Origin of the sequence: Methylopila capsulata, assembly GCF_016907975.1 — a bacterium.
Classification (GTDB): Bacteria; Pseudomonadota; Alphaproteobacteria; order Rhizobiales; family Methylopilaceae; genus Methylopila; species Methylopila capsulata.
Genome location: NZ_JAFBCY010000003.1, coordinates 166,302 through 222,922 on the forward strand (window position 1 = coordinate 166,302; position 56,621 = coordinate 222,922).

50 protein-coding genes, 1 tRNA gene, 1 pseudogene and 1 riboswitch (2 of these 53 cut by a window edge) are annotated in these 56,621 nt (G+C 68.5%); of the genes and pseudogenes, 24 read left to right on the forward strand and 28 right to left on the reverse strand.

The genetic code is table 11. The annotated features are described in order from the left end of the window. The 3 genes in view from JOD31_RS12055 to JOD31_RS12065 are tightly spaced (at most 54 nt apart) and all read right to left on the reverse strand, a layout consistent with a single transcriptional unit that may run on beyond the window. A protein-coding gene (locus JOD31_RS12055; RefSeq protein WP_246482482.1) for an FAD-dependent oxidoreductase crosses the window boundary here: on the reverse strand, positions 1–156 show its 5' portion. It extends 1,227 nt beyond the left edge of the window; the window shows 156 of its 1,383 coding nt (coding positions 1–156); the start codon lies at positions 154–156; its stop codon lies off the left edge, out of view. Continuing rightward, on the reverse strand, positions 153–458 hold the full coding sequence (locus tag JOD31_RS12060) for a ferredoxin family protein (RefSeq protein ID WP_204950603.1): 306 nt from the start codon (positions 456–458) through the stop codon (positions 153–155). The genes JOD31_RS12055 and JOD31_RS12060 overlap by 4 nt, the downstream gene beginning before the upstream one ends. 54 nt (positions 459–512) lie before the next feature. Beyond that, on the reverse strand, positions 513–2,639 hold the full coding sequence (locus JOD31_RS12065) for a molybdopterin-containing oxidoreductase family protein (protein WP_204950604.1): 2,127 nt from the start codon (positions 2,637–2,639) through the stop codon (positions 513–515). A 174-nt stretch (positions 2,640–2,813) separates the two neighbouring features. Between JOD31_RS12065 and JOD31_RS12070 the strand changes: the two genes are divergently transcribed. From JOD31_RS12070 to JOD31_RS12100, 7 genes and pseudogenes are all read left to right on the forward strand, one after another. Continuing rightward, positions 2,814–3,725: a helix-turn-helix domain-containing protein gene (locus JOD31_RS12070; RefSeq protein ID WP_204950605.1), complete on the forward strand. Its 912-nt coding sequence runs from the start codon at positions 2,814–2,816 to the stop codon at positions 3,723–3,725. Positions 3,726–3,966: 241 nt separating this feature from the next. After that, positions 3,967–4,461 (forward strand): RNA polymerase sigma factor, encoded by a 495-nt coding sequence (locus tag JOD31_RS12075; protein WP_246482483.1) that lies wholly within the window; start codon positions 3,967–3,969, stop codon positions 4,459–4,461. 236 nt (positions 4,462–4,697) lie between these two features. After that, positions 4,698–5,453: a FecR family protein gene (locus JOD31_RS12080; RefSeq protein ID WP_204950607.1), complete on the forward strand. Its 756-nt coding sequence runs from the start codon at positions 4,698–4,700 to the stop codon at positions 5,451–5,453. Positions 5,454–5,556: 103 nt separating this feature from the next. Next, complete coding sequence (locus JOD31_RS12085) at positions 5,557–8,022, forward strand: TonB-dependent siderophore receptor (protein WP_204950608.1); 2,466 nt, start codon at positions 5,557–5,559, stop codon at positions 8,020–8,022. A 32-nt stretch (positions 8,023–8,054) separates the two neighbouring features. After that, positions 8,055–8,873: an ABC transporter substrate-binding protein gene (locus JOD31_RS12090; RefSeq protein ID WP_204950609.1), complete on the forward strand. Its 819-nt coding sequence runs from the start codon at positions 8,055–8,057 to the stop codon at positions 8,871–8,873. Further along, a complete protein-coding gene (locus JOD31_RS12095; RefSeq protein WP_204950610.1) occupies positions 8,870–10,786 on the forward strand; it encodes an iron ABC transporter permease in 1,917 nt (638 codons plus the stop codon). The genes JOD31_RS12090 and JOD31_RS12095 overlap by 4 nt, the downstream gene beginning before the upstream one ends. Before the next feature lie 159 nt (positions 10,787–10,945). Continuing rightward, a pseudogene (locus JOD31_RS12100) lies at positions 10,946–11,561 on the forward strand (LysR substrate-binding domain-containing protein). 22 nt (positions 11,562–11,583) lie between these two features. Here the strand turns inward: JOD31_RS12100 and JOD31_RS12105 are convergent. The 8 genes from JOD31_RS12105 to JOD31_RS12140 form a co-directional block, all read right to left on the reverse strand. After that, entirely contained in the window at positions 11,584–12,096 is a 513-nt protein-coding gene (locus tag JOD31_RS12105) for a flavin reductase family protein (protein WP_204950612.1), read from the reverse strand. Next, the gene (locus JOD31_RS12110; protein WP_204950613.1) at positions 12,093–13,424 is read right to left on the reverse strand and encodes an LLM class flavin-dependent oxidoreductase; all 1,332 of its coding nucleotides are present in this window, start codon (positions 13,422–13,424) and stop codon (positions 12,093–12,095) included. Before JOD31_RS12110 ends, JOD31_RS12105 begins: the two co-directional genes overlap by 4 nt. Positions 13,425–13,745: 321 nt before the next feature. Further along, entirely contained in the window at positions 13,746–14,981 is a 1,236-nt protein-coding gene (locus tag JOD31_RS12115) for an ABC transporter substrate-binding protein (RefSeq protein WP_204950614.1), read from the reverse strand. A 14-nt stretch (positions 14,982–14,995) separates the two neighbouring features. Then, positions 14,996–15,559 (reverse strand): carboxymuconolactone decarboxylase family protein, encoded by a 564-nt coding sequence (locus tag JOD31_RS12120; protein ID WP_204950615.1) that lies wholly within the window; start codon positions 15,557–15,559, stop codon positions 14,996–14,998. Further along, the gene (locus tag JOD31_RS12125; RefSeq protein ID WP_204950616.1) at positions 15,559–16,479 is read right to left on the reverse strand and encodes a branched-chain amino acid ABC transporter permease; all 921 of its coding nucleotides are present in this window, start codon (positions 16,477–16,479) and stop codon (positions 15,559–15,561) included. The genes JOD31_RS12120 and JOD31_RS12125 overlap by 1 nt, the downstream gene beginning before the upstream one ends. Then, positions 16,476–17,339 (reverse strand): branched-chain amino acid ABC transporter permease, encoded by an 864-nt coding sequence (locus tag JOD31_RS12130; RefSeq protein WP_204950617.1) that lies wholly within the window; start codon positions 17,337–17,339, stop codon positions 16,476–16,478. The genes JOD31_RS12125 and JOD31_RS12130 overlap by 4 nt, the downstream gene beginning before the upstream one ends. A gap of 1 nt (position 17,340) precedes the next feature. Further along, a complete protein-coding gene (locus JOD31_RS12135) occupies positions 17,341–18,069 on the reverse strand; it encodes a branched-chain amino acid ABC transporter ATP-binding protein (protein ID WP_204950618.1) in 729 nt (242 codons plus the stop codon). Further along, entirely contained in the window at positions 18,066–18,836 is a 771-nt protein-coding gene (locus JOD31_RS12140) for an ABC transporter ATP-binding protein (protein ID WP_271206177.1), read from the reverse strand. The genes JOD31_RS12135 and JOD31_RS12140 overlap by 4 nt, the downstream gene beginning before the upstream one ends. Positions 18,837–19,028: 192 nt before the next feature. Between JOD31_RS12140 and JOD31_RS12145 the strand changes: the two genes are divergently transcribed. Continuing rightward, positions 19,029–19,952 (forward strand): LysR substrate-binding domain-containing protein, encoded by a 924-nt coding sequence (locus JOD31_RS12145; RefSeq protein ID WP_204950619.1) that lies wholly within the window; start codon positions 19,029–19,031, stop codon positions 19,950–19,952. Position 19,953: 1 nt separating this feature from the next. Here JOD31_RS12145 and JOD31_RS12150 read toward each other — a convergent pair whose 3' ends face one another. The 7 genes from JOD31_RS12150 to JOD31_RS12180 all read right to left on the reverse strand — a co-directional run bounded on the left by JOD31_RS12150 (position 19,954) and on the right by JOD31_RS12180 (position 26,642). Continuing rightward, positions 19,954–20,826, reverse strand: coding sequence for a DMT family transporter (locus JOD31_RS12150; protein ID WP_204950620.1), 873 nt, complete (start codon positions 20,824–20,826; stop codon positions 19,954–19,956). 40 nt (positions 20,827–20,866) lie between these two features. Next, positions 20,867–21,583 (reverse strand): enoyl-CoA hydratase/isomerase family protein, encoded by a 717-nt coding sequence (locus JOD31_RS12155; RefSeq protein ID WP_204950621.1) that lies wholly within the window; start codon positions 21,581–21,583, stop codon positions 20,867–20,869. Continuing rightward, a complete protein-coding gene (locus JOD31_RS12160; RefSeq protein WP_246482485.1) occupies positions 21,580–22,782 on the reverse strand; it encodes a CaiB/BaiF CoA transferase family protein in 1,203 nt (400 codons plus the stop codon). Before JOD31_RS12160 ends, JOD31_RS12155 begins: the two co-directional genes overlap by 4 nt. Beyond that, positions 22,779–23,276 carry a flavin reductase family protein gene (locus tag JOD31_RS12165; RefSeq protein ID WP_204950622.1) on the reverse strand — a complete coding sequence of 166 codons (498 nt, stop codon included), beginning with the start codon at positions 23,274–23,276 and terminating at the stop codon, positions 22,779–22,781. The genes JOD31_RS12160 and JOD31_RS12165 overlap by 4 nt, the downstream gene beginning before the upstream one ends. Before the next feature lie 166 nt (positions 23,277–23,442). After that, positions 23,443–23,973, reverse strand: a complete 531-nt coding sequence (locus JOD31_RS12170) for a flavin reductase family protein (RefSeq protein WP_204950623.1) — start codon at positions 23,971–23,973, stop codon at positions 23,443–23,445. Between the two features lies 1 nt (position 23,974). Further along, positions 23,975–25,120 (reverse strand): LLM class flavin-dependent oxidoreductase, encoded by a 1,146-nt coding sequence (locus JOD31_RS12175; protein ID WP_246482486.1) that lies wholly within the window; start codon positions 25,118–25,120, stop codon positions 23,975–23,977. Between the two features lie 190 nt (positions 25,121–25,310). Beyond that, complete coding sequence (locus JOD31_RS12180; RefSeq protein WP_271206178.1) at positions 25,311–26,642, reverse strand: MFS transporter; 1,332 nt, start codon at positions 26,640–26,642, stop codon at positions 25,311–25,313. Between the two features lie 327 nt (positions 26,643–26,969). On the opposite strand from JOD31_RS12180, the gene JOD31_RS12185 reads away from it, so the two are divergent. Next, complete coding sequence (locus JOD31_RS12185; RefSeq protein WP_204950626.1) at positions 26,970–27,866, forward strand: LysR family transcriptional regulator; 897 nt, start codon at positions 26,970–26,972, stop codon at positions 27,864–27,866. A gap of 581 nt (positions 27,867–28,447) precedes the next feature. Here the strand turns inward: JOD31_RS12185 and JOD31_RS12190 are convergent. Both JOD31_RS12190 and JOD31_RS12195 read right to left on the reverse strand, forming a co-directional pair. Further along, positions 28,448–29,044, reverse strand: a complete 597-nt coding sequence (locus JOD31_RS12190; RefSeq protein WP_204950627.1) for a molybdopterin-dependent oxidoreductase — start codon at positions 29,042–29,044, stop codon at positions 28,448–28,450. 30 nt (positions 29,045–29,074) lie between these two features. Beyond that, positions 29,075–29,151: transfer RNA gene (locus tag JOD31_RS12195), tRNA-Ile, on the reverse strand. A gap of 211 nt (positions 29,152–29,362) precedes the next feature. Between JOD31_RS12195 and JOD31_RS12200 the strand changes: the two genes are divergently transcribed. The 8 genes from JOD31_RS12200 to JOD31_RS12235 all read left to right on the forward strand — a co-directional run bounded on the left by JOD31_RS12200 (position 29,363) and on the right by JOD31_RS12235 (position 40,174). Further along, entirely contained in the window at positions 29,363–31,810 is a 2,448-nt protein-coding gene (locus tag JOD31_RS12200; RefSeq protein WP_204950628.1) for a GcvT family protein, read from the forward strand. A 193-nt stretch (positions 31,811–32,003) separates the two neighbouring features. After that, entirely contained in the window at positions 32,004–32,948 is a 945-nt protein-coding gene (locus JOD31_RS12205; RefSeq protein WP_204950629.1) for an ABC transporter substrate-binding protein, read from the forward strand. An 87-nt stretch (positions 32,949–33,035) separates the two neighbouring features. Beyond that, positions 33,036–34,070, forward strand: coding sequence for a quaternary amine ABC transporter ATP-binding protein (locus JOD31_RS12210; RefSeq protein WP_204950630.1), 1,035 nt, complete (start codon positions 33,036–33,038; stop codon positions 34,068–34,070). Continuing rightward, on the forward strand, positions 34,067–36,088 hold the full coding sequence (locus JOD31_RS12215; RefSeq protein WP_204950631.1) for an ABC transporter permease: 2,022 nt from the start codon (positions 34,067–34,069) through the stop codon (positions 36,086–36,088). Before JOD31_RS12210 ends, JOD31_RS12215 begins: the two co-directional genes overlap by 4 nt. After that, positions 36,085–36,963, forward strand: coding sequence for a choline kinase family protein (locus tag JOD31_RS12220; RefSeq protein ID WP_204950632.1), 879 nt, complete (start codon positions 36,085–36,087; stop codon positions 36,961–36,963). The genes JOD31_RS12215 and JOD31_RS12220 overlap by 4 nt, the downstream gene beginning before the upstream one ends. Before the next feature lie 118 nt (positions 36,964–37,081). Then, positions 37,082–37,846 (forward strand): DeoR/GlpR family DNA-binding transcription regulator, encoded by a 765-nt coding sequence (locus JOD31_RS12225; RefSeq protein WP_204950633.1) that lies wholly within the window; start codon positions 37,082–37,084, stop codon positions 37,844–37,846. Between the two features lie 199 nt (positions 37,847–38,045). Next, positions 38,046–39,632: a methyl-accepting chemotaxis protein gene (locus JOD31_RS12230; protein ID WP_309299050.1), complete on the forward strand. Its 1,587-nt coding sequence runs from the start codon at positions 38,046–38,048 to the stop codon at positions 39,630–39,632. Positions 39,633–39,778: 146 nt separating this feature from the next. Beyond that, positions 39,779–40,174 (forward strand): hypothetical protein, encoded by a 396-nt coding sequence (locus JOD31_RS12235; RefSeq protein WP_204950635.1) that lies wholly within the window; start codon positions 39,779–39,781, stop codon positions 40,172–40,174. Positions 40,175–40,208: 34 nt separating this feature from the next. Here the strand turns inward: JOD31_RS12235 and JOD31_RS12240 are convergent, their stop codons facing one another. Beyond that, on the reverse strand, positions 40,209–41,366 hold the full coding sequence (locus JOD31_RS12240; RefSeq protein WP_204950636.1) for an aminotransferase: 1,158 nt from the start codon (positions 41,364–41,366) through the stop codon (positions 40,209–40,211). A 426-nt stretch (positions 41,367–41,792) separates the two neighbouring features. Here JOD31_RS12240 and JOD31_RS12245 point away from each other — a divergent pair, with 426 nt between their 5' ends. Continuing rightward, on the forward strand, positions 41,793–42,869 hold the full coding sequence (locus JOD31_RS12245; protein ID WP_204950637.1) for an ATP-binding cassette domain-containing protein: 1,077 nt from the start codon (positions 41,793–41,795) through the stop codon (positions 42,867–42,869). Between the two features lie 7 nt (positions 42,870–42,876). Here the strand turns inward: JOD31_RS12245 and JOD31_RS12250 are convergent, their stop codons facing one another. The 3 genes from JOD31_RS12250 to JOD31_RS12260 form a co-directional block, all read right to left on the reverse strand. After that, positions 42,877–44,607: a diguanylate cyclase gene (locus tag JOD31_RS12250; protein WP_204950638.1), complete on the reverse strand. Its 1,731-nt coding sequence runs from the start codon at positions 44,605–44,607 to the stop codon at positions 42,877–42,879. 190 nt (positions 44,608–44,797) lie between these two features. Next, a complete protein-coding gene (locus JOD31_RS12255; RefSeq protein ID WP_204950639.1) occupies positions 44,798–45,523 on the reverse strand; it encodes a CHASE3 domain-containing protein in 726 nt (241 codons plus the stop codon). Beyond that, on the reverse strand, positions 45,520–46,293 hold the full coding sequence (locus JOD31_RS12260) for an SDR family NAD(P)-dependent oxidoreductase (protein ID WP_204950640.1): 774 nt from the start codon (positions 46,291–46,293) through the stop codon (positions 45,520–45,522). Before JOD31_RS12260 ends, JOD31_RS12255 begins: the two co-directional genes overlap by 4 nt. A 261-nt stretch (positions 46,294–46,554) precedes the next feature. Here JOD31_RS12260 and JOD31_RS12265 point away from each other — a divergent pair, with 261 nt between their 5' ends. Further along, positions 46,555–47,421 carry a DUF2189 domain-containing protein gene (locus JOD31_RS12265; RefSeq protein WP_204950641.1) on the forward strand — a complete coding sequence of 289 codons (867 nt, stop codon included), beginning with the start codon at positions 46,555–46,557 and terminating at the stop codon, positions 47,419–47,421. Between the two features lie 82 nt (positions 47,422–47,503). On the opposite strand, the gene JOD31_RS12270 is transcribed toward JOD31_RS12265, so the two are convergent. Beyond that, positions 47,504–48,850 (reverse strand): PQQ-dependent sugar dehydrogenase, encoded by a 1,347-nt coding sequence (locus JOD31_RS12270; protein ID WP_204950642.1) that lies wholly within the window; start codon positions 48,848–48,850, stop codon positions 47,504–47,506. A 162-nt stretch (positions 48,851–49,012) separates the two neighbouring features. Here JOD31_RS12270 and JOD31_RS12275 point away from each other — a divergent pair, with 162 nt between their 5' ends. Next, positions 49,013–50,179, forward strand: coding sequence for a GGDEF domain-containing protein (locus tag JOD31_RS12275; protein WP_204950643.1), 1,167 nt, complete (start codon positions 49,013–49,015; stop codon positions 50,177–50,179). A 10-nt stretch (positions 50,180–50,189) separates the two neighbouring features. Here JOD31_RS12275 and ureG read toward each other — a convergent pair whose 3' ends face one another. From ureG to JOD31_RS12290, 3 genes are read right to left on the reverse strand one after another with little or no spacing between them, the layout of a single operon-like run. Next, positions 50,190–50,819 carry an urease accessory protein UreG gene (ureG, locus tag JOD31_RS12280; protein ID WP_020186042.1) on the reverse strand — a complete coding sequence of 210 codons (630 nt, stop codon included), beginning with the start codon at positions 50,817–50,819 and terminating at the stop codon, positions 50,190–50,192. Then, positions 50,816–51,511 (reverse strand): urease accessory protein UreF, encoded by a 696-nt coding sequence (locus tag JOD31_RS12285; RefSeq protein ID WP_204950644.1) that lies wholly within the window; start codon positions 51,509–51,511, stop codon positions 50,816–50,818. Before JOD31_RS12285 ends, ureG begins: the two co-directional genes overlap by 4 nt. Continuing rightward, positions 51,512–51,958 carry an urease accessory protein UreE gene (locus tag JOD31_RS12290; protein WP_204950645.1) on the reverse strand — a complete coding sequence of 149 codons (447 nt, stop codon included), beginning with the start codon at positions 51,956–51,958 and terminating at the stop codon, positions 51,512–51,514. Between the two features lie 298 nt (positions 51,959–52,256). Beyond that, a riboswitch (guanidine-I (ykkC/yxkD leader) is annotated at positions 52,257–52,364 on the forward strand. Positions 52,365–52,463: 99 nt separating this feature from the next. On the opposite strand from JOD31_RS12290, the gene JOD31_RS12295 reads away from it, so the two are divergent. The 4 genes from JOD31_RS12295 to JOD31_RS12310 form a co-directional block, all read left to right on the forward strand. Further along, on the forward strand, positions 52,464–53,522 hold the full coding sequence (locus tag JOD31_RS12295) for a putative urea ABC transporter substrate-binding protein (RefSeq protein ID WP_204950646.1): 1,059 nt from the start codon (positions 52,464–52,466) through the stop codon (positions 53,520–53,522). Positions 53,523–53,613: 91 nt separating this feature from the next. After that, on the forward strand, positions 53,614–54,435 hold the full coding sequence (locus tag JOD31_RS12300; protein WP_204950647.1) for an ABC transporter permease: 822 nt from the start codon (positions 53,614–53,616) through the stop codon (positions 54,433–54,435). Beyond that, entirely contained in the window at positions 54,432–55,196 is a 765-nt protein-coding gene (locus JOD31_RS12305) for an ABC transporter ATP-binding protein (RefSeq protein WP_204950648.1), read from the forward strand. The genes JOD31_RS12300 and JOD31_RS12305 overlap by 4 nt, the downstream gene beginning before the upstream one ends. Before the next feature lie 340 nt (positions 55,197–55,536). Next, a protein-coding gene (locus tag JOD31_RS12310) for an agmatinase family protein (protein WP_204950649.1) crosses the window boundary here: on the forward strand, positions 55,537–56,621 show its 5' portion. Its footprint extends 121 nt past the window's final position; only the first 1,085 of its 1,206 coding nucleotides appear in the window; it begins with the start codon at positions 55,537–55,539; the stop codon falls past the right edge of the window.

Below are 56,621 nucleotides of genomic sequence, written 5' to 3' on the forward strand. Positions count from 1 at the left end.
GGTTGGAAGTCGGTCGAACATGTCGACCGCTATGGGAAGCGCCGACCGCAACAGGCCTTCGGCCGCGTAGAACCCGCTGGGCCCGCCGCCCACGACGGCGACGCGGAACGTCGCCTCGGAAGGCTGGGGCCGCATGGGCGTGAGGGAGCCGCTCATGCGCTGAGCGCCTTGCGACGCTCCTCGGCGGTCGGCAGCGGCGGCAGCTTGCTGATGATCGTCGGCGTCTCGGCCGACCGAGCCCGGTTGATCTCGATCCAGGAGACCTTGTCGGGCGCCAGAAGATACGACGCCTGGATCGCGCCGACGGGGCACACCGGAACGCAGCCGCCGCAATCGATGCAGTTGTCGGGATCGATGTACGTCATGGTTTCATCGACGTGGAAGCATTCGACCGGGCAGACCGTCACGCACTCCGTGTAACGGCAACCGCAGCAGAGATCGGTCACGACGTAAGCCATGGTTGAGAGTCCTCATGCGTAGAGAAAGACGAAGCGTCGGCGGCGCGGCGGGCGTCAGGCCGAGGCCACTTCGACCAGCATGTCCGAGAAGGTCGGTCCGCGACCGAGGTCGGCGAAGGCCGGCGGCGTCAGCGCGTGGACGGTCGCGCCTCTGCGGTTGGAGCGCTGCCAGTAGCCGGCGGGCGCGACCACCACGCCGCGCAGGACGTCCGGCGACAGCGTGGCGAAGGCTTCGAACGCGCCCCGCTGGTTGAACACGCGGATCGCTCCCCCCGAGACGATCCCGCGATCGGCGGCGTCGTCGGGATGGAGAATGACGGCCTGCTCCTCGCCCGCCTGCGCAAGTTGCGCGGGCAGATTTCCGTAGTTGGAATTCAGAAAAGCATGGCTCTTCGGGGAGATCAGGCTGAGCGGGTACGACGCCGCGAGGTCCGGGCTCGTCCTCTTGCTTTCGTTCGGAGCGATGTAGTGAGGCAGCGGGTCGACCGTTTCGCCGGACTGCGAGCCGCCATAGCCCTGGCGAAACAGCGGGACCACGAAATTGCCGCCCGCGGCCATGGTGGAGCTGAACTCGCATTTGCCCGACGGCGTCGGGAAGTTGCCGTCGCGGTGGGGCGCCCAGTCGTCCGCCGCAGGCATGTTCAGCCGGATGTAGCCCTTCGCCTTCAGATCCTCGAGCGTGACGCCCTCGAGCACAGGGCTGCTCCAGTCCATCGAAGCCTCGATCATCTCGTCGTCGGAACGGAAGAAGAAGGGGTCGTCGATTCCGAGCGCCTTCGCGAGCCGCCGGAACAGCTCCGTGTTCGACACGGCTTCGCCGAGCGGCTCGATGGCCTGGTTGTTGTAGGACAGGTAGAGATGCCCCCAGGAGAACATGATGTCCTTCTGTTCGAGCTGCGTCGTTGCGGGCAGGACGATGTCGGCGTACTTCGCGGTGTCGGTGATGAAATGCTCGCTGACGACCGTGAACAGGTCCTCTCGCGCCAGTCCCGCCTCCAGCTTCTGCTGCTGGGAGACCATCGCCATCGGATTGGCGTTGTAGACGAACAGCGATCGGATCGGCGGATCCATGGGCTCTTCGCCGGTCAACGCCGGGCCGAGGCGCCAGGTGTTGAGCACGCGCATGGTTTCGGGCTGGAGGTCCGGGCGCATCAGGCCGGGCCAGTTGACGGGAAAGGCCCAGATCGGAAGCTGCAGCAGACCGCCGCCGACATGCGTCCAGGCGCCGATCAGCGCGGGCAGGCAGGCGATGGCGCGCACCGTCTGGCCGCCGCCGGCATGGCGCTCGACCGCGACGCCGATCCGCACCACCGCGGGCGGCGTCGTTGCGTACTCGCGCGCGAGCGTCAGGATGTCTTCGACGGGGATGCCCGTCTCGGCCGAGGCGAACTCGGGCGTATAGTCCGCCGCGCGCTCCGCCAGCGCGTCGAAGCCGATCGTGTGCTTCTCGACGTAATCGCGATCGACCAGCCCCTCCTTGACGATGATGTTGATCAGCGCCAGCGCGAGCGCGCCGTCGGTGCCTGGACGGATCGGAATGTGCCAATCCGCGAGCCGGGCGGTCCGCGTGCGCACCGGGTCGATCACGACGAGCTTGGCGCCGTTCTTCCGGGCGCGTTCGATGAAGGGCCAATGGTGGGAGTTCGTGCTGAGCGTGTTGCACGCCCAGAGGATGATGTACTTCGAATGGACGAAGCTTTCGGGATCGACGCCCGGCGTGTGGCCGATCGTCATCATGTAGGCGGTGCACGAGGCGGAGTCGCAGAAGGTGCGCTCACTCACCGTCGCGCCCAGCTTGTTGAACAGCGGATCGCCAACGTTGAGGCCATTGATGACGCCCTGGGTGCCGAGATAGCTGTAGGGGAGGATCGCCTGGCCGCCGTCCGAGGCGATGATGCCCTTCCAGCGCTCGGCGATCTCGCCCATCGCCTCATCCCACGTGATCCGCGCGAACTGGCCTGAGCCCTTCGGACCGACGCGCTTCAGCGGATAGAGGACTCGCCGGTCGCTGTAGACCCGGTCCTGATAGTTGTTGACCTTCACGCAGAGCCGCCCTTGCGTGAAGGGATGATCCGGATTGCCGCGCACCGCGATCGCTTTGCCGTCCTCGACGGTCGTAAGGATCGAGCATGTGTCCGGACAATCGTGCGGGCAGGCTCCGATAACCGCGTCGCGCGCCATACGCCAAATCCCTCTCGCCGCTTCCATGACTAAAATTCAGCATGGCGAGTTTTTGGGCAGGCGGCTTTATCCGTCCCTGCGGCTTGGTGTTCCTTTTCTGCGAAATTGAACAATAACAATCATGGCGCGGAACTTGCGTGCGTTCTCGAACGGTCATGCGGAGATGAACGCCAGATGCTGGGACATTCCGTCGACAAATACGTGAACGGATTCCTCGCCCAGACGTCGAACGCGCGGTGCTGGTCCGGATTGCTCGCCGAACGGTGGAGTCACGCCGCGGGCGAACTTCCGTCGCTCGTGCCGCGCGACACCGAGGTCGCCGTCTTGCTTCAGGGCCGAACCGTGGTGGAGCGCGCCGGCGGCGGCATGCGCCAGCACACCCATGGCAGACGCGGGACCATTTGGCTGTGCCCCGCGGGCGTGGAGGAGGAGTTCGTGGACGTGGTCGAGCCCATCGCCGACTGTCTGCACATCTTCCTGCCAGCGCGGCCCTTCGATGAAATCCTCCTGCGCGAGCACGACATCGACCCGGCGAGCGTGGAGTTGCGCTACGAGACCATCGCGAACGATCCTTTCATCGAGCAGGTCGCCGGGCAGATCGCGCGCGAGCTCTCGGCGGAGACCGCCGCCGGCCGGCTGCTGATGGAGACTCTGGGCGTCGCCTTGGCGGCGCACCTCGTCCACACCTACGCGTCCACGGCTAGGGGCGCGCCGCAGAAGTCCCCGGCGGCGCGGCCGCTCGACGCGAAGCGGCTGGCGCGGGTGACCGAGTTTATCGAACAGCGCCTCGACGGAGACTTCACCGTCGCCGACCTCGCCGCCGTGTCGTGCATGAGCGTCGCGCACTTCGCCCGCAGCTTCCGCGCGGCCACAGGCGAGCCGCCGCACGCCTTCGTCAGCGCGCGTCGGCTAAGCCGCGCGAAGCAGCTTCTGCTCAGCGACGCCTCCATCGCGGACATCGCGTCCACATCGGGCTTTTCGTCTCAGGCGAATTTCACCCGCGCGTTCCGCAACGCGACCGGCATGACCCCCGCCCAGTTCCGGAAGGAGGCCCGCTTCGCCGGCGGAGACCGACGCTGGCCTTGAGAAGCGATGGTAGGCCCGGCCGGACTTTGGCCTGAGGGCGGCTCTGAGCGGCGAAGCCGATCATCGCAGCCTTGTGCCGCCCGCGATTGAGCGGGGCTCGACCGCAGGACGACATCCGCTGTTTTGAACTCCTATAAACTATTGATCTTGCGGCGTTTTCTTCCATTGGATATGTAAGCCCTCAGCCGAGGGCGGGATCATGAACGTTTCGTTTCGAGGCGGGACGGAAGGTTCCGCCGACATGGATGCGCTCTTTCGCGACTACAGCGAAGACCTCAGGCGCTATGCCTATCGGCGGCTGCGCGACCGAGAGGCTGCAGCCGATCTGACGCAAGAGGCGTTTCTCCGTTACGTCGCCAGTCGGCAGCACGAGCGCTCAGACGCACGCGCCTCTCAGTTCTTCCTTTGGCGGATCGCCGGCAATCTGATCGTGGATCTCGTGCGCCGGGAACGTCGCCAGGGGCGGACGCTGCCGCTCGAGCACGCGGCTATGCTCGCCGACGCCGCGCCGCTCGCCGATCGAAGCCTCATCGCCCGCCAGGACTTCGCCGCGTTGAAGACCGCCCTCGACGGCCTGCCGCGCAAGACGCGCGCGGCGCTTCTGCTGAACCGCGTCGAGGGTCTCACCCACGCGGAAATCGCGACGCGGCTATCCATTTCGCCAAGCATGGTCAGCAAGCACATCATGAAGGCGCTCAGGGTCTGCCTGCTGAGTCTTGAATCCTCGGACGCCTAGGCCTGTCGGGTCTTGTTTTCCGGACGTCTTATGGAGAGGAAGACCGCCGGGAGAGCGTACGAGCGATGACGGACAATGCCGAGGACAGGCTGGACCCACTGACGGAGGCGGCGCTCGAGCGCATCGTCCATCTGCATTCCGGGGCGGCTGTCGCGACTGACTGGGCGGCCTATGAGGACTGGAAGGCCTCGTCAGCGGAGCGCCGCGCCGCGGCCGAGCGGGCCGAACGGTTATGGGTGCGGCTCGGCCCGGCTTTGAAGCCGCGGCGTGGCGGCGGAACAGCGGCAATCCTGGCGGCGCTGGCGATCGGCCTCGGCGGCGCATTCGCGGCGGGAGCCTTTGGTCCCCCCCGCGCCTTTTTCGCGGACGAGCGCACGTCCGCGGGTGAACGGCGGACCATTTCACTTGCAGACGGATCCACCGTGGAGGCGGACGCTTCGACCAGCTTCGACGTCGAGCTCAGGCCCGCCGAGCGCCGGCTGACGCTCTATTCCGGCCGCATCCACGTGGCTGTGGCGCCGGACGCCGCCCGTCCCTTCGTCGTGGAAGCGGGAGATCTCGAGGCGCAGGCGCTCGGCACCGCATTTGAGGTCGAACAGGCGCATGACATGTCCAGCGTACTGGTCACGGAAAGGCGCGTCCGTGCGAGCGACGTCCGAACCGGCGATCAGGTCGAGCTCGGGGTCGGCGAGGAAACGACCCTCAGGATCGGCGGTCGTCTCGCGCCGCGCGCCGTCGACGTGCGCGCCGCCACGGCTTGGCGGAGGGGACTCCTTGTTTTTGACGACCAGCCGCTGGAGGACGTCGCGGAAGAAATCAGCCGTTATGTCGGGGGGCGGGTTATCGTCCTGGGCGAGGCGGGCCGGCTAAGGCTGACCGGCGCCTTTCCTTCGAACGACGCCGCCGCGATGCTGGACGCAATCGCCGCGGCGCTTCCCGTTCGCGTGACCCGGCTCCCCTTCGTCACCATCGTGCGCGCCGCGGCGCCGTAGACGTCGCGATTCTTTTTCATCAGCTCGGTGTCGAAGTCGCACCCGCCGACGTCTTCCCCTGTGAGGCCGCCACGCGCGGCCCGCACGGCAAGCGGGGATTGAGATGGCGGGACGGGTGGGGACATGGCGTCGGCGAGCGGCGGCCTTTGCCTTGGTGGGCGTGGGTGCTTATGCGCCAGCCGGCCCAGCGCGATCGGACGAATTGGTTCGCTTCGCTATTCCGGCCGGGCCGCTTGGGGCGGCTCTTACGCAGTGGGCCGAGGTGTCGGGCCGCAAGCTTCTTTCGCCCGGGTCGGCCCTGCGCGGCGTCGAGACCACCGGCGTTCAGGGAGAATTACCGCCGGTGGACGCCCTGCGGCGTCTGCTGGAGGGCACGGGTCTTTCGTACGAACAGATCGACCCACACGCAGTGACCCTGGTGCAATTGCGCCGCGAGAGCGCCCTTACGGCGCAGGACGCCACCGAACTCGAGGAGATCTCGGTCGAAGGCGCAAGCCCAGGGGGCGGGGCACGTGGCGGGGCTCAGAGCTACGCTTCGAGCGTCAGCCCTGGCGCGACCAAGTCCAGCGCGCTCCTGGTCGAGACCCCACGCGTCGTGAATGTCGTTACCCAAAAGCAAATCGAGGACCAGGGCGCGCAGACCGTCACGCAGGCGCTGCGCTACACGCCGGGCGTCGTCACCCAGTATGGCGACACGGACTCGCGCTATGACTGGCTGACGGTCCGCGGCTTCACACCGAGGCGGTATCTGGACGGGCTGCGCCTACCCTTCGGCGCCCAAGGTTATTCCCAGGCCCGCATCGAGCCGCACCTGCTTGAAAGCGTGGAGGTTCTAAAAGGTCCGGCGTCCGGCCTTTACGGTCAGAGCAACCCGGGCGGCCTGCTGGCGATGACCAGCAAGACCCCGACCGAGACGGCGCGGGGAGAGATCGAACTGCTTGGCGGCAGCCATGACCGCAAGCAGGCGGCTTTCGACGTCTCCGGCCCGCTCGACGCGGAAGGACGGTTCCTTTACCGGCTGATCGGCCTCGCCCGCGATGCGAACACTCAGGTCGACCACGTCGAAGACGACAAGCTTTTCATCGCGCCGAGCTTCACCTGGAAGCCCACGGAGAGCACCACACTGACGCTTCTTGGGCACTATCAGAAGGTCGACGACAAAGGGGGCGGCGCTCCGCCGGCCCTGCCGGCCATAGGGACGCTTTACCCCTACCCCGGCTACGGCAAGCTCCCAACGAGCACATTCACCGGCGAACCCTCCTACGATCGCTTCATCAACGAACAGTGGTTTATCGGCTACAAGCTCTCCCATGAGCTCTCCGAAGGCTGGACGCTCCGTCAGAACCTCCGCTACGGCGAAGTCGACACCCACACCAGGCGTGTCCAGAACTATTGCCTTTCGGCAGCGTCCTGCGTGCCAACGAATCTCATTCGCTATGCTTGGGCGTTTCCCGAGCGGTCGCAGATGTTCACCGTCGACAATCAGGCGGAGGGTCGTTTTTCAACAGGTGAACTGGAACACACGCTGCTCTTCGGCGCCGACTTCACCCGCGAGAAGGCCGGCTATCGCGAGTCCAAGCTGGCGTATGTAAATCTGGAGGACTATGACGCGTTCAATCCCGGCCCCGGACATTCATTGGCGGAACCTCCGCTCGCGTTGCGCATTGGCACGGTCCAGCGCCAGCTCGGCCTATATGTGCAAGACACCATCAAGTGGAACGCGTGGACGCTGCAGGGCGGCGCTCGCTACGACTGGGCTAAGAACAGGACGTCCAGGAGCGGACCCGCGAGCAGCGACCCGCGACCCGTTACGAGCGATGACAAGGCCTTCACCGGCAACATCGGGCTGAGCTACCGGTTCGAGAATGGCTTTGCGCCGTTCATCGGCTATTCGACATCATTCCTGCCGGTGGCCGGCGTCAAACCGTCCAGCAATCCGCTTACACCGGAACCGTTCGAGCCATCTGAGGGCGAGCAGATTGAAGCTGGCGTAAAGTACCAGCCGGACGGATTTGCCGGCCTCGTCAGCCTGTCGGCCTTCCACCTCACGCAGACGAATGCGGTCACGACCAATCCCAACGGCTCCCGTAGCCAAACTGGCGAGATCGAGATCAAAGGCGTCGAGTTCGAGGGCAAGGCCGATCTCGGCCATGGCTTCGAGGGGATCGTCTCCTACGCCTACACCGATGCCGAGATCACCCGCACGACCGCTGCAGGCCAGCTTGGCAACCGCCCGGCCTTTGTGCCGAAGCATCAGGCGGGAGCTTGGCTGAATTACTCCTTCGGTCCCGGAGCGGCGGACGGCGTCAGCCTCGGCGGCGGAGCGCGTTATTTTGGAGCGTCCTTCGGCAACGAGGCGAACCAGTTCAAGACACCCGGCGTGACGCTGTTCGACGCCTCGCTGCGTTACGATCTCGGCCGGAGGATTACGCGGCTCGAAGGCGTTTCGCTGCAAGTGAACGCGAGCAATCTTCTGGACAAGAAGTACGTATCAACCTGCCTCGCCGCTTATGGCTGTAATTATGGCGACCGCCGCACCGTTTATGCGACGATGAAATACCGGTGGTGAATTGGACGCGGCGGTCGGTCCTGGGCGCCGCTTTGGCTCTGGCCGGAGCGGCGCGGGCTCACGCCGCGGGCCCGCGCGTCATTGTGCTCGACTGGGCGCTGACCGAGCTCGCCCTTCTGCTGGGGGTGACCCCTGCCGCCGTCGCTGAGGCGCCCTACTACCGCACGCGGGTTGCGACGCCGGAGTTGCCGGCGGCGGTGGTCGACGTCGGTCTCCGGTCGCAGCCGAACCTCGCACTCATCGCGAGCCTCAGACCGGACCTCATCGTCCGCCTGCGCCATTATGGGCCGCCGCAGGCCCGGCTGGAGGCTATCGCGCCCACGCTGGAGCTCTCGATCTATGACGCCGACCGGCGGCCCTACGATCGATCGCTCCAGGCGCTCGCCCGCCTCGGAGACGCCTGCGGCGCGGCGGCCGAGGCGCCGGCCGTTCTGGCGCGTCTCGACGCCACGCTCGCCCGCGCGTCCGCCCGCCTCGCCGCACATAGGGGACGTCCTGTCCTGATCGCCAATTTTGCGGACGACCGAAGGGCTGACGTGTTCGGCGAGGGCTCGCTGTTTCAGACAGCGCTTGAGCGGATCGGGCTGACGAACGCCTATGCCGGCCCGACCAATATGTGGGGCTTCTCGACGCTGGGGCTGGACCGATTGGCCCGCCTTGAGGGCGCCAGACTGGTGGCGTTGTCGCCGGGCCCTCCGGCCTCGCTGTCGCAAAGCGCTCTATGGCGGGCCTTACCGGCGTTTCATGACGTCGTGGTCCTCCCGCCCGTATGGGTCTATGGCGGCCTCGCCAGCATGGCTCGCTTCGCGACCCTGCTTGCGGATGCGCTCGAAAGCGAGAGCAGGCAGTGACGCGTTCGCTCATCGCCGCGGCGCTTTTCGCGGCGGCCGCAGCGCTGTTTGTAATGAGCGTGGCGCGCGTTCTGCCCCCCGCGGGGTGGCTCGCCGCGCTGTTGGCGCCGGACCCCGGCGACGTGTCCGCGCTGATCGCCCACTACACGCTGTTCCCCCGCGCGGCGACCGCGCTCGCCGCAGGAGCGGCGCTCGCGCTGTCCGGCCTCGTTCTGCAAATCGCGCTCGACAACCCGCTTGCGGAGCCTTCGACCACCGGCGTCTCGGCGGGAGCCGTGCTCGCGCTCGCCCTGTTTGGCTCGGCGGGGCTGGGCGGCCCAGCTCAGTCGCTGGTCGCGCTTGCCGGCGGCCTCGCGGCGGCGGGGTTCACGCTCGGGCTCGCGTTCCGCGGCGGCATGAGGCCGGCGACCATCGTGATCGCAGGCCTCGTACTGAGCTTTGCGGCGAGCGCGGCGACGACGCTGATCGCGCTTTTCAATCACGAATGGATGCGAGCCCTGTTCCTATGGAGCTCTGGCTCGCTCCGGCAGAACGACTGGTCAGCTGCGGCGAACATCGTTGCGTTCTTGGCCGTCGCGTGGCTCGCGGCCGCAGGACTGGTCCGCGCCTTCACCCTCGCCGCGCTGCGTGACGCGGGAGCCGCTTCGCTGGGCGGAAACCCAAGAGCTATTCGCACGGCGGGTCTGGCGCTCGCGGCCGGCCTTGCGGCGCTGACCACGGCCGAGGTCGGGGCGATCGCCTTCGTCGGCCTCGCCGCGCCCCATCTGGCCCGCGCGGCGGGCGCCCGCACCGTCGCCGCGCAACTGCGCTGGACCCCGATCTACGGCGCCGGGCTGCTGTGGCTGACCGACGAGGCCGTGAAGCTGATCCCGCTCGATCTGCCGACCGGGGCGGCGACCGGGCTGCTCGGCGCGCCGCTGCTGTTGGCGCTCGCCGGTCGCCTGCGCCGTCCTTCGCTTGCGCTCGCGCCGCTCTCGGCGCCGCCTCGCCGCCTACGGCCGGAGTGGGCCGCTTTGATCGTCGCCTGCGTCGTTGCTCTGGCCCTAGCGCTCTTTGTCGAGCGCACGGCGGACGGCTGGGCTCTGGCGACCGTGGCCCAGGCGTCCGACTGGCGCTTCCCACGCGCCCTTGCGGCATTCGGCGCTGGAGCGGCGATCGCTGTTGCGGGCGCCCTGCTGCAGCGCATGACCGGAAACGTGATGGCGAGCCCAGATATGATCGGCGTCAGCGCCGGCGCTGCTTTGGGCTTCCTCGCTTTGCTCTACGCCGCGCCTACGGCCGGCGCCGGAGCGCAACTCGCGGCTGGGGGGCTCGGCGCTGGGCTCGCCGCGCTCTGGACGCTCAAGGGGACTGGGCGCGGGGCCGCGCCGGAGCAGCCCCTTTTGCTCGGCATCGGCGTCGCGTCGGCCTTCACAGGCGTCGTTTCGTTTCTGCTCGCGAGCGGCGATCCTCGCATGGCGCTCGCCGTCGCCTGGCTCAGCGGCTCGACCTACATGGTCGATGCCGGACGCGCGCTGGTCATCCTCTTCGTCGCAGCCGGCGGTCTCGTAATCGCGCTGGCTCTCGTTCGCCCTCTGCAGTTGCTGCCGCTGGGACCAGCGGCGCGCTCATCGGGCTTGCGCGTTGGTCAGGCCCAGATGCTGACGCTGGCGCTCGCCAGCGCACTTACTGCAGCGGCGACGCTTGTGATCGGCCCCCTGAGTTTCGTCGGCCTTATCGGGCCCCACGCTGCGCGCAGCGCTGGGTGCCGATCACCCGCAAGCCTGCTCGCAGGATCTGCACTCATCGGAGGCGGTCTTCTCGCCACCGCAGACTGGATCGGACGGGTCGCATTGTTTCCGTATGAGATTCCAGCGGGTATCATCGCGATGCTGATTGGCGGCGCCGCTGCGCTTGTCGCTCTCTCTCGGTGAGATACTCCCCGTTTACGACTTTCGGATCGCTAGGCTACGTCGAGGTCCCCAGCCTCGTGAGACAGTCCCGCGTCGGTCGTCGCATCGTGCTGAGCGAGGCAGGCGCAGCCTTCCTCAACGAGGCTCGCGCCGTCTTGGCGCGGGCGGCCGCCGCCGAGGGTGGTCCTCGCCGACATCGCCGGCCTCAAGAAGGGATGGCTGGCGCTTGCGGCGAGCCAGACCGTCGCAAACTACTGGCTTCTGCCGCTCGTGCATCGATTCACGACCGATTATCCTGGCGTCGTGATCGCGGTCGAGATCGCCAACACCGAGCGCGTCGCGGCGCTCATACATGACGGCGAGGCCGATATCGGGATCGTTGAAGGCAAGATCGACGACCCTGCGCTCGCCGCCGTCGTGGTGGCGGAAGACGAGATGAGGCTCGTGGTCGGCAAAGATCATCCGTGGGCGGACGGTCCGCGCGGACGAGTTCAACTCGACGCGATCGGTGTTGCGGAAGCTCGGCTCAGGCACACGGTCCGTGCTGGAAGCGGTCATGAAAACCGTCGACAGCAACCTGTCGGATCTCGACGTCGCGATCGAGTTTTCATCCAACGAAGCGTTGCGCACCGCGGTCGAAGCAGGCGCAGCGGCGGCTGTCATGTCGCGGCTCGGGGCGGCGTCTTCGCTCCTCTCCGACGCGCTCGTCGAGGTCGCGATGGAGCTCGCGGCGCCGCTTCACGGCGCTCAGGCACAAGAGCCGTTACGCGACGAAGTCCTCGACCGCCATTCTTGAGACGATCGCGACCAGCTGAGGCCTAGATCGTCGTCAGACCGTGAAACGCCGAGTCGCCGTAGATGAGCGGCGCGCCGTCGCCGGTCTCGGCGTGAAGCACCCTGCCGACGAAGATCGTGTGGGTGCCTTCGTCGTGGCGGCTTTCCAGCACGCAGTCGAGGCGCGCCGCGCACCCCTCGATCAGCGGACAACCGGTCGCGCCAAGGCGGTGCGGGACCGCGTCGAAGGATTTGCCGTCGCGGCCCGCGAAATATGTCGCAAGCTCGCTTTGCGTCTCGCTCAGGAAATTGAGCGCGAAAGCCCCTCCGCGCGAGACGACGCCATGCGAGGCGCTCGACCGGTTCAGCGCCACGAGCACCAGCGGCGGCTCGGCGCTGACGCTGCAGACCGCGGTCGCGGTCATGCCGTTGACGGTCGCGCCATGGCGGCTGGTCACCACGGTGACCCCGGCCGCCAGGCGGCGCATCGCGGCCTTGAAGGCGGCCGGTTCGACGTCCGGCTCGGGCGCTGCGCGCATGACGGCCGCCGCGCTCACGGACGCGCTCCCGACGTTCCGAGACGCTCGCGCAGCGAACCGGCCCCATAGTCTATGCGGGCCCGGCCGCGCGCCTGGAGGATCGGCACGACCTTGTCGACGAAGTCATCGAACGTGTCGGGCAGGAAGGCGGGCGAGATGACGAAGCCGTCGGCCGCGCCGGAATCCACGATCGCGATCAACTCGTCCGCGACGTCCTGCGCGGTGCCGACGAGGCGCGGACACATCACGCCGCGGCCGTAGATCTTGCCGGCGTCCGCGATCGTAATCGAGCTGTCGCCTGCGATCGAGCGCAGCGCCGCAAGATTGCCCTGGCTGCCGGTGTCGGCGATCTCGTCGATCGTGGCGTCGAGCGGCAGCGCGCCGAAGTCGGCGTTGGCGTGGGCGGCAAGCGTCGACAGGCCGACGCGCGGGTCGATCAGGCTGTCGTGCAGATCTCGCTTGGCCTCTGCCTCATCGCGCGTCTCGCCGATGAACGGCATTACGGCCATCATGACTTTCGCGGCGTTGGCCGCGCGGCCGGCGCCTTCGAGCGCGGCGCGCACGTCCTTGGTGAAGGCCGTCATGCGCGTCATGCTCGGCTGCAGCGCGAAGATCACCTCCGACCAGCGCGCCGCGAAGGCCTTGCCGCGGCCCGACGAGCCGGCCTGGATGATGAGGGGACGTCCTTGCGGGCTGCGCGGGATGTTGAGCGGCCCGCGCGCCTTGAACCACCGGCCCTTGTGATTGGCGTAATGGACCTTGGACGGGTCGGCGTAGACGCCGCCCGCGCGATCGAGCACCAACGCGTCCGGCTCCCAGCTGTCCCAGAGCTTGAACGCGACCTCCATGAATTCGTCGGCGCGGTCGTAGCGCTCGTCATGGCTGAGATGCGGCACGTCGCCGAAATTGAGCGCTTCGCCATCGTTCATCGAGGTGACGACGTTCCAGGCGGCGCGGCCGCCCGAGATGTGGTCGAGCGTTGCGAATTCTCGCGCGATGTTAAACGGCGCGTCATAGGTCGTGGAGCGCGTCGCGCCGAGGCCGAGATGGTTCGTCACGGCGGCCATCGCGCCGAGGATCGGCAGCGGGTCCATGCGGGTCGCGTCCTGGTCCCCAAGACGCAGTCCCATCTCGTGGCTGTCGCCATAGCGATCCGCGATCGCCAGCCGGTCGGCGAAGAACACGAAGTCGAAAAAGCCCCGCTCCAGCGTCTTCGCGATGCCGGCATAGTGCGCGAGGCTCAGGAACGGCGTCTCGTGCGCTGGGTTACGCCAGATCGCGTGACTGTGGACAACCGGGCCCGCGACGAGAAATCCGCAAAAATGGATCGGATTTGACTTTGTCATGCACGCCTCTTGCAAGCCATGGCTTTTTATTTGATCGATTTTACTTTAGCGCCCGGATCAAGCGACATTCGAAACTCTAGTAATTGCCGTATGCAAAAACAAATTTATATTGTTTTGCATAAAGCAAATATTTGTTTATGAGGAGGATCGGCGCATAGGCCCGCGCGGCGAGGCCCGCCACGTGATTTCGGCCGTGGAGACTCCCTCGACCGTCATGCCCGGGCTTGACCCGGGCATCCGTCGTTCCGGCCGCGTCCGCGGCCGATGAATCCTTGGGTCAGGCCCGAGGATGACGGCAGAGCTTGAACGGACCGCGGCTCGTCAGCTCACCACGCCGAACGGCGTGTTCTTCCCGCCCTTGATGAGCTGCACGTAGAAGGAGCGGTTCAGCGAGTCGCCTTTCTCGTCGAAGTCGCAGGTGCAGCCGGCGCCGTTGAAATTGATGGACTTGCCCTCGCGGACCATCTTCAGCGCCTCGACGATGTCGTCGACGGGTTCGCCGGGAGGGTTGCAGACCTCGCGGACCGACTTGGTCCACACCGCCGCCTCCTGCGTCTTGGCGTGCTCCATGGCCAGCACCGTGACGCAGACCTGATCCCAGGCGTTGCCGGCGAACAGGAACACCGTGCCTTCCGGCGCGCCCATCTCCTTGACGAAGCGGGCGTAGGACGGGCTGTCGATCGGAGGTGAGGGCTGGAGGTGGTAGATGCCTTCCGCGACCTCCGGGCCGACCGCCTGCAGGAACTTGCCTTCCGCGTCGGCGCCTGTGCCGAGCGACACGACCTTCGAACTGAAGCCCCCGCGGAAGATCTCCTTGGAGATCGACACCATGTCGGTCAGCAGCGGCAGCACGAACACCGCGTCGGGCTCCGGCCCGAAGGCCTTCTCGACCTCGGCGCGGTAGGAGGCCTGGTCGGGATTGTACATGACGACGTCGACCACCTCGCCGCCGATCTTCTTCATCTCCGCCTTGAACGGCTCGACCATCGCGACGATGAAGGGGTTCTGCTGGGCCAGCACCGTGACCTTTTTGGCTCCGATCTTGTCCATCACCTTGGCGCCGGCCGGGCCCCACTGGCTGGACTTGGCCTGAAGCCGGTAGATAAGGCCTTTCGTGTCGCCCTCGGTCACGGCGTTCGCCGCGCAGGACAGCATCTGGACCTTGTTGGCCGCGAGGATCACGGGTTTGGCCGCAAGCGCCTCGGGGCTGCCCCAGAAGCCGCCCACGAGCTCGACCTTGTTGACCTCGAGCAGCTTCTTCGACGCCGCGACGCTGACGGTGGCCGACGTCTCGCTATCCTCGATGAAGAGCTTCACCTTGCGGCCGCCGAGAATGCCGCCCGCCTCGTTGACCTTCGCGACGACGAGTTCTGCAGCCTGCTTCATCGCCGGCCCGTAGGAGCCGGTCGCGCCCGAAAACGGCAGGACCATGCCGAGCGGCACGTCGCCGGCGGCCTCTTGCGCGATGGCCGGCTTTCCGAGCGCGGCCACGAGCGGAAGCGAGCCGACGCCTGCGAGGACGGTCCGGCGGTTCATCACGAATCTGCTGTCAGTCATCGGGAGCGTCCTTCTCAAAGTGACGGCGGGCTTGGGAGGTTCATGGCGGCAGCCGCGCGGCCGTCGTCGATCTGAAGGGCGTCGTTGAAGCGATTGAAGAAGCCCGCCAGCGCGATGCGCAGCGTCAGCTCGACGATCTGGGCCTCTGAAAAGCGCGACGTCAGCCGCTCGAACACGGCGTCGCGGAGGCCCCAGGGGCGGTTGGTCACGAGCGTCGCGTACTCGACGACCAGCCGATCGGTCTCGTCGAGGCCCGGATGGTCGAGGTTCGGCAGATCTCCGATCGCCTCGGTGGGGACGCCTTCGACGGCGAGCAGCGGCGCGTGGTGCGCGATGCAGTACGGGCAGGCGTTGAGCTTCGAAACGGTCACGACCGCGAGCTCGACATAGCGCAACGGCAAGTTGGACTGCCGCCGGAGCTCGATCAGCATGCCGAACAGCCCCTCAAGCGCGGCGGGCACATGCGCCATCACGGCGGCCTGATCGTGGAAATCGGCGTAGCCCGAGGCGAACCGCTCGTAGAGCTCGGCGAGATGCGGCGGCAGGCTCGAAGAAGGCAGAGGCGTCACGCGGGGCATCAGGCGGCCCTTTCGTCATTGGACAGCAGGTCGGCCGCCCGCCGCTTCGGCTCCGGGGCGAGGCCCTGCGGCCGCAGGATCAGCAGCAGCACGATCCCCGCCCCGATCAGTCCGAGCCGGAGCGCCGAGAGCTGGACGCCGTCGATGACGGTCACGAAGTCCTTGAGGAAGCGCGTGCCCTCGAGCAGCGCCATGATTGAGCAGGCGCCGATCAGAAGCCCGAAGTTCGAGCCGCGCCCGCCGGCGATCACGGCCATGAAGGCGTAGGCGGTCACGATCGGGGTGAACTGGCTGGGGTCGATGTAGGTCAGGTAGAAGGCGTGCAGCGCGCCCGCGATCCCCATCACGGCGCCGCCGACCGCGAACGCCCTCACTCTCAGCGCGAACACGTTCTTGCCGAGGGCGGCGGTCACCGTCGCGTCGTCGCGGATCGCCCGGAGCACGCGGCCGAAGGGCGAGCGGGCCATGCATTCGAGCAAGGCGAACACCACCGCGACCAGCGCCAGCGCGAACACGATGAACACCGTGTCTCCGCCGATCGCCTGCCCAAGCGACGCGAACGGCCGGGGAATGTCGGCGATGCCCAGCGCGCCGCGGGTCAACCAACCCTCGTTCAGGATGACGAGACGCACGACCTCGCCGAACCCGATCGTGACTATGGCGAGGTAGTTTTCCTCAAGCCGGATCGACAGCAGCGCGAGGCCGGCGCTCAAGATCGCCGACAGCGCGCCGGCGACCAGCATGGCCGGAAACCAGCCGATCTGCGGGGCGAGCAGCGCGGTGGCGTACGCGCCGATCGCCACGAAGCCGACGACGCCGAAATTGACGAGTCCGGCCTGGCCCCATTGGAGGTTGAGCGCGAGGCCGACAAGCGCCGCGATGGATACCAGGATCGCGATGGTGACGAGATAAGCGATCATTTGCGCGCCGCCTTAGCTCCGAGAAGCCCGTTCGCCCGGAACAGCAGCAGCGCGAGGATCACCGCGAAGCTGACGACCTGCCGGTAGTTCGTGGGGATGACGAGAGCCGACATCTCCTCGGCGACGCCAATCGTGAGCGCACCGAGCACGGCGCCGATCGGCGAGCCGAGGCCGCCGAGTATCGCGGCCGCGAAGATCGCGATCTGGTAGTTCCAGCCGATCAGCGGATCGATCGAGCGGTCGAGCCCGGCGAGGACGCCGGCAAGCCCCAGCAGCGCCCCGACCAGAACCCATGTGAGGCGAGCGATGGTCCGACGCTCGACCCCGCGGACGGCCGCGAGCGAGGCGTTGTCCGCGACCGCTCGCATGGCGCGGCCAAGCGGCGTGAAGCGCAGCAGCACGTCGACCGCGACGAGGCAGACCACCACGGTGATCGCGATGGTGATCTGCTCCTGATTGATGCGGATCCCCTCCCAGCGGATCGGGCGGGAGAGCGCGACGTCGAAGCCGCGGCTCGCGTTGCCGAAGAAGAAGCGGCAGACGTTCTCGATCATGAGAGAGACGCCCATCGATGCGACCAGCAGCGTGATCGAGCCGCGCCGACGCAAGCGCTCGAAGGCGAACTGGTCGGCGAGGAGCCCGGCGCCCGCCACCGTGACGGCTGCGATGGCGGCGGCCGCCGTCATCGGCATGCCGAGCTGGACGTTCGCGACCCACGCCGCGAAGGAGCCGAGCGTCAGCATCGCCCCGACCGCGAAGTTTGCGAATTTCAGCACGCCGAAGACGAGCGTCAGCGCGAGCGCCGGCAGAGCCAGCAGCAGGCCGGTGACGAGGCCATTGAAGAAGAGTTGCGCGGCCATCTCAGGCGACCTTCGCGAAGAAGAGGTCGCCGAGATCGGCGCCGCGCACCGCCGCGGCGGTGTCGCGCAGGCTGACCTGCCCCGCGACCAGCACTACCGCCTCGTCGGCGATCTCAAGCGCCGCCGCGACGTTCTGCTCGACGAGCAGCACAGTGACGCCGGCCGCCCGTACGCGCACGATCGCCTCCATCGTCTGAGCGACGATCTTGGGGCTCAGACCCGCAGAGGGCTCGTCGAGCAGCAGCACTTCGGGGTTGGCCAGCAGCGCGCTCGCGAAGGCGAGCATCTGGCGCTGGCCGCCTGAAAGATCGCCGGCGCGGGTCTTCAGCCGGGTGGCAAGTTCTGGAAACAGCGCCAGCACACGCTCGCGCTGCTCGGGCCCGACGCCTGCGCGGCCGCGCAGGAATTCGGTGGCGAGCTTGAGGTTCTCGCCGATGGTGAGGCTCGGAAAGACGTTCTGCTCTTGCGGCACATAGGCCATGCCGGCCGCGACGCGTTTGGCGGGCATCTCGGCCGTGACGTCGATCCCGGTGACCGAGACGCGGCCCTGGCGGATGTCGAGCAGCCCCGCGAGCGTCTTCACGAAGCTCGACTTGCCCGACCCATTCGGGCCGATGACTGCAAGGATGGTTTCAGGCGCCTGGTCGAGCGTGATCCCCCGCACGATGTCGTCGCCGCGGCCGTAGCCTGCGCGAAGCTCGCTGACGGACAACGCCGGGACCACGCTCACGCCGCCACCCCGAGATAGGCTTCGACCACGCGGCGGTCCTTGGAAACCTCCTCGAAGGTCCCGGAGACGAGGCGCTTGCCCTCGGCCATCACGTGGACACGGTCGCAAAGCTCGCCGACGAGATGCATGTCGTGCTCCACGAGGCCGAACGAGACGCCCTCGGCTTTCAGCTCGCGGATCAGCCGGATCATTTCGATTTTCAGCGGCGGCGCGACGCCAGCGCCCGGCTCGTCGAGCAGGATGAGCTTTGGCTCGAGCAGCAGAGCGCGGGCGAGATCAAGCAGCTTCTTCTGACCGCCCGAGAGTCCGCCCGAGGGGTGGTCGGCGAGCCGGAACAGGCCGACGCGGTCGAGCAGAGCCTTGGCCTTCTGGGCGTTGGCGCTCTCTTCCGCCCACCATTTGCGGCGGCCGAAGATGCTGGCGACGACGCCTTCGCCGGTCTGGAGGCGGGGCGCGACCAACAGGTTCTCGAACACGGTGAGGCTGCCGAGCTCGCGCACGATCTGGAACGTGCGCGCCATGCCGAGCGCCGGGAAACGATGCGCCGAGACCGCCGTAACGTCCCGGCCCTCGAACAGGACGGATCCCCGGTCGGCGCGAACGAGCCCGGTCATGACGTTGAGCAGCGTGGACTTGCCGGCGCCGTTCGGGCCGATGAGCCCGGTGACCTGCCCGGCCTCTAAAGCAAGCGAGCAGCCGTCGAGCGCGGCGAGCCCACCGAAGCGCTTGGCGACGTCGCGGACTTCGAGCAGCGGGCCCGCGGTCACGACGCGCGCCTCGCGAGACGCGATCCAGTCACCGCCTGGCAACTGCCCATTCCGCGAGCAAATACTGCTATAACTCTATGCATTAGCCTAATAATTATCCTGTATTATTCGACACTTCCAATCTTATTGATCGAAGATACATCAACGCAAATTTATATTGCTTTGCACAAAGCAAAATAATATTTAGCTTGCATGGCGAGACCCCTCGAAATCTCTCTGCTCCGAACCTTTGTGTTGCTGGTCGAGGAGCGCAGCGTGACGCGCGTGGCGCGTATGCTGTTCAGGACGCAGCCGGCCATCAGCCTGCAGATCAAGCGGCTCGAAGACGCCGCCGGCCGCCCATTGTTCGAAAGCGACCTCCGGCATCTGAGGCTGACGCCACAGGGCGAGACTCTGCTGCCTTACGCGCGCGCCGTGCTGAAGATGCACGACGAGGCGCAGATGAAGCTCTCGTCGGAGGAGATCGACGGCCGCGTCACGCTCGGATGCCCGGACCTCTACGCCGCCTATCTGCTGCCCGAGACGCTTGCGAGCTTCCGCCGCGCCTATCCGCGCGTCGAGGTCTCGGTGCGCTGCTCGTTGTCGCGGCAGATCGCAGCCGACATGGACGCAGGCCTGGTGGATGTGGCGATCGCGACCCGCATGCCGGGCGTCGGACCGAAGACCGGCGACGCCGCACGGCTGCGTTCGGAACGGCTGGTCTGGCTCGGCGCGGTAAACGGCGAGGCGCACCGCCGCTCTCCCGTGCCGCTCGCCATGCTGCCCGAGGGCAACCTCTACCGCGACGTCGCGCTCGCGGCTCTGAACGAGGCGGGCGTCGGCTGGCGCATCGCCTGCGTGTCGGAAAGCATCGCGGGACTTCAGGCGATGGCGCTGGCGGACGCGGCCGTGATCGTCCTGTCGGCTTCGGTCCACGTCAACGGCCTCGAGCGGTTGCCGCCTGACTCCGGACTCCCCGAACTGCCGGAGGTCGACATCATGCTCTGGCGGCGAATGCAGGGACTGTCCCAGGCCGCCGAACACTTCGCTCGCCACATCGAGCTCGGGGTTTCAGGCGCGGCCGCCGACGACCGCCAAGACGAGGATGAGACCGCCCGCAGCCCAGCCGCCGAATAGGTCAGGCGGACTTCGCTCTCCGGACGATCACGAGCGCTACGCCCGTCAGCGTCAGAGCCAGCGCCACGAGATCCTGCACGGTGAGCGCGACGCCGAGGATCGGCGCAGAAGCTAGCACGCCGACGATCGGCGCCAGCAGCGACCCTGTGGTCGCGACGATCGGGGGCAGACGCCGCACCGCGCCGAACCATGCGAGATAGCAGAGCCCCATCGGCACCGTCGCCATATAGGCCCAGGCCACGAAGCCGAGGCCGGAGAGGCGGGCGGGATGCGGCTGCTCGAAGGCGAGGCTTAAGCCGACCATCGGGACCGAGCCAAGCAGCACCTGCCATGCGGTCGACACGACGGGCAGCATCGGCCGTGTCTCGCTCGCGGCCACCGTGCCGAGCGCGAACAGGACAGCGGCCGCGAGGGACAGCAGGATGCCGGGAAGCTTGTCGCCGGACAGCGTCGCGACGCTGTCCGAGAACAGCACCAGCGTCCCGGCGAAACAGAGGCCAAGCGCCATGATCGCCCGCGCGCCCGGCCGAGCGCCACGGATTGGCCAGGCGATGAGCGTCGCCCAGAGCGGCATCGTGTAGACCAGCAGCGCGCCTTCGCCCGGCGTCAGCCAGAGCAGCGCGATGGCCGAAAAACCCATGAAGGCGAAGACGTTGGTGAAGGAGAGGACGATCAGCTTGCCCCAGGAGCCTGCGGGCACGCCGAGCCGGTCGCGCTTCAGCGCCGCATAGGCGAAGAGGGCCGCGGCCGCCAACAGGCCGGCGGAGCCACGAGAGAACAGCGGCGGCCAGTCGCGCAGAAGCAGCTTGATGATCGGCCAGTTGAGGCCCCAGCCGATCGCCGCGAACAGCAGGCAGCCGATCCCTGCGCGCATGTCGCCTGAAGCGCTGCGCGACGCGGTCGAAGTTTGAGCCTCAGCGGTGTCCGGCACGATAGCGGGCGATGCGCTCATGCAGACCGGACGGCGCCAAGGAGCGGACGAGATCCGCCAGATCGGCGTCGCGTGTGTCGGGCGTCGTGAAGGTGAGAATTCTCGCCGTCGACTCCGCCGAGAGGCCACGATGAGCCTCCAGCAGCGCCGCGGCGGTCGCCTCGAATTCGCTCTGCTCGACGACATGGGTGACGAGGCCGAGCTTCAGCGCCTCCTCCGCCGTCACCGTCTTGTTCTCAAGCAGGATCGCGCGCGCGGTGTCGGTCCCGACGAGGTTTAAAAGCCGCCGCGTGCCGAGAGCGACGCCAAAACGGAAGCCTGGAAAGCGGAACGTCGCGTTTGGAGACGCGATCCGATACGTGCAGGCGGCGGCAAGGTCTGCGCCGGCCCCGAAGGCCGCGCCGCCCACCAGCGCGATAGTCGCCACCGGCGCATAGGCGACCGCCTGCAACAGCGCCTCGATATCGACGAAGCGCTTCAGCAGATCGCCGTGACTCTGGTTCTCGACGTCGGTGAAGTCGAAGCCGCCGCAGAACACCTTGCCATCGCTCGCCAGGGCGAATGGCGACGCAGACCGGCTGGCTTCCACGACGGCTTCTCGCAGAGCCTCGACGGTCAGGTCGTCGAGGGCATTCGCCTTTTTCGGGCGGTCGATCTTGAGCGTGCGGAGCGCGCCGTCGGCTGTGATCGCGATGCTCACAGGGCTTTCGCCAAACGCCGTTCCGTCCACTCGCCCAAAACCTCGTCATTATGCTCGCCGAGATGCGGCGGCGTGCGCGTGATCTCGAACGCGTATTCGCTCATGCCGATGGGGAAGCCGACCGTCTCGGCCCTGGCCCCGTTCGGCATGCCGACCTCCTGAACCCAGCCGGCCTCGCGAACATGCGGGTCGGAGAGGATTTCGGCGAAGTCGTTGATCGGCGCGCAGGGGATGCCCTTCGCGTCGAGATCGGTCAGCCACTCCTCGGCCGTTCGGGTCGAGAAGATCGGTTGCAGGATCTTCGCCAGCGCATCCTGGTTCTTGGCTCGGAGCCCTTGGCTTGCGAAGCGCGGATCGTCCGGCAGGTCAGGTCGGCCGACGATCGCGCAGGTGTCGCGCCAGAGCTTGTCATTGCCGGCCGCAATCGTGAACGGCTTGTCGGAGCCCTGGAAGCCCGCATAGGGAGCGTTGCGCGGATGGGCCGAACCGAGCCGCTTCGGGGCCTTGCCGGTGCCGAAATATTCGCTGGTTTGGAGCGCCGAGACGCCGAGCAGCGAGCCGAGGATCGAGCAGTCGATTTGCGCTCCCTTGCCGGTCTGGCGCGCGCGCATGACGGCGGCCAGGATCACATAGCCGGCGTAGAGGCCGGTGGCGAAGTCTCCGACCGGCACGCCGCACTTCACCGGCGGACCGTTCTCCTCGCCCGTCACGCTCATCAGACCGCTCATCGCCTGCGCCGTAACGTCGAAGGCGCCTTTCAGCGCGTAGGGCCCGGTCTGGCCGTAGCCGGTGATCGAGCAGTAGACGAGGCGCGGATTCCGGGCCTTGAGCTGGCCGTAGCCGAGCCCCGCGCGCTTGAGCGCCCCGGGGCGGAAGTTCTCGATGAACACGTCGGCGTTCTCGACCAGCGCATAGAGCTTGGCGAGATCATCCTCGTTCTTGATGTCGAGCGCGACTGACCGCTTGTTGCGGTTGAGCGAGGTGAAGTTGCCGGAATAGACGTCGTCGGCTCCGCCGTCGCCCTGATGCAGCGGCGGCCAGCCGCGCATGCCGTCACCGCCGTCCGGACGTTCGACCTTGACGACGTCGGCCCCGAGATCGGCGAGCAGCATTCCTGTGAAAGGGCCGGCCGCGATCTGCGCGAATTCCAAGACGCGCAGGCCTTCGAGCGGCTTGGGGAGCATCGAGGCCGCGCTCATGCCGCCACCCTCTCGTCGAGCGCCGCATAGGCCCCACGGTGATAGAGCAGCGGCTCGCCGCCGTGGATGTGGACCTTCTCGACCTGGCCGATGATGATCGTGTGGTCGCCGCCCAGGCACATCTCGGCGAGGCTGCATTCGGCCGCGGCCAGCACGCCGGAAATGATCGGGCTGCCGTTCTCGCCGGCGACGTAATCGACCTCGGCGAATTTGTCCGCGCTCTTCGAGGCGAAGACCCGCGAGACCTCGGTCTGGCCCTTGGCGAGGAAATGGATCGCGAACTTGCCGCTCGAGAGCACCGCGCCCAGCGTGTTCGACTTGTGGTCGAGGCAGATGAGGAACAGCGGCGGCGTCAGCGAGAGCGACGTCACGGCGTTGATGGTGACGCCGGCGAGCTCGCCTTCGCTGCTCTTCGTGGTGACGACCGCGACGCCGGTCGCGAATTGTCCCGCGAAGGTTCGAAGATCGGTCGCGGTGATGGCCGAGGCGGACATGGGAGAACTCCTCCTGATACGGCGCGCCGTCTTGAGGCGGCGCTTCTGCGGGCCGGATTCGGGCTGTCCGATCCGGCGTTGAGGAAATGTTATTCGACGAGGATTTCGATTGAAAACGAGAGTTTTCGATCGAGTTTGTTCGACAAACTCGATGTCCGAGGAGCTGTCAGGAACCGCCTTCGAGCGCCGCATAGGCGCCGCGGTGATAGAGCAGCGGCTCACCGCCATTGACGGTCGTGGCCTTCACCTCGCCGACGACGATGGTGTGGTCGCCTATGGCGGTGATCCGCAAGACGACGCATTCGGCAGCCGCCAGAACGCCATGGATGATCGGGCTTCCGGTCTCGCCGATCGCATGGCCGACGCCCGAGAACTTGTCGGCCTGCTTCGAGGCGAAGACGCGGGAGATGTCTGATTGGTCCTTCGTCAGGAAATGCAGCGCGAAGGCTTTGGCCTCGCGCACGAGGCCGAGCGTGTTCGAGCCGTTGTCGAGGCAGACGAGATAGAGCGGCGGATCGAGCGAGAGCGAGGTGACGCCGGTGATGGTGACGCCCGATTTCTCACCCTCGGGTCCGCTTGCGGTCACGACCGCGACGCCGGTCGCGAACTGGTCGGCGAAGCTGCGGAAGTCGGACGGGCTGACGGCCGGCTCTTCGTCCGCCGGGACGGACGCCCCGGCGGAGACCTGCGCGTCCATGTCAGGCCGCGGCCGCAAGCGGCGTGTCGAGCCGTAGTCCGGCCTGGCGCATCAACGGCAGCACGCGCTCGCCGAAAAAGGTCAGGTCGGGGATGAAGTCGTAGAAATTGACTTGCACGCCATCGATGCCGGCCGCCTGCAGCCGCTTGAAGCCGTCGACCACCTGCGCCGGCGTGCCAACGATGTGGACGTTGCCCCCGACGGTCCAGTCGTCCTTGGTGGCCCCGCGCCACGACGCCTGATCGCCGCCCGTGAACGTCTGGTAGAAGTTCTGGGCCGCGACGGGATCGGCGTTGTTCAGGATCGAATGATACTGCGCCCAGGCCTCTTCCTCGGTCTCCTGGCAGATGACGTGCGGGTTGAGCAGGATCTTTACGTCGCGCCCCATGTCCTTTGCGGCGGCCTTGATCTTGGCCGTATGCGCGGGAAGCGCCTCGCAGGCGCGGTCGAGATTAGCCCCGGCCGGGCTTGTCACGAAGATCAGGTCGGAGTGCTTGACCGCATAGGCGAGCCCCGCTCCGGACGAGGACGCGTTGACCAGGATGCACTTTGCGCCCGCGGGCTTCGGGGCGATGAAGGCGTCGTTCATCTTATAGAACTGGCCGTGATGGGTGAGGTTTTCGTCCTCGGCCCAAAGCCGCTTCATCATGGTCACGAACTCGTCGGCCATGACGTAGCGGTGGTCGTGCTCGATCTGATCGAGCCCGAACATTTCGAACTCGCTCTTCTTGTAGCCTGTCACCATGTTGAGGCCCCAGCGCCCCCCGCTCATCTCGGAGATGGTGGCGCCGAACTTGGCCAGATGCAGCGGGTGCCAGCCGTAGAGGATGTGCACCGTCGAGACGAGCAGGATTCGCTTGGTGATGGCTGCGAGGCCAGCCGTAACGAGCAGTGGGTCGGTGGCGTTCTCGCGGAACTTCATCTCGCCGCCATATCCGCCCTTGCCCATCCATTGCGCGAGGCCGAACACGAGGTCGAAGCCGAGATTCTCGGCCATGACCGTGCAACGGGCGTTGTAGTCGAACGTCCAGGACGTCTCGCGCGGTGCGAGCGATGGGCTCCAGGCGCCCTGCTGGATCGGCAGGAATAGGCCCAGCATCATCGGCTGCCGCAGGGCCGCGTCGAGCGGCGAGAGTGTGTCGGTCATGAAGTTCTCCATGCGTCGCGCTCAAAAGCAGCGGCGCTTTCCGGTCGGCCGGGGCGTTCAACGAGCCTAGGCGTCAGCTTTTTCGATTGAAAACGAGAGTTTCCGATCAGTTTTCTTCGAGAAATTCGATGCGGACAAAGGCGCTGGCGGTCGACGGGGACGCCGTCGACCGCCAGCCTGACGCGACCTGTCAGACCGTCTTTGGACGGACGAGCGTTGAGGGCGCGGATGTCGGGGCGGACGCTGAGTCGTCCTCCCGGTCCCAGCCTTCATCGGTCGCGTAGTCGGTTTTCGAGCGATCCTTCAGCAGCATCGCGGACACGAGGCTTATGGCCGCGATCACCGCGATGTAGACGCTGAGAGCCGTCGAGGTGCCGTAGGTGTGCAGCAGGTAGGCGCAGATCAGCGGAGCCGGTCCGCCCGAGGTCAGCGAGGCTAGGTGGTACCCGATCGAGGAGCCCGAATAGCGCACGCTCGGCGGGAAGCTCTCGGTCGTGAAGGCCGCGAGCGGCGCCCACTGCATGTCGTGGATCGGGATCGAGATGACGATCGCGAAAATCACCAGCGCCGGGATCTTGCTGTCGAGCATCCAGAAGTAGGGGAACGCGAAGGCGAGCATCGTCGCCGCCCCGATCACGTACATCCGCTTGCGGCCGATTTTGTCCGACGCCCAGCCGAAGAACGGATTGGCGAAGAGCGAGAACACGCAGGCGACCAGCACGCAATTAAACAAGAACTGTCGTTCAAAACCGAGCTGCTTCGTGCCGTAGGACAGTAGGAACGTCGTGAAGATCACGAACGGCGCCTGCTGGCCGGTGCGGATAAGGCAAGTCAGGAGGATCTGCTTCCAGTAGCCGCGGATGGCCTCCATCACCGGCGCCTGGGCGAGCTTGTTCTCCTTCTGCATCTTCTGGAACACCGGCGTCTCGAGCACGCCAAGGCGGATGTACAGCCCGGCGCCGATCAGCACGGCGCTGATCAGGAACGGGATTCTCCAGCCGATGCGTTCGAACCAGGCGGCGTCGCCGAACTGGGCCGTGAGCGTCAGCGCGCCGACCGCCATCAGCATGCCAAGCGGAGAGCCGAACTGCGGCCAGCTGGCCGCGAGGCCGCGGCTCTTGTTGAACTTCGACCATTCGGTCGCGACCGCGACCGCGCCGCCCCATTCGCCGCCGACGCCGATGCCCTGGAACACGCGAAGGACCACGAGCCCGACTGCGCCCCAAACGCCGATCGTTTCGTAGGTCGGCAGCAGGCCGATCATCACGGTGCTGACGCCCATGAGAAGCAGCGTGACGACGAGCGTCGTCTTGCGGCCGATGCGGTCGCCCCAATGGCCGAACAGGATGGCGCCGAGCGGGCGCGCCACGAAGCCAACGAACATGGTGGAGAACGACAGCAACGTCGCCGAATAGGGGTCGCTCGAAGGGAAATAGAGCTTGCTGAACACCAGCGCGGCCGCGAGGCCGTAAAGATAGAAGTCGTACCACTCGATCATCGTGCCGACCGTCGACGCGATCACGGCCCGCCTTGCTTGTTTGTCCGTGTCGCCGTCAGCCACGGCTGCTGGCTGCGCTGCCATAGAGTCCTCCTCACGTCCCCGCAGGGACCGTATCCTCACCCAGGCGCCGCAGTTCTCGGGGTCGCGAGGTCGCACGAACTCAGGCCGGCGCGCGGGCGCGACGGCACAGCTTCCGGCGGCAATGCAGAAAGAACGGGCGTGCGTCTCTCATGATCAGGTCGTTCAGTCGCCTGATCTGACAAAACCTTATGATCCGAAAATTTCGATTGAAACCGATTAATTTCGATCCTTATGCTTCGGGATATTCGATGTTAGGCGTCGCTCTTCATGAACTTCCGTCAGCTTCAGACATTCGTCGAAATCGTTAGCCTCGGCAGCTTTGCTGCGGCTGCGAAGAAACTTAATGCGACGCAGTCGACAATCTCCGCGCGCATCCAAGAACTCGAACAGGATCTCGGAGTCACGCTGTTCGACCGCAGCCAGCGCAAAGCAACCGTTACAGCCAAAGGTCGTGAACTCGTCGGCTACGCCGAACGCGCGCTCGCTCTTCAGGACGACATCCGCAGGCACATCGGGCCGAGCCAGGAATTGTCCGGCCTCGTTCGGGTCGGCGTCGCCGAGTTGGTCGCCATGACGTGGCTGCCGCGTTTCGCCGCGACGCTGCGTGAGCGCTATCCCCAGGTCACGCTCGAGCTGGACATCTCGCTGACCAGCCCGCTGCGCAGTCGGTTGGTCTCTGGCGATCTCGACATCGCGTTCATTCCGGGACCGGCCTTTGACGTCGGGCTGATCACGCGCTCGCTCGGCGAGGTCCAGTTCACCTGGATGGCGGGAAAAGGTTTTCCTCTTGGCGAACGACCAATGGTCGCGTCGAATTTCGCCGAACTGCGCATTCTGTCGCTCGGCGAGAATTCGGTTCATTTCGAAACCGTGTCGTCATGGCTGGCGGAGAGCGGCTCGACCCAGCGGCCGGACCTCTGCAACTCCATGACGGTGCTGGCGATGCTGACCGCCGCGGGCGTCGGCGTGAGCCTCCTGCCACCGATGTGCTACGCGTCCGAACTCGCCTCTGGCGAACTCGTGATCGTGCCGTCCAGCCCCAAACCACCGAGAATGCCGTTCTCGGTGGTCTACAAGGCCCGCAAGATGACGGCGTTGCAATCCGCGATCGCGGAGCTTGCGGCGGAGGTCAGCACATTCGATCCCACAGAGCCGAACGCTTGAGATCCTGCTCGCGGCGTTCGCGGCGGCCAGGATCTCCGAACATTCACCGTGGCGCGAAAGGGATTTCGAGAACGCCGGTTCCCTTGGCTTTCTTCGGCGGATGCGTCGCGCCAGATAATCGGGGATTACCTTGCGGTCCTCGCCCTCGAGCTTCCGGCATCCCGTGCTTGTCGGGCATGAGCGTCATGGTCTTGTCCCACCGCTCCCGGCTCATGGCCCGCGCCGCCACCAGCTTGTAGGCGTGGCAAGCCGAGCACATGCCGAAGGCCTCGTCCCAGCCGGGGCCGGCCGGAAACTGTTCGGCGCTTTCCTCCGCGGGCCGTCGATTGCGCCATGGTGGGTCCCGGCGCGCCGAGCATGAGCGCGGCAGCGAAAAAGGCGTCGCGGTATCGCATCGGCTCAGCCCACCATCACCGCGATGCGATGCTGCGCGTCGCCGCCATAGCCCTGCGGGTTCCAGTTGGTGGCGAGCGTCGGTTGGGTCTTGCCGTTCGCGTCGGTCGCCCGCGCAAAGACCTCGAAATAACCCTCCTATGGAAGCGTCACGTCGAGCGTCCAGCGGTTTCAGTCGTAGCGGTTCTTCACCGGCGTGAGCTTGGCCTCGATCCAGGTCTGGCCGCCGTCGATCGTGACGTCGGTGCGCTTGACGGGCACGTCCCACCCCAGGCGACGCCGCACAGCTTCAACCCACGCGCCCCGGCGGGCATCTGGGTTCCGTTCGCAGGCGAGGTCGTCGCCGCCCGGATCGGCGTCGACTCCAGGATCTTGAACTTCACGCCGTCGCCCTTCGAGCCGGGGATCAGCGGCTGCTCGGGCATACCGTAGTAGCGGCCAGTCATGCCCTGCCCGTCATGCTCCTTGTCGCGCAGCGTGATCCGCGTCAGCCACTTGTGAGAGGCCGACGCCGGCCAGCCGGGCACGACGAGGCGCAATGGGCCGCCATGGATGTTGGGCAACGGCTCGCTGTTCATGGCGAAGAGCAGCGTGTGCTCCTCCATGGCCTTGGCGACCGAATGCTCTCCGGGGTCAACGTCCGCACCTGTCAGGCCTACGCGGCCGACCGGACCCAGCCGACGCGGAAGGAGAAGGGCGGACGCGCCGCCCGTCCAGGACGCGCTCGCCGCGACCTTAAGGATCTCCGAGCCGCCATCGCTCACCGCGAAGACAAAGGGCTTCATCCGACAGTCGGGTAAGTGCTTGATTTGAAATGGTAGGCCCGGCCGGACTTGAACCGACAACCAGACCGTTATGAGCGGTCGGCTCTAACCAATTGAGCTACGGGCCCCCGGCGCAGACATACGCCACAGCGGGGCGTTTTGTCATCGGCCTGATGAGGGAGCCGGAGCGACGCCGGCAACGCCCTTGTTCCACGCGTCACCACATCAATTTGTTGTTTCGTGTGGATTTACGTTGACTTTAAGCCGACGCCACGAGAGGAACGTCGACGTGCGCCGCGGCGGGCGGCGCGCGAGACCTTTCCACGGCAGGGCGCGCGCATGGCGGATTTCCCGACTCAGGCTCAGATCGTCATCGTCGGCGGCGGCATCATCGGAGCCTCCACGGCCTACCACCTGGCGAAGCTCGGCCTGAAGGACGTCGTGCTGCTGGAGCGGCACAAGCTAACCTCCGGCTCGACCTTCCACGCCGCCGGCCTCGTCGGGCAGCTGCGCTCGAACGCCAACATCACCCAGCTGCTCGGCGAAAGCGTGAAGCTCTACCAGACGCTGGAGCAGGAGACCGGGCTCGCCACCGGGTGGAAGATGAACGGCGGCCTGCGGCTTGCGTGCACGCAGGAGCGCTGGACCGAGGTGAAGCGGCAGGCCACGACCGCGCGCTCCTTCGGCCTCGAGATGCACCTGCTGAGCCCGCAGGAGGCGCAGGACCTCTGGCCGCTGATGGACGTCTCCGACGTCATCGGCGCGGCCTTCCTGCCGACCGACGGCCAGGCCAACCCCTCCGACATCACCGGCTCGCTCGCCAAGGGCGCGCGCATGCACGGCGCGCGCATCCTCGAGGACACGGAGGTGACGGGCTTCCGGATCGCGAACGGCCGCGTCACGACCGTCGAGACCGACCGCGGCCCGATCGCCTGCGAGATCGTGGTGAACTGCGCGGGCCAGTGGGCGCGCAAGGTCGGCCGCATGGCGGGCGTCAACGTGCCGCTCGTCTCGGTCGAGCACCAGTACATGATCACCGACCGCATCGAGGGGGTGACCTCGACGCTGCCGACTCTGCGCGATCCCGACCGGCTCACCTACTACAAGGAGGAGGTCGGCGGGCTGGTCATGGGCGGCTACGAGCCGAACCCGATCGCGTGGGGCCTCGACGGCTTCCCGAAGGGCTTCAACTTCCAGCTGCTTCAGTCGAACTTCGATCACTTCGAGCAGTTGATGGAGCTGGCGCTCGGCCGCGTGCCGGCGCTGGAGACAGCGGGCGTCAAGGAGCTGATCAACGGGCCGGAGAGCTTTACCCCCGACGGCAACTTCATCCTCGGACAGGCTCCGGAGCTGACGGGCTTCTTTGTCGGCGCCGGCTTCAACGCCTTCGGCATCGCCTCGGGCGGCGGCGCGGGCAAGGCGCTGGCGGAGTGGATCGCCGGCGGCCGCGCGCCCTACGATCTCGCGCCCGTCGACATCCTGCGCTTCGGCCGCAATCATCAGGACGTGGCCTGGGTGCGCGAGCGCACGCTGGAGGCCTACGGCAAGCACTACACCATCGCCTGGCCGCACGAGGAGCACGCAAGCGGCCGGCCGCTGCGGCGCTCGCCGCTCTACGACCGGCTGAGGGCGCAAGGAGCGGTGTTCGGCGAGAAGCTCGGCTGGGAGCGGCCGAACTGGTTCGCTCAGCCCGGCGAAGAGGCCAGGGATCGCTACACCTTCGGCCGGCCGAACTGGACCGACGCGGTCGCCCGCGAGCACGCCGCGGTGCGCGAGGCGGTCGGCCTGTTCGACCAGACCTCCTTCGCCAAGTTCCGCATGGTGGGCCGCGACGCCGAGGCCGCGCTGTCCTGGCTCAGCGCCGCCGACCTCGCCTACGCGCCGGGGACGATCACGGTCGCGCCGATGCTGAACGCCCGCGGCGGGGTCGAGTGCGATCTCACCGCGGTCCGCGTCGCGCCCGACGACTACTACCTGGTCGCCGGCACGGGCGCGGCCACCAAGGACTTCGACTGGCTCCGCCGGAACACGCCCCAAGGTCTCGACGCCCACCTGATCGACGTGTCCTCGGCCTACGGCGTGCTCAGCCTGATGGGCCCGAACGCGCGGCGCACGCTGGAGCGCGTCTGCTCCGACGACGTCTCGAACGACGGCTTCCCGTTCGCCCGCGCCAAGAGAATCAACGTCGCCGGCGCGCCGACGCTGGCGCTGCGCGTCACCTATGTCGGCGAGCTCGGCTTCGAGCTGCACCTGCCGGTCGAGTTCACCGCCACGGTCTACGACGCGCTGATGGCGGCGGGGGCGGACCTCGGGATCGCCAACGCCGGCTACCGGGCGATCGAGACGCTGCGGCTGGAGAAGGGCTACTGGGCGTCAGGTTCCGACGTCGGGCCGGACCACACCCCGTTCGAAGCCGGATTCGGCTGGGCGGTCGCGCTCGGCAAGACCGCCGACTTCCTCGGCCGCGACGCGCTGCGCGCCGCGCAGGGCCAGCGACTGAAGAAACGGCTCGCCGGATTCACCGTCGACGACCCGTCGATCGTGCTGCTCGGCCGGGAGACGATCTACCGGAACGGCGAACGGGTCGGCTGGCTCTCGAGCGGCGGGTTCGGGCACACTCTCGGCAAGCCGATCGGCTACGGCTACGTGCGCCAGCCGGAGGGCGGCCTCGACGAGGCCTTCGTCCTGTCCGGCGCCTACGAGCTCGACGTCGCCACCGTGCGCGTGCCGGCGACGGTCCATCTCGCGCCGCTGTACGATCCCGAGATGCGGCGCATGCTCGCGTAACAGGCGCGTGATCGGCCGGGGCGCCGCAGGACGAGGCGCCCCGAGCTGAATTGCCCTGCGCGCGAACTTTTTTCTTCGGAAGAAAGCCTCGGACGTCAACAGAAACCCTCGTCCGGTGTGGAGTTTCCTTCCCTCTGGCATCGAACCTGCATTACGCTGCTGGCCAAGTCCGGACGTCCCGAGGAGGACCGACATGCGACGCATTCTGACGAGCCTGATCGCGGCCAGCGCGGTGGCCTTCGCCTCCGCCGCGGCCGCCGCCGCGCCCGAGTCCAAGGACCCGATCAAGATCACACTGAACGATTGGACCGGCCAGCTCCTCACCGCGCACATCATGGGCGGCGTGCTCGAGAAGGCCGGCTACACCGTCCAGTACGTGCCGGCGGACTATCTCGCGCAGTTCGCGGGGATGCGAACCGGCGACCTCACCGTCGCGATGGAGGTCTGGGCGACCACCGCCAAGGAGGCGATGGACGCCGCGATCGACGCCGGCGGCGTGGAGAACGTCGGCGAAACCGGCATGCAGGCGCGCGAGGACTGGTGGTACCCGTCCTACATGAAGGAGAAGTGCCCCGGCCTGCCGGACTGGAAGGCGCTGAAGGACTGCGCCGAGGCCTTCTCGATGCCCGAGACCGCGCCCAAGGGCCGCTACCTCGGCGGCCCCGTGACCTGGGGCGGCTACGACGAGGAGCGCATCCAGGCGCTCGACCTGCCGTTCGAGGTGGTGCACGCCGGCACCGACGCGGCCCTCTTCGCCGAGCTGAAGAGCGCCTATGAGCGCAAGGCGCCGGTGCTGCTGTGGATCTACGCGCCGCACTGGGCCCCCATCAAGTACGAGGGCGAGTGGGTCGAGTTCCCGAAGTACGAGAAGGCCTGCTACGAGGACCCCGCGTGGGGCTCCAACAAGGAGGCCAAGTACGACTGCGCCAAGCCCGTCGGCCCGATCTACAAGGCGGTCTGGACCGGCATGAAGGACAAGTGGCCGACCGCCTACAAGGCGGTGAAAGCCTACGCCTTCGACAACAAGGGCATCGGCGAGCTCGCGGCCCGCGTCGACATCGACGGCGAGAAGGTCGAGGCGGTCGCGGCCGACTGGGTGGCCAAGAACGAGGCCGTCTGGAGCGCGTGGCTGAAGTAGGCTCTTCGCCTCGATCGTAACGCGTGTCCCCGCCCGGCGTCGCAGGATCCGGGCGGGACGTGTCAGCAGCCGTCGCGGGAGCTGTCGATGAGCCACCCCATCCTCGCCTGCAGAGGCGTCGCCAAGCTCTACGGAGCCAAGGCCTCGCGCTTCGTTCGCGACGGGCGTTTCGCCGGCGCGCCGGAGGAGCTTTCGGCCGCGGGCGTCGTCTCCGCCGTCCGCGACGTCGACCTCGAGATCGCCCGCGGCGAAACCTTCGTGATCATGGGGCTGTCGGGATCGGGCAAGTCCACGCTGGTCCGCTGCCTCTCCGCCCTCACGCCCCCGAGCGCCGGGGAAGTGCTGTTCGAAGGCAAGAACCTCAACGCGATGGCCGAGGGCGACCTCCTGCAGATCCGCCGGCACCAGATGGGCATGGTGTTCCAGAACTTCGCGCTGCTGCCGCATCTTACCGTGCTCGGCAACGTGGCCTTCCCGCTCGACGTGCAGGGCGTGAGGAAGGCGGAGCGCGAGGCCAAGGCGCTGGAGATGATCCGGCTCGTCGGCCTCTCCGGCCGCGAGGGCCGCTTCCCGCGCGAGCTCTCCGGCGGCCAGCAGCAGCGGGTCGGCATCGCCCGCTCGCTCGCGGTGAAGCCCGACCTCTGGTTCCTCGACGAGCCGTTCTCGGCGCTCGATCCGCTGATCCGCCGCGAGATGCAGGACGAGGTGCTGCGGCTGCAGGGCCTGCTCAAGAAGACGATCGTCTTCATCACCCACGACTTCGATGAGGCGGTGCGCATCGCGGATCGCATCGCCATCATGAAGGATGGGCGCATCGAGCAGATCGGCACGGCCGAGGAGCTCGTGCTCCACCCCGCGACCGACTACGTCCGCGCCTTCACCCAGGAGGCGCCGCGCGCCAAGATCCTGACCGCGCGCGCCGTGATGGCCCCCGCGCCGTCCGGGGCCGATTTCGCCGGCCGCGTCGAGGCCCGCGCGCGCATCGCCTCCTTCGCCCACGAGGTCGAGGCCGCCGACCGGCCCTTCGCCGTGGTCGACGGCGGCGCGGTGATCGGGGTGGTCGACCGGCTCGCGATGATCGACGTTCTGGTCGGCCGCGAGCGGAAGGCCGCCGCGGCATGAGCGTCGCCGCCGCGACGCATCCGGCGCCGGCGCCGCGTGCGGGCGTCCCCCTGCTGCGCTTCGCCGTTCCGCTGGCGCTCGTCCTCGTCACCGCGGTCCTCGTCTCGCTGCCGACGAGCGCGCTGCCGGCCTGGGCGTGGAAATACCCGCTTGCATGGCAGGCGCCGCTGCCGGCGTGGATCTCGGCCTTCATGAAATGGCTGATGGAGACCGCGTCACTCGGCCTGTTCACCGTGCGCGACCTCACCCGCGGCGTCGCGAGCGCGCTCGACGCGGTGCTGTTCGCGGCGAAGGCGGTGCTCGCGACCGGCGTCGTGCAGGGCGCGGGCGCGAGCGCGACGACCATCGCGCCGCCGATCCCGTGGTTCGCGATGATCCTGGCGAGCTCCGCCGCGGCCTACGCCGTCGGCGGGCGCAGGCTCGCCTTCGGCATGGCGGCCGGGCTGCTGTATCTCGCCGTCTTCGGCCAGTGGGCGAGCGCCATGATCACGCTCGCCTCGGTGCTGGTCGCGAGCGTGATCGGGGCGGCCAGCGGCCTGCTGATCGGCCTCGCCTGCGTCCGCTGGCGAACGCTCGAGCGGCTGATGTCGCCGCTGCTTGACATGGCGCAGACCATGCCGGTCTTCGCCTACCTGCTGCCGATGCTGATCCTGTTCGGCTTCGGCCCCGCCTCCGCGATGGTCGCGACGGTGATCTACGCCCTGCCCCCGATGGTGCGGGTGACGATCGTCGCGATCCGCGCCGTCCCGGTGGAGATCCGCGAGCTCGGGATCATGTCCGGCTGCACCCGGCGCCAGATCACCTGGAAGATGCTCGTGCCGAGCGCGCTGCCGGCGCTGATGGTGGGCGTGAACCAGGTGATCATGCTCTCGCTCAACGTCGTCATCATCGCCTCGATGATCGGCGCCGGCGGCCTCGGCTGGGACGTGCTGGCGGCGCTGCGGCGGCTCGACATCGGCGGCGGGCTGGAGGCGGGCCTCGCCATCACGGTGCTCGCCGTGCTGCTCGACCGCTTCGCGCAGGGGATGGCGCAGCGCGCCGAGCGCGTGGCGAAGGAAGACGGCGCCGGGGCGGGCGGCCGGCGTCTCGCGGTGAGGGCCGCGCTCGTCGCCGCGCTCGGTCTCTGGATCGCCGCGGCGGTCTGGCCGGAGATCGCGCTCTACCCCAACGGCTGGAAGCTCTCCACCGCGCCGTACTGGAGCCAGCTCGTCAGCTGGATCAACGTCAACTTCTTCAGCGTGCTGGACGCGATCCGCACCGCGGCGCTCGTCAATGTGCTGACGCCCGTGAAGCGCTTCATGCTCGCCCTGCCCTGGCCCTGGGTCGTGGCGCTGGTCACGCTCGCCGGCTGGCGGCTCGGCGGACTCCGGCTGGCGCTGACCACCGGCGCGATGACGCTGTTCCTGGCGGTCGTCGGCCTGTGGCAGACCTCGATGCTGACCGTCTACCTCTGCGGGGTCGCGGTGGTCATCTCCCTCGCGATCGGCGTGCCGATCGGCGTGGCCGCCGCCAATCGCCCTCGGCTGTGGCGCGTGGTCGAAGCCGTCATCGACACGCTGCAGACGCTGCCGGCCTTCATCTACCTGATCCCGATCGTGATGCTGTTCCGGGTCGGCGACTTCACCGCGCTGATCGCGATCGTGCTCTACGCCGTCGCGCCGGCGATCCGCTACACCGCCCACGGCGTGCGCCGCGTACCCGTCGCGCTGATCGAGGCGGGCCAGATGACCGGCTGCAGCCGCCGGCAGCTGCTCACCCGCATCCGCCTGCCGCTGGCGGCGCCCGACATTCTGCTTGGCCTCAACCAGACGATCATGCTGGCCTTGTCCATGCTCGTGATCACCGCGCTCGTCGGCACGCGCGATCTGGGCCAGGAGACTTACATGGCGCTGTCGAAAGCCGACGTCGGCCGCGGGCTGGTCGCCGGCGTCTGCGTCGCCTTCATCGGCATGGTGGCCGACCGGCTGATCTCGGCGGCCGCCGAACGCCTGCGCCGGCGCACGGGGCTCGCCGCGTGACGACGACCGCGCTCGACCGCATCCGCGCGCTGCCGCTGTGGACGGGCAAGGTCGACCCGCAGCCGCTCGCGGGCGGCATCACCAACAGCAACTTCATGGTGGAGGACGGCGGCGCACGCTTCGTGGTGCGGCTCGGCGAGGACATCCCGGCGCACAACGTCATGCGCTTCAACGAGCGCGCGGCGGCGCTGGCGGCGGAGCGCGCCGGCGTCTCGCCCGCGCTGCGCCATTTCGAGCCGGGCCTGATCGTCATCGACTACATCGAGGCCCGCACCTTCACCGAACAGGACGTGCGGGACCACCTGCCGCGGGTGGCCGAGCTGGTCCACCGCGCCCACCGGGAGGTGACGCGCGAGATCCGCGGGCCGGCGCTGGCCTTCTGGACCTTCCACATCCTGCGCTCCTACGTCCACGCCCTGCGCAACCGCGCCCACCGGCTGGCGGGCGATCTCCCCCGCTACGCGGCCGTCGCCGAGCGGCTCGAGGCGACGCTCGGACCCACCGAGATCGTCTTCGGCCACAACGACCTGCTGCCCGGCAACTTCCTCGACGACGGCGAACGGCTCTGGCTGATCGACTGGGACTACGGCGGCTTCAACACGCCGCTGTTCGACCTCGGCGGCCTCGCCTCCAACAACGGCTTCAGCCCGGCGCAGCGCGACGAACTGCTCGCGATCTACTACGGGCGCGCGCCCGACGACCGCCTGCGGCTGCGGCTGCAGGCGATGCTCGTCGCCTCGCTGCTGCGCGAGGCGCTGTGGAGCATGGTCTCCGAGAGCGAGTCGAGGATCGACTTCGACTACCGCGCCTACACCGCCGAAAACCTGGCGCGGTTCGAGCGGGCGCACGCCGAGTTTGAGGCCATGGCCGGCTGAACCCGCGCATCGCCACGCAATCCGGCGCCCGGTACGACGTTTTGGCTGTCGGCGACGAGGCTTTGCGCCTAGGTTCTGGGGAAAGCGTCGCCCCGCTCAGAGCCCCGCGAGACCTGCAATGTCGCTGAAGCGCCAGAACGACATCCTGCAGGCCGTCCGGGCGAACGGCAGCTTCAGCATCGCCGAGCTCGCCGTGCGGCTCGCGGTCTCTACCGAGACGATCCGGCGCAACGTCCAGCCGCTGATCGACGACGGCGCCCTGCTGCGCTTCCATGGCGGCGTCATGCTGCCGGAAGCGGTGGACGAGCCGCCGTTCCAGCGACGCATGCAGGTGAACCACGAGGCCAAGTGGGCCCTCGCCCGCATCGTGCGCGATCGGGTCCGCGACGGCGACAGCCTGATCCTCGACAACGGCACGACCTCCGCCTACGTCGCCGATGCGCTCGCCTCGCACTCCCGCCTGACGGTCGTCACCCATTCGGTCCAGATCGCCTATCGCCTGGCCTCGCGGAACGGCAACCGGGTGTTCTTCGCCGGCGGCGAGCTCTCGGGCGAAGACGGCTCGGCGATCGGCCCCTCCGCGATCGAGTTCGTCCGGCAGTTCCAGGTGCGCTACGCCTTCATCTCGGTCGGCGGCATCACGCTCGGCGGCGAACTCGGCGATTTCCATCTGTTCGAGGCCGAGTTCGCCCGCGCGGCCCTGCAGCAGGCGCAGGAGACCTGGATCATCGCGGACGCCACCAAATTCGGCCGCGAGGCCCCGGTAAAGGTCTGCCAGCTCTCGGCTGTCGACGCGATCGTGTCCGACGGCGCGCCGCCGCCCGAGTTCGCGGCGAAATGCCGGGCCGGCGGCGTCCGCGTGCTGACCCCGCAGACGGGATAGCCGCTGCATTGTCGTACGACAATAATACTTGGATACACGGACTTATTAACTGTTTACGGACAGATTATCGCGCTTAAGAGATGTCCGTAGACAGGCAAATTCCATGCTGGCGAAAGTAAATATTCTTTATAAGTTGACGGCCGTCATCGCCCTGATCGGCGCCGTGATCGCTGGCTGCATATGGTTTGCGGCGTCGCAGATGACGTCGATCGACGACAGCTACCGCGCCTTCATCGCCCAGGAAACCAAGGCGGCCTCTTCGGCCCGCCGGGTGAATCGCGCCGTCTTCGAGATGAACTACGCGCTCTATCGCGCCATCGCCGAGACGGAAACGGCGCAGGTCACGGCCGCGGAGGCCCGTTTCGCGGCCGCCAAGGCGCTCGGCGCCCAGATTCTGACGAGCATCCGCGACCAGGCTCCGTCGTTTGCAGGAAGGGTGGACGATCTTCAGAAGAACTTCGATCTGTTCTCGACGAGACTGACGAAGGCTTGGGAGCTATCGCGCACGGATCAAACCCAGGACGCGCTTAACATGGTGCATCGCGAGGTAGATCCGGTCTTCGAGGAGCTCACGCAGTCGTCCACGAAGCTGGGCGACGACATCGCGGCCTATGTCGACGAGGGCTCCGACAGGTTGAACGCTCAGACGAACTCCACCCGCTGGACGCTGATCTCGGTGAGCGGAGCCGGCGTGCTTGCGGGCTTCGCCATCGCTGTGATGGTCGTCTTGAGCATCACGAAGCCGCTCGGCCGTCTCGTGGACGTGCTGCAGCGGATGGCCCGCGGAGATGTCGGCGCGTCGATCGACGAGGCACGTCGCGGCGACGAGATCGGCGCGGTCGGACGCGCAGTCGAGGGCATTCGCGAGATGGTGGCGACAAAAGCCGCCGAGGACGCGGAGCGTCAGCGCATCGCGGCGGACGCTGCGGCGCAGGAGCGCAAGCGCACGTCGATGAAGCTCGCAGACGACTTCGAGAAGGCGATCGGCGGCGTGGTCAACATGGTGTCCTCCGCCGCGACCGAGATGCAGGCGACAGCCCAGCAGCTCACCGCGACCGCCCAGCAGACCTCCTCGCAATCCGCCGTCGTCGCCTCGGGAGCCGAGGAGGCCGCCGCCAACGTCACCTCGGTCGCGGCGTCCGCCGAGCAGCTCGGCGCCTCGGTCAGCGAGATCGGCCGGCAGGTCGAACGCTCCGCCCACATGTCGCACTCGGCGGTGGGCGAGACCGAGCAGACCGCGGCGATCGTCTCCGAGCTGTCGGAGGCCGCGGCCCGCATCGACGGCATCGTCGCGATGATCTCCGACATCGCCGCGCAGACCAACCTGCTGGCGCTGAACGCCACCATCGAGGCGGCGCGCGCGGGCGAAGCCGGCCGCGGCTTCGCGGTCGTGGCGGCCGAGGTCAAGGAGCTCGCCAACCAGACGGCCAAGGCGACGGCGGAGATCGGCCAGCAGATCTCCGGCGTCCAGCTCACGACCGGGCGCGCGGTGAAGGCGATCGAGGCCATCTCGGGGACGATCCGCGACATCAGCGAGACGGCGACCGCGATCGCCTCCGCCGTCGAGGAGCAAGGGGCGGCGACGCAGGAGATCGTCAAGGCGGTCTCCCAGGCCTCCGTCGGAGCGGGCGAGGTCACGGCCAACATCGCCGGCGTCTCCCGCGCCGCCGACGAGACCGGCGCCGGGGCGAGCCAGGTGCTCTCCGCCGCATCCGAACTCGCGACCCAGTCGGAGACGCTGCGCCACGAGGTGCAGACCTTCCTGGCGGGCGTGCGCGCCGCCTGAGAGGCCCCCTCCGCTCGAACCAGAACGCCTGGGCTCGCGCCCAGGCGTTCTGCGTTTTCACAGGACCCCGTCGGGCGGCGGGCTGGACGGGCGGCTTCCGCGCCCCACGTCGAAACGCGACCCGCTTCCGCCCAGAGGACCCGACGATGGCCGCTCTCATCCCCACCCCGTCGCGCCGCGACGCGGAGATCGCCTCCACGGCGCTCGGCTGGCTGACCCTCGCCCTCGCGGCGGTGGAACTGGCCGCCCCGGGCCGGCTGTCGCGCTCGCTCGGCCTGTCGGCGAACCACCAGTTCCTGAAGGGCTTCGGCGCCCGCGAAATGGCGACCGGCGCGGGCCTGTTCGGCTGGCGGCGGGGCCGCGGACGCTCGCTGTGGATCTGGGCGCGCGTCGCCGGCGACGCGATGGACATCGCGACGATCGCGCCCGCGCTCGGCCGCGACAACCCGAAGCGCAAGGCCGCGATCGCGGCCTTCGCGGTCGTGGTCGGCGTCACCCTCGTGGATGTGCTCTGCGCCCGCGCTCTCGACGACCGCGACTAACGCCGAGGGCCATCGCCCCGCGCGGAGAGACCCGTCACCGCAAAAATCGACCGAGCCGCTCCAGCGCGGCGTCGAGCACCGCGTCATCCTTGGCGAAGCAGAACCGGGCGACGGTCGTCACCTTGTCCTCGGCGTAGAACGCCGAGAGGGGAATCGCGACCACCCCGCCCTCGCGCGCCAGCCGCGCGCAGAAGGCGACGTCGTCGGTCACGCCGAGCGGCGCGAGGTCGATGTTGAGGAAGTAGGTTCCCTGCGTCGGAAGGGCTTTGAAGCCGGCGCTCGCGAGGCCCTCCGCGAACCGGTCGCGCTTGGCCTGCAGCCCCGCCCGCATGGCGTGGAACCACGCGTCCTCCTTGCCCAGCCCATAGGCCACTGCGGCCTGCAGGTTGGGCGGGGTGGTGAAGGTGAGATACTGGTGAGCCTTCGACAGCGCGCCCATCAGCGGCGGGGGCGCGCAGACGAGGCCGACCTTCCAGCCGGTCATCGCGAAGATCTTGCCGGCCGAGCCGATCTTCACCGTGCGGTCTTTGAGCCCTTCGACGCCGAGCGCGGAGACGTGGGCCGCGCCGTCGAAGGTGACGTGCTCCCAGACCTCGTCCGAGATCACCACCACGTCCGTCCCCTCCACCGCGCGGGCCACCGCCTCCAGCGTCTCGCGGCCATAGACGGCGCCCGCGGGGTTGAGCGGGTTGTTCAGCAACACGGCCTTCGTGCGCGGGCCGATGGCGGCTTTCAGCGCGGCCTCGTCCAGCCGCCAGTCCGGCGGCGAGAGCTTCACGAACCGCGGCGTCGCGCCGGCCCGCAGCGCGAGCGGCAGATAGGCGTCGTACATCGGCTGCAGCAGCACGACCTCGTCGCCGGGCTCGACCAGCGCGAACAGCGCGCCGGCGAGCGCTTCGGTCGCGCCCGAGGTCACCATCACCTCCGCATCGGGATCGAGATCGAGCCCCTGCCAGCGGGCATAATGGGCGGCGGCGGCGGCGCGCAGCTCCGTCAGCCCCATCATCGGCGGGTACTGGTTCCAGCCGTCGACAACGGCTTCCGCCGCCTTCGCCCGCACGTCGGCGGGACCGGGGCCGTCGGGAAAGCCCTGGCCGAGGTTGATCGCGCCGGTCTCCCGCGCGAGCCGGGACATGGTTTCGAACACGGTGACGGGCAGGTCAGCGAAGACGGGGTTGAAGCGAGGCGACATGCTGGGGAGCGACACGCGGGACTTGGAGAGATCGAGAAGACGGCCGGGGAAGCGGACGCCTAGCTTACGCGACTTCAGGCCGGCGTCAACGACGGCGCGGCTCTTCGCGGGGAGCCCCTGGGGTCTATCGCCGAATTCCAAATGATCGTAGTTACAATCTACAAAATCTATATGATTTTCGATTGACCTTTTTCGACGCGGCGGGCATGGTGCCGGCTAACGGCCGCATCGCGCGAAGCGTCGTCGCTTCGCCAACGCGTAGCGCCGGCTCCTGCGCCTTCCGGACGACGACCGGGGACACGCCGAATGACGACCCCGTCGAAACGCGGATGCTGTTGACGAGTACGTCGTAAGGCGCTGTCGCCGCGCGCCGCGTCTCCTCTAGAATGCATGTCGCCGGCGCGAACGCCGGCCTCGAGGCCCGCCATGAACGTTCCTCTCCGCGCTGCGCCGCTCGCCGCGGCGCCCGAGCCCTCGGTCGTCGTTCCGTCGGACCACATCCTGTTCGAGGACGTGCGCCTGACCTACCGCGCCAGCGACGGCGCGGAGATCGTCGCGCTCGACGGCGTCAGCTTCTCGGTGCCGCGCGGCGGCGTGGTCGCGGTCATCGGTCCCTCGGGCGCCGGAAAGTCGTCGCTGCTGCGGCTCGCGGAAGGCCGCGAGCGCCCGACTGCGGGCCGCGTGGAGATCGTCGCCTCGGGCGGCGCCGCGCCGTCCGTTGGGGTGCTCGCGCCGCACGCCGCCCTGGATCCCGACCTGACCCTCGCCGAAAACCTGGCCGCGCCGCTCCGCCGCTCCGGCCGGCCGGAGCCGGAAATCGCGCGCGAGATCGAACAGGCGCTCCACTACGCCGGCCTCGACGACGAGCGAAACCGGCGGCCCGGCGAGCTCGCCACCGGCGAACGTCGGCGCGCGGCGCTCGCGCGCGCCCTCTCCGGCGGACGCGACGTGCTCCTGCTCGACGAGCCTACCTCCGCCCTCGATCCCGACAGCGCCCAGGAACTGCTCGCCGCTGTGACGCGGGCGAGCGAGGAGCGCGGCGCGACCGTGCTGCTTGCGACCCACGACATGGCGGCCGTGACGACGCTCGCCGGCGCCGTCGTCGTCATCGATCAGGGCCGGGTGGTCGAGACCGGCCGCACCTCGCGCATCTTCTCACGACCCGAGCACCGGGTGACGCGCCGGTTCGCGGCCGCAGCCCCCGGCGCCGCTCTCCCGCCGTTCCTTCGGGGAAAGCTCAAGACCTCTCCCTCGCCGCAGGGCAAGGCGCTGCTTCGCCTCGGCTTCGAAGGCCCCGCCGCGACGCGGCCCGTCCTCACCCATGTTGCGCGGGAGCTCGGCTTCGACCTCGGCATCGTCGCGGGCTCGATGGGGGCGCTGAGCGGCGACCCTTTCGGCGTCCTGATCGTCGCGGCCCCGTCCGACGAGCCCTACTTCACGGCGGCCGTCGAGCGGCTCGAGGACAACGGTCTGGCGGTCGAGACGCTCGGCTTCGTCAGCTGACGGGGCTTCAGGCGACCCGTCCCGCCGCGCCGAAGAAGCGCCACGTGCCGCGGCCCGCCTTCTTCGCCGCGTAGAGCGCCCGGTCGGCGCGGACCACGAGATCGTCGTCGACCTGCGCCCCGACGCCCGCGACCGCCACGCCGATCGAAACGCTCGGCGTCACCTCGAAGCCGACGCCGAAGACGGGCTCCGCGAGCACTGCGCAGAGGCGCTCCGCCAATGTGTCGAACTCCGCCGCCGTCTGGCCGGAGGCGATGATCGCGAACTCGTCGCCGCCGAGGCGCGCGACGAGGTCGTCGGCGCGGGCGGAGGTGCGCAGGCGGATCGCCGTTTCCTGAAGCAGCGCGTCGCCGGCGGCGTGGCCGAAGGTGTCGTTCACCTGCTTGAAGTGATCGAGGTCGATGAGCACCACCGCGATGCGCCCCCCCATGCGGTCGAGCCGCGCGGAGGAGCGCAGGAGCCCCCGTTCGAACACGCCGCGGTTGGCGAGGCCGGTGAGAGGGTCGTGGGTCGCGAGATGCTCGAGCGCCTGCTCGAGGTTCTTGCGCTCGGAAATGTCCGTGAGGGTGCCGACCGCGCGCACCGCATGGCCCTGCGCGTCACGCTGGACAATCTTGCCGCGATCGAGCACCCAGACCCAGTCGCCGGTCTTGTGGCGACACCGCATCTCCGCTTCGTAGAACGCGGTCTGGCCCGCCGCATGGGCGCCGAAGGCCGCCCGCGCCTTCGCGAGATCGTCGGGGTGGACCAGCGCGTCCCAGGCGCTCGCGCGGGCGAACTCCGCCGGCTCGTAGCCGAACATCCGGCACGCTCTGGGGCTGAAGAACCCCTCGCCCATCGGCACGTGCCAATCCCAAAGACCGTCGTTCGCGCCTTCGAGCGCGAAGGCCAGACGCTGGGCGTCCCGATCCAGCGCCGCGAGCTCTCGCCGGCGCTCCGACATGATGACGGCGACCAGCAGCGCGGGAACGGTGGTGAGCGCCAGCATTGCTTGAAGCGGCAGCAGGACCGAGGAGCGGTTCAGGTCCGTCACGTCGGGCCAGAAGTCGAAAAACGCCGCGCCGGTGACGCAGACGGCGAAAATGGTCGCGGTGAGCGCGGTCGCGAACGCGCCGAAGCGCAGCGCGAACCACAGCAGCACGGTCGCGCTCAGTTCGATCAGCGCTAATTCGCCCGTGATCGGCACGAGCACGCCGGCGACGGCGAGCGCGATGGACGCCGCGCCGAGCTCAAGCCTGCGCAGCCGACGACGGCGCGTGTCCTTCCGCCGGGTCCCCCACCCGCCGAGCCGGGCGGCGAGCCGCTCCCGCCGGAGGCGCCAGAACAGGAACGGCGGCACCAGCAGGATGAAGTTCACCGCCTCCACCAGCCACCAGGCCACCGTTGCGTGAAGCGGGTCGGCGGCCGCCTGGACCGACGCCGTCGCGACGCCGCCGATCAGCGCTCCCGGAATCGGCGCGGCGGCGGCGACGAAGAACAGGCGCACCACCTTGCGCACCGTGGAGTGAGCCCCTGTCCCGACCTTCGTCCAGCGCAGGCCGATGCAGGTCGTCAGCACGGTCAGCCCATTCGCGACGCCGTGCACGGCCGAGAAAAGCAGCTCCCCGTCGAGCGCGTAATGGACGGACGCGTTGGCGAGGCCGATGGCGCAGACCTCCGGCCATGGGCGGGGGCGACCCCAAACGATGAGCATGCCGATGGCGACGGCCGTGGCGGGCCACACCACGGCGACGCCCATCTGGCGTCCAAACACCAACGTGGCGTACGCAAGACCGCCGTAGACGCACGTGAGCGCTACGATATCGACCGCGCGTTTAGCCCCGGATCCCACCATGGAGCGAGCGACCCTTCTGCACATACCCGCGGCAGGATAGCCTGAACGCTCTTAGGATTGGTTGATTGATCACTTCAAACAGCGAACAAGCCGATCATGGCTCGTTCATGGAGTGTGGACCAGCGGCCTTGCGAGCCTCCCCCGCGCGCCTCAGCTGACGCCGGCGCCAGGCCGCGACAAGCAGGGTGGCGGCGACGCGCCCCGCGAGCGAGAGCGCGGCGCCGAGCGCCGCAATCCAGACGATCGCCCGCTCGATCCGCGCCGTCTCCTGCGACCGGCGCGCCAGCAGGTCGCGTTCGGCGCGGTCCATGGCGCCGACGATGGCGCGAAGCTCGTCCATGGTGCGCTTGCCGTCGTCGGTCGCGACCGCCGCTCGCGCGGCGTCGTAGCCCTCGGTCGCGCGCAGGTCCGTCGTGCGGGCCAACTCCTCGAGCTTGCGCGCGGAGACGCGCGTCGCCGCCGCCAACCGTTCGCTCTGCTCGGCGCTGTCGGCGACGAGATCGCCCAGCGCCGCCAAGGCCGCGGGCTCCGCCGCCACGGCCGCCTCGTAGGGCCGGAGGTAGCCGCGGTCGCCTGTGATCACGTAGCCGCGCTGGCCGGTCTCGGCGTCCTGGAGCACCGACAGCAGCCGGTCGATCGCGAGCAGCACGCGGTAGGTGTGGACGACGAGGTCGCGCTGGTCCCGCACCGCCTGATTGTAGCGCCAGGACAGACCTGCCGCGGCGGTCATCGCCAGCGCGAGCGGCAGCGCGGCGATCAGCATCGCCGGCGTCACGAGACGGGCGAGCCGCCGCAGCACGCCCATCCCGCCCCCGGTCAACCCCGGTTGACGTCGAAGGCGGAGAAGGCCTGCTGCGTCGGCATGACCTGCAGCCGGTTGATGTTGACGTGGCGCGGCAGCGTCGTCGTCCAGAAGATCGTCTCGGCGACGTCGTCCGCCGTCATCCCCTCCATCCCGGCGTAGACGTTCGACGCCTTGTCGACGTCGCCCTTGAACCGGGTGAGCGAGAATTCGGTCTCGACCATGCCGGGCTCGATGTTGGTGACGCGGACCTTCTTGCCCTGCACGTCGGAGCGCAGCGCGAGCGCGAACTGCTTCACGAAGGCCTTGGTGCCGGCATAGACGTTGCCGCCCGGATAGGGGTAGTCGCCCGCGACCGAGCCGATGGTGACGATGTGGCCGCCGTCGCGCGCGATCAGGCCCGGCAACGAAGCCCGCACGGTGTTCACGAAGCCGGTGACGTTGGTGTCGATCATCGTATGCCAGTCCGCAATGTCCGCGGTCTGCGCCGGGCCGAGGCCGAGCGCGAGGCCGGCGTTGGCGATCACCACGTTGACGTTCCTGAACGCCTCCGGCAGGCCTTCGAGCAGCGCTTCGGTCGCCGGGAGATCACGGACGTCGAGGGCCGCGACGTGCAGCGCGTCGCCGAGCTCGGCCTTGAGCGCGTCGAGCCGCTCGACGCGCCGGCCCGTCGCCACCACCTTGGCGCCCTCCGCCACGTAGCGGCGCGCCAGCGCCTCGCCGAAGCCGGAGGTCGCCCCGGTGATGAGCACGACGAGGGTCTTGGGGTCGATCAGGGCGTAGGACATCGGCGGGCGTCTCCAGACGGCGGCCGGCCGCGCGCGTGCGCCGCCGGTTCGGAACCGATCGCCGAGATAGCGCAGCGAGAGCCCCGCGCCAACGTCGCGGCGCGCGGGGCGCCCGCGCGATTTCTGCTGACGCCTGAAGTCATCGGGCGTAGCCTTCGATCCAAAGGGAGTTCGCGGCGCGTTCGTGACTTCTGATCAACTGTCACGTTCGGCTTGCTCACACGCAGCGGCTCCCGACACAACGTCAGGGAGGGTACGAACATGACCGGAGCTATCCGGAATCCCCTGCAATGGGGCGTCGACGGACTGGGCGAAAGCGTCGAGGCCTTCGGGGCCGCCAACCACAGCCTGCGACGGCCCGCGACGGAGTGCGAGACCACGCGGCCGCGCGTGCGCAGGATCGGCCTCGGCGATCTCGGGATCGCGCTCCGCCTCGGGCTCGACGACTTCCTCGCGGCGCGCACCGACGTGCTGTTCATCGGCCTGATCTACCCGCTCGCGGGCCTCATGCTCTGGGCGATGACGCTGCACGAGAACATGATCCCGCTGCTGTTCCCGCTGACCGCGGGCTTCGCGCTGATGGGACCGTTCCTGGCGCTTGGTCTCTACGAGCTCAGCCGGCGCCGCGAGGCGGGCGAGATCGCCACATGGGAAGCAGCGATGGGCGCCTTCGCCACCCCCTCGGGCGGCGCGATCCTCCGGCTCGGGCTGATCCTCACCGCGCTGTTCGCGGCCTGGCTGCTGACGGCGATGGCGATCTACGCGAGCATCTATGGATGGGAGACGCCGACCTCGCTCCGCGCCTTCGCGGAAGACGTGCTCGGCACCCGTCGCGGCGGGGAGCTCATCCTCTACGGCTGCGGCGCCGGCTTCCTGTTCGCGCTCGCGGCGCTGTCGATCAGCGTGATCTCGTTCCCGCTGCTGCTCGACCGCAAGCTCCGCGTCCGCACCGCCGTCGGCGCCTCGGTGCGCGCGGTGGCGAAGAACCCGGTTCCCATGCTCGCCTGGGGCGCGCTGGTGGCGGCCCTGCTCGTGCTCGGGTCGCTGCCGCTGCTGATGGGGCTGATCCTGGTGCTTCCGATCCTCGGGCACGCGACCTGGCATCTCTACCGCCGCGTCATCGTCTGACGGGGCCCCGAAACGACGAAGGCCGCGCGTCCAGTGGGACGCGCGGCCTTTGAACGAGAGCGGCGGCGTGGGAGGCCGACCGTTACCGGGAGGCGGTCGCGGCCCCGGCCGTCACGCGCCACACCTTGTCGCCGACGTCGTCGGCCACCAGCAGCGCGCCGGCCTTGTCGAAGGCCACGCCGACCGGGCGGCCCCAGGCCGTGCCGTCGGTCATGAACTCGGTCAGCACGTCCTTGGGTTCGCCGGCGGGCTTTCCGCCCGAGAACGGCACGAAGATCACCTTGTAGCCCGACGGCGGGTTGCGGTTCCACGACCCGTGCTGCCCGACGAAGGCGCCGTTGCGGAAGGCCTCCGGCAGCGCCGTCCCCTCGACGAAGGCGAGGCCGAGCGAGGCGGTGTGCGGCCCGAGCGCGTAGTCCGGCTTGATCGCCTTGGCGACCAGCGCCGGCTGCTGCGGCTGCACCCGCTCGTCCACGTGCTGGCCATACCAGCTGTAGGGCCAGCCGTAGAAGCCGCCGTCCTGCACCGAGGTCATGTAGTCCGGCACGAGGTCGGAGCCGATCTCGTCGCGCTCGTTGACGGCGGTCCAGAGACGGCCGTCCTCCGGGTTCCAGGCGAGGCCGTTGGGGTTGCGAAGACCGGAGGCGAACAGACGCGAGGTCTTGGCCGCGGGATCGACCTCGAGGATCGCCGCGCGGTTGGTCTCATGCTCCATGCCGTTCTCGGCGACGTTCGAGTTCGAGCCGACCGTCACGTAGAGCTTCGCCCCGTCCTTCGAGGCGATGACGTTCTTGGTCCAGTGGTGGTTGATCGGGCCGCCCGGCAGGTCCACGACCTTCTCCGGCTTGGCCGTGATCTCGGTCGCGCCTTCCGCGTACTGCACCGCCACCAGCGCGTCGGCGTTCGCCACGTAGAGCCGGTCGCCGACCAGCGCCATGCCGAAGGGCGACATCAGGTCCTTCATGAAGACCGTCTTCACCTCGGCCTTGCCGTCGCCGTCCGCGTCGCGCAGCAGCATGATCTTGTTGGGGCTCTCGACGCCTGCGCCGGCCTGGCTCTTGACGAGGCCCGCGACCGCGTCCTTGGCCCGGGCGAACAGGCCCTTCTGCCCGGCGCCCTCGTCCTTCGGCGGCGCGTTCGACTCCGCGACGAGGATGTCGCCGTTCGGCAGCTTGTAGAGCCAGCGCGGATGGTCGAGCCCTTCGGCGAACGCCGTGACCGTGAAGCCCGGCGCGGCCTTTGGCGTCTTGCCCTCGGGCCAACCCTTGGCGTCGGCGACCTTTACGGTCGGGATCCAGCTCTGCTTCGGCTGGGAGAGCACCGGATCGGGCCCGTAGGTCTTCGCCAGGGGGACCGTCGCCTCCTCGCCGCAGGCCGCGAGCGATAGGCATGCGACGGACAGCAGAAGGGCTTTGGAGTGGGGAAGCATGTCAGGGCCTTTCAAGGCGCGCGACGGCGTATCCCCGACGCGACGCAAGGGGAACTCAAGGCGGAAACGTGGCGGGCCGAAGGAGGTTCCGCACATGCACGACGGCGTGATGACCGCCCGGCATCGCGACACGCGCGCTTCGTTAATGCGATGTCCTTTACTATGCGCCGATCTAACGCCGGCCCCTATCCCGACCGCATGTTTCCGACGCCCGACTTCAACACGCTCCGCCTTTGCAGTCTGGTCGCGAGCGTCGCCTACGCCGGGGTGTTTCTTTCGCTCTGGCGCGGCCGCGCCAGCGAAAGCCACCTGCTGTACTGGGCCACGAGTTCCGCGGTCTACGCCGGCGTCCTGATGACATTTCCGGCAGTGGAGGATCTCGCCTCGCCCCTGCCCGGCGCGGCGTTGTTCGCCATCGTCGCCGTCAGCAACACGCTGCTGCACGCGGGCGCGCGGCGGTTCGACGAGCGAACGCCCGTCGTGTGGTGGATGGCGCTGCCGCCGCCGCTCGCCGCCATCGGGTACGCGACGCCGGCGTTTCTCGGTCCGATCCCGGGCGTGACCGCCAAGGCCGCGATGGAGACCGGCGCCGCGTTGGGACTGACGGTCAGCGTGACGATGACCGGCCTCGCCCTGCTGTTCGAGCGCCAGGCGACGCCCATGATCGGGCGCCGCATCGCAGGCGTCGCGATCCTCGCTTACCTGCCGAGCTACTTCGTCGGCATGGCGGCCCAGTTCTACGCCGGCTGGTTCGAGAAGGCCTCCGCGGTGCTGGCGTTGCTGTCGGATCAGGCGCTTCTGGTGGCCATGTACGTCGGCCTGATCGCCATGTCCGGCGAGCGCGCGCAGCAGGCGCTGCGCGAGGCGGCGCTGCGCGATCCGCTCACCGGCGCCTGGAACCGCGCCGCGCTTGACGCCAGGAGGTCGGAGCTGGCGGCGGCCCAGTCCGCCGTCATCCTGATCGACGTCGACCAGTTCAAGGCGATCAACGACCAGCACGGCCACGCCGCCGGCGACGCCGTGCTGGCGGCCTTCGCCGCGGCGGTGATGGCGCTGAGCGTCGCCGCCCGGGGCGCGACGCTGGTCCGGCTCGGCGGCGACGAGTTCATGGCGGTGCTGCCGCGGGCGACCCCGCTCAGAACGCAGCGGTTCGCCGAGCAGGTGCTGGCCGCGGCGAGGGCCGGCGCGCCAGGCCTTCCGGCCTGGACGGTGAGCGTCGGCGTCAGCGCGGTCGACATCCACGAAACCGACCTCGCGCCGGCGATGGCTCGCGCCGACCTCGCGCTCTACCGGGCGAAAGCCCGCGGCCGCAACTGCGTGGCGGCCTGACGTCCGCCCCTCACGCCGCGGCGCGGGAGAGCCCGCCGGCCTCCGCGATGAAGCGCAGCACCCGGTCGAGCCCCTGCCCCGTCTTCATGTTGGCGAACACGAAGGGCTTGCCGCGCCGCTGGGCGGTCGCGTCCCGGTCCATCACCTCGAGGCTGGCGCCGACCATGGGCGCGAGGTCGATCTTGTTGATCACCAGCAGGTCGGAGCGCGTCACGCCCGGACCGCCCTTGCGCGGGATCTTGTCGCCGGCCGAGACGTCGATGACGTAGATCGTGAGGTCGGCGAGCTCGGGCGAGAAGGTGGCCGCGAGGTTGTCGCCGCCGCTCTCGATCAGGATCAGCTCCAGCCCCGGAAATCGCGCCACGAGGTCGTCGACCGCCGCGAGGTTGATCGAGGCGTCTTCGCGGATCGCGGTGTGCGGGCAGCCGCCGGTCTCGACGCCGAGGATGCGCTCCGGCGCGAGCGCCCCCGAGCGGGTGAGGAACTCGGCGTCCTCCTTGGTGTAGATGTCGTTGGTGATCGCCGCGAGGTTCACCCGGTCGCGCAGGCTTTTGCAGAGCGCGTCCATCAGCGCGGTCTTGCCGGAGCCGACCGGACCGCCGACGCCGACGCGCAGGGGGCCGTGGGGAGATGCGGTCATGTGCGGAACAGCCTCGTGCGTTGGGTTTCGTGACGCATGGACGCGATGTCGGAACGGAACGCCGCGCCGGACACGTCGTCGAGCGGCGTTCGCGCCGCGCGGGCGGCCGCCGCGAGCACCGCCGGCTCCAAAGCCGCGAGCGCCTTGAGCCCGTCGGTCTGGCCCAGCGGCACCAGCCGCACCGCCGCCGAGATCAGATTCGCGACGCCCGCGTGCAGGAAAGCGGCGAGCGCGGGATCGCGCGGCAGGCCGTGACCGGCGCTCGCGAGCGCCACCGCGACGGGATAGGCGACCGGACCGTCCCAGCCCCGGGCCAAGTCGAGCGCTGAGGTCGGCGCCGAGGCGCGGATCGCGGTGAGGAACGCGGTCCCTTGCGCGAAGCTCTCGAGCCGCCGTTCGCGCGACGGCTGGAACGCCGCCGCAAGCTCGGCCACGGCGACGAGCCCCGCGGCGTCGCCCTCGGAGACCGCGTCGTGGGCGCGGGCGAAGAACACCGCGTCAGACCCGAGCCCGCCGTGCTCGAGCAGCGCGTCGAGCCAGTCGACGAGCGCCGGGCGGGTCGTGACATCGCCGGTCTCGACCGCCCACTCCAGCCCGTGGCTGTAGGAGAAGGCGCCGATCGGGAAGGCCGGCGACAGCCAGGTGAGCAGCTTCAGGAGGCCGGCGTCGGCCGCGTCGATCCGCGCCAGCATCTAACCGTGGCCGTGGGCGTGGTAGGCGCCGCGTTCCGGGGTGAAGGGACGCGTCACCTCCGTCACCGTCGCGCCGAGCCCGCGCGCCATGTCGGCGAGCACGTGGTCCGGCTCGATGTAGATCGCATCCTCGCGGATCTCCGCCGGCGTGTGGCGGTTGCCGACGTGCCAGGCGAGCCGCGCAAGGCGGAGCGGCGACGCGGCGGTGATCGCGAGCAGCGGCTGGGCCGCGGCCCTCACCAGCACGAGCCGTCCGTCCTCCAGCGTGAGCGCGTCGCCGTCTTCGAGGGCCATCGGCTTCTCGAGGTCGAGCAGCACGTCGAGCCCGCCCTCGCAGGCGAGCGCGATGCGGCGGCGCTGGCGGCCTTCGTGATCGAGCGTCACGACGTCCACGGTCCGCTCGGGGCGCACGGCGGCGCGGCGGAGAACGGAGACGGCGCGGATCATGGGGCTTCTCGACCAGGGAACGGGATGCGGGAGGGCGCGACTATGGCGGAGCGGCGGCCGGCCTGTCCACGGCGCCGAGGGCGCGGATCACAGGCGAGCGCCGCCTACAATTTAGGCGTCTGCCGCAAGTTGGGCCGTCCGTCCGCGTGCCGCCCCCCGGCCGGGACCTGTAGCCCCGGCCGGTCCGGATCGACGCTCGAACATCTTCCCCCGCGGGGCCGTTGCGTTTGCGGGTCCCGACCGACGGCGCGGACGCCTTTGGGCTTGCCCATGGCACGCGCCTTGCTGCAAGCTCGGGGTGCAGTGCGTCTAGGGTTCCGGCCGTCCGATCAGGGCGGCGCTGGTCCGAGAGACGCACTCTCCGCCAGCATGCGGGGAGACACGGCGGGGCAAAATCCCGGGAGGTCACTGCACGGGTTCGTCGCCGCGAACCGACCTCCATGATTCGTGCGCGGCGGACTCCGAGGACACCACGGCCCACATGGCCGACCGAGGAGCGTTCCGCATGCTACGCAGGCTCATCGCCGCTCTCGCCCTCTCCGCGACCATCTTCGCGCCCGCCGCCGAAGCCGCGCCGAAAAAATCCTTCGAGGTCGCCTGGACGATCTACGTCGGCTGGATGCCGTGGCCCTACGCGGCCGACAGCGGCATCGTGAAGAAGTGGGCCGACAAGTACGGCCTCGACATCAAGGTCACGCAGATCAACGACTACGTGGAGTCGATCAACCAGTTCACCGCCGGCAAGTTCGACGGCGTGACGCTGACCAACATGGACGCGCTGACGATCCCCGCCGCCGGCGGCGTCGACACCACAGCCCTCATCGTCGGCGACTTCTCCAACGGCAACGACGGCGTCGTCTCGAAGACGGCGAAGTTGGTCGCCGAACTCAAGGGCAAGAGCGTCAACCTCGTCGAGCTCTCGGTCTCCCATTACCTGCTGGCCCGCGCGCTGGACGGGGCGGGTCTGGCCGAAAAGGACGTCAAGGTCGTCAACACCTCCGACGCCGACATGGTCGCCGCGTTCAAGGCGCCGGACGTCGAGACCGTCACCACCTGGAACCCGCTGCTCGCCGAAGTGAAGGCCGAGCCCGGCGCGACCGCGATCTTCGACTCCTCCAAGATCCCCGGAGAGATCATCGACCTTCTGAGCGTCAACACCGAGACGCTCAAGGACAACCCGGACTTCGGCAAGGCGCTGGTCGGCATCTGGTACGAGACGCTCGCCCTGGTCGTCGACCCCGGCGAGAAGGGCAAGGCCGCGCGCGAGGCCATGGGGAAGCAGTCCGGCACCGACCTCGCCGGCTTCGAGGCCCAGCTCGCCGCGACAAAGCTGTTCGCGACGCCGGCCGAAGCGGTGGCCTTCGCCGAGAGCCCGGAGATCGTGAAGACGATGGATCTGGTGCGCACCTTCTCCTTCGACCACGGCCTCCTCGGCGAGGGCGCGAAGTCGAAGGACGCGGTCGGCATCGGCTTCGCCGGCGGCAAGACGCTCGGCGACGCGGGCAACGTGAAGCTGCGGTTCGACCCGAGCTTCATGAAGATGGCCGCCGACGGGAAGCTGTGACGGCGCAGCGTCTTCGCGCCGTCTCCGTCGAACGATCCCGGATCGGCCGTCGGCCGTCCGGGATGACGGCCTGATCCCAAGGGGAGCCCCCATGCGTCGCGCCATGAACATCCGTCCGAGCCCGGGCGGCCGCCTGCTGCTCGCGATCATCCCCTTCGTGCTGCTGGCGCTCGTCTACGTGCTGGGCTCGGCGGAGCGTCGGGCGGTCAACCCCAACGACAAGCTGCTGCCGCCCTTCTCCGAGATGGCGACCACCGCGACGCGCATGGCGACCGAGCCGGACAAGCGCACCGGCGAGATCACACTGGTCGCCGACACCGCCGCCAGCCTGCAGCGGCTCGCGCTGGGGCTCGGCCTCGCCACGCTGATCGGCCTCTCGCTCGGCGTCGCGATCGGGATCCTGCCGGTCGCCAACGCCGGCGGCGGCCCGCTGGTCGGCGTGCTGTCGATGATCCCGCCGATGGCGATCCTGCCGATCCTGTTCATCGTGTTCGGGCTGGGCGAGGTGTCGAAGGTGGTGCTGATCGTGATCGGCATCACGCCCCAGATCGTGCGCGACATCGCGATGACCGTGCAGGCGATCCCGGTCGAGCAGCTTGTGAAAGCGCAGACGCTGGGCGCCTCCACCTGGCAGACCGTGGTGCGGGTCGTCCTGCCGCAGGCGCTGCCGCGGCTGATCGAGGTGGTGCGGCTGCAGATCGGGCCGGCGTTCCTGTTCCTGATCGCGGCCGAGGCGATCGCGGCCGACAGCGGGCTCGGTTACCGCATCTTCCTCGTCCGCCGCTATCTCGCGATGGACGTGATCCTGCCCTACGTCGCCTGGATCACGCTGCTCGCTTTCATCATGGACTGGGCGCTCGCCAAGCTGTCGCGCTCGGCCTTCCCCTGGGCCTACGCGGGAGAACGCCGATGAGCGCGATCTCCGTCCGCGACGTCTGGGTCGAGTTCGGCGACCAGATCGTCATCGAGAACCTCAACCTCGACATCGCCTCGGGCTCCTTCGTCTCCGTGGTCGGCCCCTCCGGCTGCGGCAAGAGCACCTTCCTGCGCATGGTGCTGGGCCAGGACCGTCCGACGCGCGGGAGCATGACGCTCGATGGCAAGCCGCTGCCGGACGAGCCGGGCGCCGACCGCGGCGTGGTGTTCCAGCGCTACTCGGTGTTCCCGCACCTCACCGTGCTCGGCAACGTGCTGTCGGGCTACGAGTTCGCGCAGTCCCCGCTGCTCGGGAAGCTGTTCGGCGCCAAGCGCCGGGCCGCGATCGAAAAGGCCGAGGAGCTGATCGTCGCCGTCGGCCTCGGGGCCCATCGCGACAAATATCCGAGCGCCCTGTCCGGCGGCATGCAGCAGCGCCTCGCCATCGCCCAGGCGCTCGCGAAGGACCCGAAGGTGCTGCTGCTCGACGAGCCCTTCGGCGCGCTCGACCCAGGCACCCGCGCCCAGATGCACGCGCTGCTGAAGCCGCTGTGGGCGCGGCTCGGCATGACCGTGATCATGGTCACCCACGACCTGAAGGAGGCGTTCACCCTCGGCACGCGGGTGATCGCCTTCGACAAGACCCGCCATGATCCGCAGGCCCCCGGCCGCTTCGGCGCCCGGATCACCTACGACCTCGACCTCACCCGCGACGTCGCGGTGCCGGTGCTGGGGTTCGAGAAGAGGGCTGCGGAGTGATGCGGGGCGACAGGTCGCTCTCCGATGACTTCGCCGCAGCGGGCGCGGGGATCCCTCCTCACGCGAAGCGTGGGGAGGGTGGCCCTTGGCGAAGCCAAGGGTCGGGTGGGGCCTTCGGCGTCGAGCGCAACGCCGCGCCCACCCCACCCGACCCCGCTGTCGCGGGGCCACCCTCCCCTGTCCCAGGGGAGGGATTCCCGCGCTTCATCCTGAACACGCTCCCGGCCCACCGCTCCGCGGCGGCCGGGATGACGCCGACTGTCGCGTTTTACCCGCTGATGACGTTCCCGCGCGCTCAGGCGCCCGGGAAGACGGCCAGCCTTACCCAAGGAGAAGCCGAATGACCTCGACGCCAATGCGCCGCCGCCGCCTCGCAGGGCTGAGCGCCTCGCGCGAACGCCTGCGCCGCCACCATCCCGACTTCACCAAGATGGACACGCAGGGCTGGAAGGCGCTCGACGCCGAAAGCCGCCTGCCGGAGACCATGTGGCGCAAGGAGCAGCAGTGGGCGCTCGACATGGGCCTGCCCGGCGCGGACAGCATCACCGACAAGTCGATCCCGACCTTCGCCCGCGGCGAGCTTCCGCACTTCGCCGGCATCAACACCTTCATGAAGGCGCCCTACGTCGAGAACGTCCGCGACGTCGGCAACTACGACGCCGCGGTGATCGGCATCCCGTTCGACAGCGGCACCACCTACCGCCCGGGCACCCGCTTCGGGCCGCAGGGCGTGCGCCGCATCTCGGCGCTCTACACGCCCTACAACTACGAGATGGGCATCGACCTGCGCGAGCAGATGACGCTGTGCGACGCCGGCGACGTGTTCACGATTCCCGCGAACCTCGAGAAGAGCTTCGACCAGATCACCCGGGGCGTCAGCCACATCGCCTCGTCCGGCGCGCTGCCCATCATGATCGGCGGGGACCACTCGATCGGCTTCCCCTGCGTGCGCGGGATCGCGGACGTCACCTCCAAGCGCATCGGCATCATCCACTTCGACCGGCACATCGACTGCCAGGAGAAGGACCTCGACGAGCGCATGCACACCACGCCCTGGTTCTGGGCGACCAACCTGCCGAACGTGAAGCCCACCAACCTGGTGCAGCTCGGCATCGGCGGCTGGCAGGTGCCGCGCTACGGCGTCAGCGAGGCGCGCAAGCGCGACACCAACGTGCTGACCATCGACGACATCGAGAAGTTCGGCCTCGAGAAGACCGCGGAGATCGCGCTTGAGCTCGCCTGGAAGGACGCCGACGCGGTCTACATCTCCTTCGACGTGGACTGCATCGACTGCGGCTTCGTGCCGGGCACCGGCTGGCCGGAGCCGGGCGGCTTCCTGCCGCGCGAGGCGCTCAAGATCCTCGGCCTCGTCTGCGCGCCGGGCATCTGCGGGCTGGAGGTCGTCGAGGTCTCCCCGCCCTACGA

Coding starts and splice junctions, on each gene's coding strand:
- JOD31_RS12130 (WP_204950617.1), bottom strand. CDS start 17,339: ATGGCCGCGCAACTCTTCTTCAATGGCCTCGTCACCGGCCTGCTGCTG.
- JOD31_RS12245 (WP_204950637.1), top strand. CDS start 41,793: ATGAACGTTCCTCTCCGCGCTGCGCCGCTCGCCGCGGCGCCCGAGCCC.
- JOD31_RS12085 (WP_204950608.1), top strand. CDS start 5,557: ATGGCGGGACGGGTGGGGACATGGCGTCGGCGAGCGGCGGCCTTTGCC.
- JOD31_RS12205 (WP_204950629.1), top strand. CDS start 32,004: ATGCGACGCATTCTGACGAGCCTGATCGCGGCCAGCGCGGTGGCCTTC.
- JOD31_RS12165 (WP_204950622.1), bottom strand. CDS start 23,276: ATGTCCGCCTCGGCCATCACCGCGACCGATCTTCGAACCTTCGCGGGA.
- JOD31_RS12070 (WP_204950605.1), top strand. CDS start 2,814: ATGCTGGGACATTCCGTCGACAAATACGTGAACGGATTCCTCGCCCAG.
- JOD31_RS12235 (WP_204950635.1), top strand. CDS start 39,779: ATGGCCGCTCTCATCCCCACCCCGTCGCGCCGCGACGCGGAGATCGCC.
- JOD31_RS12225 (WP_204950633.1), top strand. CDS start 37,082: ATGTCGCTGAAGCGCCAGAACGACATCCTGCAGGCCGTCCGGGCGAAC.
- JOD31_RS12060 (WP_204950603.1), bottom strand. CDS start 458: ATGGCTTACGTCGTGACCGATCTCTGCTGCGGTTGCCGTTACACGGAG.
- JOD31_RS12065 (WP_204950604.1), bottom strand. CDS start 2,639: ATGGCGCGCGACGCGGTTATCGGAGCCTGCCCGCACGATTGTCCGGAC.
- JOD31_RS12175 (WP_246482486.1), bottom strand. CDS start 25,120: ATGACCGACACACTCTCGCCGCTCGACGCGGCCCTGCGGCAGCCGATG.
- JOD31_RS12170 (WP_204950623.1), bottom strand. CDS start 23,973: ATGGACGCGCAGGTCTCCGCCGGGGCGTCCGTCCCGGCGGACGAAGAG.
- JOD31_RS12260 (WP_204950640.1), bottom strand. CDS start 46,293: ATGTCCTACGCCCTGATCGACCCCAAGACCCTCGTCGTGCTCATCACC.
- JOD31_RS12110 (WP_204950613.1), bottom strand. CDS start 13,424: ATGACAAAGTCAAATCCGATCCATTTTTGCGGATTTCTCGTCGCGGGC.
- JOD31_RS12230 (WP_309299050.1), top strand. CDS start 38,046: ATGACGTCGATCGACGACAGCTACCGCGCCTTCATCGCCCAGGAAACC.
- JOD31_RS12215 (WP_204950631.1), top strand. CDS start 34,067: ATGAGCGTCGCCGCCGCGACGCATCCGGCGCCGGCGCCGCGTGCGGGC.
- JOD31_RS12240 (WP_204950636.1), bottom strand. CDS start 41,366: ATGTCGCCTCGCTTCAACCCCGTCTTCGCTGACCTGCCCGTCACCGTG.
- JOD31_RS12265 (WP_204950641.1), top strand. CDS start 46,555: ATGACCGGAGCTATCCGGAATCCCCTGCAATGGGGCGTCGACGGACTG.
- JOD31_RS12290 (WP_204950645.1), bottom strand. CDS start 51,958: ATGATCCGCGCCGTCTCCGTTCTCCGCCGCGCCGCCGTGCGCCCCGAG.
- JOD31_RS12275 (WP_204950643.1), top strand. CDS start 49,013: ATGCGCCGATCTAACGCCGGCCCCTATCCCGACCGCATGTTTCCGACG.
- JOD31_RS12145 (WP_204950619.1), top strand. CDS start 19,029: ATGGCGAGACCCCTCGAAATCTCTCTGCTCCGAACCTTTGTGTTGCTG.
- ureG (WP_020186042.1), bottom strand. CDS start 50,819: ATGACCGCATCTCCCCACGGCCCCCTGCGCGTCGGCGTCGGCGGTCCG.
- JOD31_RS12190 (WP_204950627.1), bottom strand. CDS start 29,044: ATGAAGCCCTTTGTCTTCGCGGTGAGCGATGGCGGCTCGGAGATCCTT.
- JOD31_RS12075 (WP_246482483.1), top strand. CDS start 3,967: ATGGATGCGCTCTTTCGCGACTACAGCGAAGACCTCAGGCGCTATGCC.
- JOD31_RS12115 (WP_204950614.1), bottom strand. CDS start 14,981: ATGACTGACAGCAGATTCGTGATGAACCGCCGGACCGTCCTCGCAGGC.
- JOD31_RS12270 (WP_204950642.1), bottom strand. CDS start 48,850: ATGCTTCCCCACTCCAAAGCCCTTCTGCTGTCCGTCGCATGCCTATCG.
- JOD31_RS12120 (WP_204950615.1), bottom strand. CDS start 15,559: ATGCCCCGCGTGACGCCTCTGCCTTCTTCGAGCCTGCCGCCGCATCTC.
- JOD31_RS12185 (WP_204950626.1), top strand. CDS start 26,970: ATGAACTTCCGTCAGCTTCAGACATTCGTCGAAATCGTTAGCCTCGGC.
- JOD31_RS12150 (WP_204950620.1), bottom strand. CDS start 20,826: ATGCGCGCAGGGATCGGCTGCCTGCTGTTCGCGGCGATCGGCTGGGGC.
- JOD31_RS12125 (WP_204950616.1), bottom strand. CDS start 16,479: ATGATCGCTTATCTCGTCACCATCGCGATCCTGGTATCCATCGCGGCG.
- JOD31_RS12285 (WP_204950644.1), bottom strand. CDS start 51,511: ATGCTGGCGCGGATCGACGCGGCCGACGCCGGCCTCCTGAAGCTGCTC.
- JOD31_RS12305 (WP_204950648.1), top strand. CDS start 54,432: ATGAGCGCGATCTCCGTCCGCGACGTCTGGGTCGAGTTCGGCGACCAG.
- JOD31_RS12295 (WP_204950646.1), top strand. CDS start 52,464: ATGCTACGCAGGCTCATCGCCGCTCTCGCCCTCTCCGCGACCATCTTC.
- JOD31_RS12210 (WP_204950630.1), top strand. CDS start 33,036: ATGAGCCACCCCATCCTCGCCTGCAGAGGCGTCGCCAAGCTCTACGGA.
- JOD31_RS12200 (WP_204950628.1), top strand. CDS start 29,363: ATGGCGGATTTCCCGACTCAGGCTCAGATCGTCATCGTCGGCGGCGGC.
- JOD31_RS12160 (WP_246482485.1), bottom strand. CDS start 22,782: ATGAGCGCGGCCTCGATGCTCCCCAAGCCGCTCGAAGGCCTGCGCGTC.
- JOD31_RS12300 (WP_204950647.1), top strand. CDS start 53,614: ATGCGTCGCGCCATGAACATCCGTCCGAGCCCGGGCGGCCGCCTGCTG.
- JOD31_RS12250 (WP_204950638.1), bottom strand. CDS start 44,607: ATGGGCGTCGCCGTGGTGTGGCCCGCCACGGCCGTCGCCATCGGCATG.